The organism is Dorea sp. MB18-49, assembly GCF_023669465.1.
Classification (GTDB): Bacteria; Bacillota; Clostridia; order Lachnospirales; family Lachnospiraceae; genus Dorea_A; species Dorea_A longicatena.
In genome coordinates this window covers 1-57671 of record NZ_JAMOYX010000007.1, presented here as the reverse complement: position 1 = coordinate 57671, position 57671 = coordinate 1, and the positions used below count along the sequence as shown (strand labels likewise).

At 42.2% G+C, this 57671-nt stretch carries 61 protein-coding genes; 2 read left to right on the top strand and 59 right to left on the bottom strand.

The window, feature by feature from the left end; translation table 11 throughout:
- Positions 1–118: 118 nt before the first annotated feature.
- The 11 genes from NCY30_RS04100 to NCY30_RS04050 form a co-directional block, all read right to left on the bottom strand.
- Positions 119–595: a threonine/serine exporter family protein gene (locus NCY30_RS04100; protein ID WP_006426760.1), complete on the bottom strand. Its 477-nt coding sequence runs from the start codon at positions 593–595 to the stop codon at positions 119–121.
- Positions 595–1755 carry a threonine/serine exporter family protein gene (locus NCY30_RS04095; RefSeq protein WP_006426761.1) on the bottom strand — a complete coding sequence of 387 codons (1161 nt, stop codon included), beginning with the start codon at positions 1753–1755 and terminating at the stop codon, positions 595–597. Before NCY30_RS04095 ends, NCY30_RS04100 begins: the two co-directional genes overlap by 1 nt.
- 124 nt (positions 1756–1879) lie before the next feature.
- On the bottom strand, positions 1880–2731 hold the full coding sequence (locus NCY30_RS04090) for a hypothetical protein (RefSeq protein WP_207670977.1): 852 nt from the start codon (positions 2729–2731) through the stop codon (positions 1880–1882).
- A gap of 139 nt (positions 2732–2870) precedes the next feature.
- Entirely contained in the window at positions 2871–4304 is a 1434-nt protein-coding gene (purB, locus tag NCY30_RS04085; RefSeq protein ID WP_022416053.1) for an adenylosuccinate lyase, read from the bottom strand.
- Between the two features lie 51 nt (positions 4305–4355).
- On the bottom strand, positions 4356–5783 hold the full coding sequence (gene purF, locus NCY30_RS04080) for an amidophosphoribosyltransferase (protein WP_130096511.1): 1428 nt from the start codon (positions 5781–5783) through the stop codon (positions 4356–4358).
- A gap of 224 nt (positions 5784–6007) precedes the next feature.
- Positions 6008–6691, bottom strand: a complete 684-nt coding sequence (locus tag NCY30_RS04075; protein ID WP_006426766.1) for an amino acid ABC transporter ATP-binding protein — start codon at positions 6689–6691, stop codon at positions 6008–6010.
- A 12-nt stretch (positions 6692–6703) separates the two neighbouring features.
- The gene (locus NCY30_RS04070) at positions 6704–7354 is read right to left on the bottom strand and encodes an amino acid ABC transporter permease (RefSeq protein ID WP_006426767.1); all 651 of its coding nucleotides are present in this window, start codon (positions 7352–7354) and stop codon (positions 6704–6706) included.
- Positions 7355–7424: 70 nt separating this feature from the next.
- Positions 7425–8282: an amino acid ABC transporter substrate-binding protein gene (locus NCY30_RS04065; RefSeq protein ID WP_006426768.1), complete on the bottom strand. Its 858-nt coding sequence runs from the start codon at positions 8280–8282 to the stop codon at positions 7425–7427.
- A gap of 107 nt (positions 8283–8389) precedes the next feature.
- Entirely contained in the window at positions 8390–9169 is a 780-nt protein-coding gene (locus NCY30_RS04060) for a hypothetical protein (protein ID WP_006426769.1), read from the bottom strand.
- A complete protein-coding gene (locus tag NCY30_RS04055) occupies positions 9144–10427 on the bottom strand; it encodes a DUF5716 family protein (protein ID WP_022416049.1) in 1284 nt (427 codons plus the stop codon). Before NCY30_RS04055 ends, NCY30_RS04060 begins: the two co-directional genes overlap by 26 nt.
- Before the next feature lie 21 nt (positions 10428–10448).
- Positions 10449–13745, bottom strand: a complete 3297-nt coding sequence (locus NCY30_RS04050) for a DUF5717 family protein (RefSeq protein ID WP_044919623.1) — start codon at positions 13743–13745, stop codon at positions 10449–10451.
- A 128-nt stretch (positions 13746–13873) separates the two neighbouring features.
- Between NCY30_RS04050 and NCY30_RS04045 the strand changes: the two genes are divergently transcribed.
- Positions 13874–14962, top strand: a complete 1089-nt coding sequence (locus NCY30_RS04045; protein WP_022416047.1) for a pyridoxal phosphate-dependent aminotransferase — start codon at positions 13874–13876, stop codon at positions 14960–14962.
- A gap of 127 nt (positions 14963–15089) precedes the next feature.
- On the opposite strand, the gene NCY30_RS04040 is transcribed toward NCY30_RS04045, so the two are convergent.
- The 9 genes from NCY30_RS04040 to NCY30_RS04000 all read right to left on the bottom strand — a co-directional run bounded on the left by NCY30_RS04040 (position 15090) and on the right by NCY30_RS04000 (position 27288).
- Positions 15090–15434: a cupin domain-containing protein gene (locus tag NCY30_RS04040; protein ID WP_022416046.1), complete on the bottom strand. Its 345-nt coding sequence runs from the start codon at positions 15432–15434 to the stop codon at positions 15090–15092.
- A gap of 84 nt (positions 15435–15518) precedes the next feature.
- Positions 15519–17447, bottom strand: coding sequence for an ABC transporter permease (locus NCY30_RS04035; RefSeq protein WP_006426774.1), 1929 nt, complete (start codon positions 17445–17447; stop codon positions 15519–15521).
- Positions 17440–18207: an ABC transporter ATP-binding protein gene (locus NCY30_RS04030; RefSeq protein WP_028086259.1), complete on the bottom strand. Its 768-nt coding sequence runs from the start codon at positions 18205–18207 to the stop codon at positions 17440–17442. The genes NCY30_RS04035 and NCY30_RS04030 overlap by 8 nt, the downstream gene beginning before the upstream one ends.
- A 142-nt stretch (positions 18208–18349) precedes the next feature.
- Positions 18350–19366, bottom strand: a complete 1017-nt coding sequence (locus NCY30_RS04025; RefSeq protein WP_250818496.1) for a sensor histidine kinase — start codon at positions 19364–19366, stop codon at positions 18350–18352.
- Positions 19363–20037, bottom strand: coding sequence for a response regulator transcription factor (locus NCY30_RS04020; protein WP_044919626.1), 675 nt, complete (start codon positions 20035–20037; stop codon positions 19363–19365). Before NCY30_RS04020 ends, NCY30_RS04025 begins: the two co-directional genes overlap by 4 nt.
- Positions 20038–20267: 230 nt before the next feature.
- The gene (locus tag NCY30_RS04015) at positions 20268–20924 is read right to left on the bottom strand and encodes a cell wall hydrolase (protein ID WP_022416041.1); all 657 of its coding nucleotides are present in this window, start codon (positions 20922–20924) and stop codon (positions 20268–20270) included.
- Between the two features lie 572 nt (positions 20925–21496).
- Positions 21497–24697 carry a carbamoyl-phosphate synthase large subunit gene (carB, locus tag NCY30_RS04010; protein WP_006426780.1) on the bottom strand — a complete coding sequence of 1067 codons (3201 nt, stop codon included), beginning with the start codon at positions 24695–24697 and terminating at the stop codon, positions 21497–21499.
- Positions 24697–25767: a carbamoyl phosphate synthase small subunit gene (locus tag NCY30_RS04005; protein WP_044919737.1), complete on the bottom strand. Its 1071-nt coding sequence runs from the start codon at positions 25765–25767 to the stop codon at positions 24697–24699. Before NCY30_RS04005 ends, carB begins: the two co-directional genes overlap by 1 nt.
- Before the next feature lie 261 nt (positions 25768–26028).
- On the bottom strand, positions 26029–27288 hold the full coding sequence (locus tag NCY30_RS04000) for a transglutaminase domain-containing protein (RefSeq protein ID WP_243856956.1): 1260 nt from the start codon (positions 27286–27288) through the stop codon (positions 26029–26031).
- Positions 27289–27434: 146 nt separating this feature from the next.
- Between NCY30_RS04000 and NCY30_RS03995 the strand changes: the two genes are divergently transcribed.
- Positions 27435–28331: a carboxypeptidase-like regulatory domain-containing protein gene (locus NCY30_RS03995; RefSeq protein ID WP_173784411.1), complete on the top strand. Its 897-nt coding sequence runs from the start codon at positions 27435–27437 to the stop codon at positions 28329–28331.
- Between the two features lie 48 nt (positions 28332–28379).
- On the opposite strand, the gene NCY30_RS03990 is transcribed toward NCY30_RS03995, so the two are convergent.
- The 39 genes from NCY30_RS03990 to NCY30_RS03800 all read right to left on the bottom strand — a co-directional run.
- The gene (locus NCY30_RS03990) at positions 28380–29735 is read right to left on the bottom strand and encodes an N-acetylmuramoyl-L-alanine amidase (RefSeq protein WP_250818495.1); all 1356 of its coding nucleotides are present in this window, start codon (positions 29733–29735) and stop codon (positions 28380–28382) included.
- A gap of 54 nt (positions 29736–29789) precedes the next feature.
- Complete coding sequence (locus tag NCY30_RS03985; RefSeq protein WP_330521758.1) at positions 29790–30215, bottom strand: phage holin family protein; 426 nt, start codon at positions 30213–30215, stop codon at positions 29790–29792.
- A gap of 98 nt (positions 30216–30313) precedes the next feature.
- Entirely contained in the window at positions 30314–30955 is a 642-nt protein-coding gene (locus NCY30_RS03980; RefSeq protein ID WP_161170125.1) for a hypothetical protein, read from the bottom strand.
- Between the two features lie 76 nt (positions 30956–31031).
- Positions 31032–33458, bottom strand: coding sequence for a phage tail spike protein (locus NCY30_RS15070; RefSeq protein ID WP_331476454.1), 2427 nt, complete (start codon positions 33456–33458; stop codon positions 31032–31034).
- On the bottom strand, positions 33455–35029 hold the full coding sequence (locus tag NCY30_RS03965; protein ID WP_250818494.1) for a distal tail protein Dit: 1575 nt from the start codon (positions 35027–35029) through the stop codon (positions 33455–33457). The genes NCY30_RS15070 and NCY30_RS03965 overlap by 4 nt, the downstream gene beginning before the upstream one ends.
- An 11-nt stretch (positions 35030–35040) precedes the next feature.
- Positions 35041–38040: a tape measure protein gene (locus tag NCY30_RS03960; protein WP_250818493.1), complete on the bottom strand. Its 3000-nt coding sequence runs from the start codon at positions 38038–38040 to the stop codon at positions 35041–35043.
- A 4-nt stretch (positions 38041–38044) separates the two neighbouring features.
- Entirely contained in the window at positions 38045–38296 is a 252-nt protein-coding gene (locus NCY30_RS03955; RefSeq protein ID WP_173785219.1) for a hypothetical protein, read from the bottom strand.
- Positions 38297–38382: 86 nt separating this feature from the next.
- Positions 38383–38775, bottom strand: a complete 393-nt coding sequence (locus NCY30_RS03950; protein WP_250818492.1) for a tail assembly chaperone — start codon at positions 38773–38775, stop codon at positions 38383–38385.
- A gap of 63 nt (positions 38776–38838) precedes the next feature.
- The gene (locus NCY30_RS03945) at positions 38839–39375 is read right to left on the bottom strand and encodes a phage major tail protein, TP901-1 family (RefSeq protein ID WP_250818491.1); all 537 of its coding nucleotides are present in this window, start codon (positions 39373–39375) and stop codon (positions 38839–38841) included.
- A gap of 12 nt (positions 39376–39387) precedes the next feature.
- Positions 39388–39783, bottom strand: a complete 396-nt coding sequence (locus tag NCY30_RS03940) for a hypothetical protein (protein WP_250818490.1) — start codon at positions 39781–39783, stop codon at positions 39388–39390.
- Between the two features lie 4 nt (positions 39784–39787).
- Positions 39788–40153, bottom strand: coding sequence for an HK97-gp10 family putative phage morphogenesis protein (locus NCY30_RS03935; RefSeq protein ID WP_250818489.1), 366 nt, complete (start codon positions 40151–40153; stop codon positions 39788–39790).
- Positions 40153–40455, bottom strand: a complete 303-nt coding sequence (locus tag NCY30_RS03930) for a hypothetical protein (RefSeq protein WP_250818488.1) — start codon at positions 40453–40455, stop codon at positions 40153–40155. Before NCY30_RS03930 ends, NCY30_RS03935 begins: the two co-directional genes overlap by 1 nt.
- Entirely contained in the window at positions 40452–40781 is a 330-nt protein-coding gene (locus NCY30_RS03925; protein WP_250818487.1) for a phage head-tail connector protein, read from the bottom strand. Before NCY30_RS03925 ends, NCY30_RS03930 begins: the two co-directional genes overlap by 4 nt.
- Before the next feature lie 9 nt (positions 40782–40790).
- A complete protein-coding gene (locus tag NCY30_RS03920) occupies positions 40791–41063 on the bottom strand; it encodes a hypothetical protein (RefSeq protein WP_250818486.1) in 273 nt (90 codons plus the stop codon).
- Between the two features lie 13 nt (positions 41064–41076).
- Positions 41077–42285, bottom strand: coding sequence for a hypothetical protein (locus NCY30_RS03915; RefSeq protein WP_250818485.1), 1209 nt, complete (start codon positions 42283–42285; stop codon positions 41077–41079).
- 17 nt (positions 42286–42302) lie between these two features.
- Positions 42303–42977, bottom strand: coding sequence for a DUF4355 domain-containing protein (locus tag NCY30_RS03910; protein WP_250818484.1), 675 nt, complete (start codon positions 42975–42977; stop codon positions 42303–42305).
- A gap of 91 nt (positions 42978–43068) precedes the next feature.
- Positions 43069–43356 (bottom strand): ribosomal-processing cysteine protease Prp, encoded by a 288-nt coding sequence (locus tag NCY30_RS03905; protein ID WP_250818483.1) that lies wholly within the window; start codon positions 43354–43356, stop codon positions 43069–43071.
- Positions 43349–43705 carry a hypothetical protein gene (locus tag NCY30_RS03900; protein WP_215726961.1) on the bottom strand — a complete coding sequence of 119 codons (357 nt, stop codon included), beginning with the start codon at positions 43703–43705 and terminating at the stop codon, positions 43349–43351. Before NCY30_RS03900 ends, NCY30_RS03905 begins: the two co-directional genes overlap by 8 nt.
- 66 nt (positions 43706–43771) lie before the next feature.
- Positions 43772–44104, bottom strand: coding sequence for a YjcQ family protein (locus NCY30_RS03895; protein ID WP_173785230.1), 333 nt, complete (start codon positions 44102–44104; stop codon positions 43772–43774).
- Positions 44105–44139: 35 nt separating this feature from the next.
- On the bottom strand, positions 44140–44322 hold the full coding sequence (locus NCY30_RS03890) for a hypothetical protein (RefSeq protein WP_173785231.1): 183 nt from the start codon (positions 44320–44322) through the stop codon (positions 44140–44142).
- A 38-nt stretch (positions 44323–44360) separates the two neighbouring features.
- Positions 44361–44534, bottom strand: coding sequence for a hypothetical protein (locus NCY30_RS03885; protein WP_156337633.1), 174 nt, complete (start codon positions 44532–44534; stop codon positions 44361–44363).
- 32 nt (positions 44535–44566) lie between these two features.
- The gene (locus NCY30_RS03880) at positions 44567–44749 is read right to left on the bottom strand and encodes a hypothetical protein (protein WP_173785232.1); all 183 of its coding nucleotides are present in this window, start codon (positions 44747–44749) and stop codon (positions 44567–44569) included.
- Between the two features lies 1 nt (position 44750).
- Entirely contained in the window at positions 44751–46268 is a 1518-nt protein-coding gene (locus NCY30_RS03875) for a minor capsid protein (RefSeq protein WP_195464498.1), read from the bottom strand.
- Positions 46216–47583 carry a phage portal protein gene (locus NCY30_RS03870; RefSeq protein ID WP_250818482.1) on the bottom strand — a complete coding sequence of 456 codons (1368 nt, stop codon included), beginning with the start codon at positions 47581–47583 and terminating at the stop codon, positions 46216–46218. Before NCY30_RS03870 ends, NCY30_RS03875 begins: the two co-directional genes overlap by 53 nt.
- 1 nt (position 47584) lies before the next feature.
- Positions 47585–48988 (bottom strand): PBSX family phage terminase large subunit, encoded by a 1404-nt coding sequence (locus NCY30_RS03865; RefSeq protein WP_250818481.1) that lies wholly within the window; start codon positions 48986–48988, stop codon positions 47585–47587.
- Positions 48981–49751, bottom strand: a complete 771-nt coding sequence (gene terS / locus NCY30_RS03860) for a phage terminase small subunit (RefSeq protein ID WP_250818480.1) — start codon at positions 49749–49751, stop codon at positions 48981–48983. Before terS ends, NCY30_RS03865 begins: the two co-directional genes overlap by 8 nt.
- 192 nt (positions 49752–49943) lie before the next feature.
- Positions 49944–50351: a hypothetical protein gene (locus NCY30_RS03855; RefSeq protein WP_250818479.1), complete on the bottom strand. Its 408-nt coding sequence runs from the start codon at positions 50349–50351 to the stop codon at positions 49944–49946.
- Positions 50352–50556: 205 nt separating this feature from the next.
- Complete coding sequence (locus NCY30_RS03850; protein ID WP_215726955.1) at positions 50557–50745, bottom strand: hypothetical protein; 189 nt, start codon at positions 50743–50745, stop codon at positions 50557–50559.
- 79 nt (positions 50746–50824) lie between these two features.
- Complete coding sequence (locus NCY30_RS03845; protein ID WP_173784436.1) at positions 50825–50992, bottom strand: hypothetical protein; 168 nt, start codon at positions 50990–50992, stop codon at positions 50825–50827.
- Entirely contained in the window at positions 50989–51192 is a 204-nt protein-coding gene (locus NCY30_RS03840; RefSeq protein WP_161170103.1) for a hypothetical protein, read from the bottom strand. The genes NCY30_RS03845 and NCY30_RS03840 overlap by 4 nt, the downstream gene beginning before the upstream one ends.
- Complete coding sequence (locus NCY30_RS03835; protein WP_250818478.1) at positions 51170–51865, bottom strand: hypothetical protein; 696 nt, start codon at positions 51863–51865, stop codon at positions 51170–51172. Before NCY30_RS03835 ends, NCY30_RS03840 begins: the two co-directional genes overlap by 23 nt.
- 59 nt (positions 51866–51924) lie before the next feature.
- Entirely contained in the window at positions 51925–52056 is a 132-nt protein-coding gene (locus tag NCY30_RS15065) for a hypothetical protein (protein ID WP_284709554.1), read from the bottom strand.
- Positions 52057–52095: 39 nt separating this feature from the next.
- Entirely contained in the window at positions 52096–52407 is a 312-nt protein-coding gene (locus NCY30_RS03830) for a hypothetical protein (RefSeq protein WP_161170101.1), read from the bottom strand.
- Positions 52408–52411: 4 nt separating this feature from the next.
- The gene (locus tag NCY30_RS03825; RefSeq protein ID WP_250818477.1) at positions 52412–52690 is read right to left on the bottom strand and encodes a hypothetical protein; all 279 of its coding nucleotides are present in this window, start codon (positions 52688–52690) and stop codon (positions 52412–52414) included.
- On the bottom strand, positions 52677–53189 hold the full coding sequence (locus NCY30_RS03820) for a YopX family protein (RefSeq protein WP_250818476.1): 513 nt from the start codon (positions 53187–53189) through the stop codon (positions 52677–52679). The genes NCY30_RS03825 and NCY30_RS03820 overlap by 14 nt, the downstream gene beginning before the upstream one ends.
- A 171-nt stretch (positions 53190–53360) precedes the next feature.
- Entirely contained in the window at positions 53361–53720 is a 360-nt protein-coding gene (locus NCY30_RS03815) for a hypothetical protein (protein WP_250818475.1), read from the bottom strand.
- Positions 53708–55057, bottom strand: coding sequence for a hypothetical protein (locus NCY30_RS03810; protein ID WP_250818474.1), 1350 nt, complete (start codon positions 55055–55057; stop codon positions 53708–53710). Before NCY30_RS03810 ends, NCY30_RS03815 begins: the two co-directional genes overlap by 13 nt.
- 1 nt (position 55058) lies before the next feature.
- The gene (locus NCY30_RS03805) at positions 55059–57224 is read right to left on the bottom strand and encodes a PcfJ domain-containing protein (RefSeq protein ID WP_250818473.1); all 2166 of its coding nucleotides are present in this window, start codon (positions 57222–57224) and stop codon (positions 55059–55061) included.
- On the bottom strand, positions 57205–57671 hold a 467-nt coding region (locus tag NCY30_RS03800), incomplete at its 5' end, for a DUF7666 domain-containing protein (RefSeq protein WP_250818472.1). The genes NCY30_RS03805 and NCY30_RS03800, both read right to left, overlap by 20 nt.

Here is a 57671-nt window from a genome sequence, read left to right as displayed (position 1 = left end):
TTATCTCCTGTTTCTTATTGTTTTTAAATGTATGAAATCTATGTATTACTACATACATTAGAACACTATTCGTCCTTTCATTGTAGCACAAGTCTGTAACTGACAGCAACCTTTTCTATCATATCTTTCCTTTTTGCTGTTTTTTGAGTTTTCTCTCGATCCAATATTCTTTCTGGAAAACTTCTCTCGGAATAGACACGATACACACAATTCCAAGCACGATTGCAAAAGCCACTTTTACCGCTCCCAATCCTTTTACCGCTGCCATAGCAAGCTGATTGGTCACCAGATAATATGCCGTAAAATATATTCCGGCACCCGGTACTAACGTGATAATTCCCGAAATCAGGAAAATTGTAATAGGACACTTAAGCCGTACCGTCAACATTCTTGCCACCAGCACAGTACACACTGTTCCAATAAATGATGCTACCGCAACAGAACAATATACAGAAGCGAGCTTATATATCATCCAGCCCACCGATCCCGTAATTCCACATCCTATATAAAATCTTCTGGGCACCTGGAACATGACCGCATATGCTATCGTCCCGATAAACGAACACGCCAGATTTGCTACAATTTTTATGACCATCACAAAACGCCTCCCAACACATGATGATAAACCGTCAGAGCTGCCCCGACTCCGATTGCAATATATACAAATACCATGACCGCATCAATCATCTTCACTGTACCCGCCAGATAATCACTGTCCGCCAGATCACGGATTGCATTTACAAAAGCAAGTCCCGGTACCAATGGCATGATTCCGCCTGTTACAATTCCTTCCATCCGCAGATTTCCAAATGCCGGTATCTGCATTGCTGCCAACGCCATCGAAGCAATAATAATTCCTCCTACAATGTGAACCAGGATTTTGGAAATTCCGTGTTTTCCTGCAAACAATGACCACGCAAACACGACACAGCCGACAAAAATCGCCACAAACGCCTCCATCGGTGTTCCTCCCAACAGATATCCCAGTCCCCCAGCACTCAAACCTGCAGCTGCAATCTGATAGGATATCCTTTTTGTCGGCATTTTATTTATCTGTTTTAATTTTTTCCAGGCCTCTTCTATCCCTACATGCCCTGCTGCAATTTCTCTGGAAAGATCGTTTACTTCCGCTACGATCCCCAGATGTGTAGAAGAAAGCGGTACTTGTTTAACTTTTGTATATAATTTTTCTTTATCAGTTCCTGCACAAATAAAGAGTCCGTGACTCAATGTGAATAAATCTACATATTTCACTCCAAATCTATGACAGATCCGCATCATCGTCTCTTCCACACGAAAAATTTCTCCTCCGTTTTTCAGAAGCATCCGTCCTGCTTCCATCGCGAGATTGATCACACGTTTTGTATCAATCTCAGACATCAGTTCTTTTTTCAGATATTTCTCATCTTCATCGGAAAATCCGCATTTTTCGCAAAATTCCATGATGTCCAGGCAACGTTCCTTCTTCATATATACCCAGTCATACTGCGCACAGTAATGTTCACATATATAATGTATCATATATCTGCCGTAACCTTTTCCCTGATCCTTTTTTATGGTTACGATATTCTTAATCTCACATTTCTTTTCTTCTGAAAATATCACTATACAAAGTGTGCGGAGCTTTCCGTGTTCTTCCAGTAAGAACAGTTCTCCTTTTTCCAGCAATTTTCGAATTCTGGATTCATCCGGGTCACCAGCTCGAAGTAATTCTATATAATCTTCTTTCCCGTCTGTCACCTGTCGAATATTCATTTTTCGTTCTGCTCCTTTTTTGATTCTTGACCCTGCCTATTATAACACCTGTCATTCTAAAATCCTAGAGCATTTTTTCGCAAAAAAGATGTGCTTTTCGCACACCCTTTTTACCCCAATTATATCATCTTCCATTCGGCCGGCTTATAAGTTCTCCTCCCTTGTTGTAAAGCATCCCATCCCGGCTTTCATACACCGGATTATCCGGTGCAACTTCAATATACATAAGTCCGCCTATCTTCTCCAATACTCCTGGTGCAACAAAAGTAATATTCGCCGGAATATAGACTTCTACCGCATCCGAAATTCCATCCAGTGCATGTTCTCCTATTCCGCTGCATCTTTCATCTGCCGGAAAGATGATCATCCCATCACACAGAATCAGATCCAGATTCTCATATCCTTCTATCACGCCTTCTGAATTCACCTTAAAGCCTTCCAGGTTCAACAAGTCTTCTGTCATTGGTTCTCCTGCAGGTTCTTCTGTTATTTTTCCTGTTATAGATTCCGGAACACTCTTATCCGTAACTGTTTCCTGCGTTATGGTCTCTGTTTTCGCGGAGTCCATATTTGCCCATGCAGCTTTCCCGTCTTTTGCTTCCGGAACACCTTTTACTTCCGGAATTATTTCTTCTGTTTCCGTCGGTCTTATTACATCCTGCATCGTTTTCTTTATCGTCACAGACTTACATACACTTTTCGCAGTTTTCTTTACATCCAAAACCTTCTGAGTTCCTAATTCAAAACAATCTTTTACCATATCCACGCCATGACTTTCCGATACTGCTTTGCAGAATCCTTCACCGGATCCTGTATAAGCATCCATCTTCTCCACATTCATTATTCCTGCGACAAGACGGGTACAAATTGCCAATATAATCAACATAGCCACATCCATTCGGATCCATCTGTCCATGTTATTACGTTTTAATATAAATGTATCTGCTTTTATACCGGCACTCTTTTGTATATTCATTCCCATCTATCCACCTTCTTCCCTGACATTTCACTTATAGTTTATATATATGATTATAAAGCACGTACTTAAGGAAAGAAAGTGGCATCTCGCCACACTCGAGATACCACTTTCTTTTTAGCAGTTTCTTTATATCCTTTTATACGTTGATTTCCGCTGTTACGCCAAGGATTTCCTTATTTGCTTCCAGCATCGGATTTACCACATTATTCAGATATGCCTCCACCTGTACCGGTGCACGTCCTACATATTTGGCAGGATCCATTGTCTTCTGCAATTCTTCCAGTGAAAGGTTGAATGCCGGATCTGCTGCGATCAGTTCAAGCAGGTTATTATCCAGTCCTTTTTCTTTTACATTACGTCCTGCTTCCATAGATAATTCACGGATTCTCTCATGAAGTTCCTGTCTGTCTCCACCGGCTTTTACAGCGTCCATCATGATGTTCTCTGTAGCCATGAACGGAAGTTCTGACATAAGTCTCTTTTCAATAACTTTCGGATATACAACCAGTCCGTCTACTACATTCAGACACAAGTCCAGAATACCGTCAATTGCAAGGAATCCTTCTGGTACGCTGAGACGTTTGTTTGCTGAATCATCCAGTGTTCTTTCAAACCACTGTGTCGCAGAAGTGATTGCCGGGTTCATGGCATCCACCATCACATATCTGGAAAGTGAAGCAATTCTTTCACTTCTCATTGGGTTTCTCTTATATGCCATTGCAGAAGATCCAATCTGTGTCTTCTCAAACGGTTCTTCAATCTCTTTCAGATGCTGAAGGAGACGGATATCATTGGACATCTTATGGGCACTTGCTGCGATACCTGCAAGTACATTCACAACCCTGGTATCCACCTTACGTGAATAAGTCTGTCCTGATACCGGATAGCAGGTCTCAAATCCCATCTTCTTGGCGATCATCGGATCAATCTTATCGATCGTCTCCTGATCTCCGTCAAAGAGTTCCAGGAAACTTGCCTGTGTTCCTGTCGTTCCCTTAGATCCAAGAAGTTTTAAGCTTCCCTTCACATATTCCAGATCTTCAAGATCCATCATAAATTCCTGCATCCAAAGCGTTGCTCTCTTACCTACTGTAGTAGGCTGTGCAGGCTGGAAATGTGTGAATGCCAGTGTCGGAAGATTCTTGTGTTCATCTGCGAACTTTGCAAGTTCGGCGATCACATTGATCAGTTTCTTTCTGACGATTTCCAGTGCTTCTGACATCAGGATGATATCTGTATTATCACCTACATAGCAGGAAGTTGCTCCAAGATGGATGATTCCTTTTGCCTTCGGACACTGTTTTCCATATGCGTATACATGAGACATTACATCATGGCGGACTACTTTTTCTCTTTCTTTTGCCACATCATAATTGATGTCATCTGCATGTGCTTTTAATTCCTCAATCTGTTCATCTGTAATATCAAGTCCCAGTTCTTTTTCCGTCTCCGCAAGAGCGATCCAGAGTTTTCTCCATGTGCGGAACTTCTTATCCGGCGAAAAAATGTACTGCATCTCTTTACTTGCATATCTTTCTGAAAGTGGACTTGTATATCTGTCGTTACTCATACTCATAATCTCCTTCATCAATTCTTCTACCTGACTATTTTAACCTGTTTTTTATTCAAACGCCAGTGAAATATCTCTTCCCGGTACTTCCATCGGGTAATTTCCCGTGAAGCATGCATCACAGAATGCCAGATCTCCAACCATATCTTTCAGCTTTTCAACTTCCATATATCCAAGCGAATCTGCCCCGATCATCTCACAGATCTGTTCCGTTGTATGAGAATGTGCGATCAACTGTTCATTTGAAGGCACATCTGTTCCGAAATAACATGGATGCAAGAACGGTGGGGAACTGATTCTTACATGCACTTCCTTTGCTCCGGCCTTCTTGAGCATCTTAATGATATTCGCACAGGTTGTTCCACGTACAATAGAATCATCCACCATAACAATACGTTTTCCTTTTACAACCTCTTCAATTACATTCAGCTTAATCTTTACACTGCTTTCTCTCTGGCTTTGTTTTGGCTTAATAAATGTTCTTCCGACGTAACTGTTCTTATGGAATGCCATTCCATACGGGATACCAGACTGTTCCGAATATCCTTTTGCCGCAACCAGTCCGGAATCCGGCACGCCAACAACCAGATCAGCGTCTACCGGATACGACTCTGCCAGTGCCTTTCCCGCAACAATTCTTGCATGATAGACATTAACATTATCAATCACACTGTCCATTCTTGCGAAATATATATATTCAAAAATACATCTTGCCTGCTTCTTCGGATCGATCGCCATGGATTTATCCGATTTCATTCCATGTTTTGTGAAGCTTACAATTTCTCCAGGCTCTACATCTCTTACGAATTCTCCGCCAACGGCAGCAATCGCACAGCTTTCGGAAGCAAGGAAATATGTATTATCTCTCTTTCCGATACAGAGCGGTTTCAGTCCGAACGGATCTCTTGCTCCGATCAATTTTCTCGGCGAGGTAACAACCAGCGCATATGCACCTTTGATCTTCTTCATCGCATTTTTCACCGCGTCTTCTGCCTTCTTTACATTCAGACGTTCTCTGGCAATATGATATGCAATCACTTCAGAATCAATCGTTGTCTGGAAAATTGCGCCTGTGTACTCCAGTTCATGGCGAAGCTCGATTGCATTGGTCAGGTTACCATTATGTGCGATCGCAAGAATTCCTTTCACATAATTAATAACCAGCGGCATCGCATTTTCTGCTCTGGAACCGCCCGCCGTCGAATATCTGACATGTCCGACACCAAGATTTCCCTTCAGTTCCTGAAGCGACTCTTCATCGAATACTTCATTTACCAGTCCAAGGCCTTTCTTGGAATGTACTTTTCTCTCTCCATATGTATCCGTCACCGCAATACCACAGCTTTCCTGTCCTCTGTGCTGCAATGCAAAAAGTCCATAATAAACGGATGGTGCAACATCTCCGCCATCCATATCATAGGCTCCAAACACACCGCATTCTTCACCCAGTCCTGTTGTTACTTTTTCAAATTCACTCATAAATGCAGACTCCATTCTTTTCAAATTTTTCATTTGTCAAAACTGTCTTTAAAAAGCATTTTGCTATATTAGTATAATACAAGGCAGAAGGAAAAGCAATATTTCCACCTGCCTTGTACTCGTACCGATACATTATTTATAGCGCGTCTTTTAATAAGTTCTACTTATAATCGTGTTTTATTCATTAGAATTTTAACATACAATCTCTTTTGAACGCATGACGATTAATCATTGAATTTCCCCAGAAATTCTTTCATTCTTTCATTCGATGAATCAAATACTTCCTCCGGAGTTCCTTCCACTGCGATCACTCCCCCGTCCATAAAAATCACATGATCAGATACATTTCTCGCAAAATTCATCTCATGGGTGACAATTACCATCGTCATATGTTCCATTGCAAGTTCACGAATGACCTTCAGAATCTCTGCAGTAAGTTCCGGATCTAATGCCGACGTCGGCTCATCAAAGAACAGAATGTCCGGATTCAGCGCAAGTGCTCTCGCAATCGATACACGCTGCTGTTGTCCGCCCGATAACTGACATGGATATGCATTTTCCTTATCGGAAAGTCCCATCTTCTTTAAAAGCTCTCTTGCTTCTTTATAAACCTCTTCTTTCTTACGCTTCTGCACTTTGATCGGCGCATCTGTAATATTCTTCATCACCGAATAATGCGGGAACAGATTAAAGTTCTGAAATACGAGTCCGAATGTTCCTTCGTAATGAATCTCTCCCGCATCCGCAGTCTCAAGTCCTGTCGCACACCGAAGAAGTGTCGATTTACCGGAACCCGACGGGCCGATAATACCCAGAACTTCTCCCTTTTCTACCTTTAGAGAAATGTCTTTCAGAACTTCTACTCCATTAAAGCTTTTTTTAATATTTTTCATTTCAAGCAGACTCATGGTCTATTCCTCCTAATGGTAATAATTCAATTTTTCTTCAATCTTCTCCATGATCATCGCAACCAGCAGGTTGAACACATAATAGAAGATACCGGCCGCGATATATGGAACCATAGAGGTCTGTGCCGCTGCGATTTGCTTTGCCATAGTAAACATCTCAGTTACCGCCAATACAAATGCAAGTGAAGTATCTTTTACCAATGTAATGATCTCATTCGTCACGGCAGGCAGAATATGTTTACACACCTGTGGAAATACAATACGGAAAAATGTCTGACCTTTCGAATACCCAAGCACCTTTGCCGCTTCATACTGTCCCACCGGAATTGCTTCAATTCCGCCTCTGTAAATTTCTGCAAAATATGCCGCATAATTAATTGCAAAACCAATCAGTACTGCTGTCATACGATATCCTGTGGAAATTCGCATTCCAAACAGATAATAAGGTCCGAAATACACCACCATAAGCTGCAACATCAGCGGTGTTCCTCTCATAATTGATATGTATAATTTTGAAATCCATCTGACCGGTGCGATCTTCGACATTCTGCCAAATGCAACTACTAGTCCAAGAGGCAGAGAAAAGAGTAATGTCAGGATAAATATCTCTGCCGAGATCCACATTCCTCCACCAAGCTCTCTTATCAGTGTTCCTATCTCCATCTGTTACATCCTCCAGTTCTTTCAAGCGAGTAAAAAAGAGCCAATCCCCTCCGGGGTTGGCCCCTTCATTTTACTTACCGTTCTTTCCTATACAAAGAGCTCCCGGAACTCCGTAATCTGCATATTTTTCTGCAATCTTATCCACTGTTCCGTCTTCTGCCATTTCATCCAGTGTCTTCTGGACTTTATCTTTCAGCTCTGTATTTCCTTTTTTGAATCCAACCGCATACTGTTCAGATGAAATTTCTTTATCCAGGATCTTATAATCATCCGGATTTTTTCTTGAATTCACCTGATAGTTCGCAACTCCGATATCCATTGCAATTGCATCGCATGCACCAGATTCCAGATCCATGAATGCTGTATTATATTCAGCAACCTGATTCAGATCTGCAAATGTTGCCGCCAGATCTTTCTGATCCCCTTCCAGTGCCGCAAGTGCGGAAGAATCCGTCTGTACTTCCACATGCTTTCCCTTCAGCCCGGCAAAATCATCAATACCGGAATCACTTCTGACTACTACAACCTGCTTGTTATCAATATATGGATCTGACCACGTGTAATCATCTTCACGACCGTTCATAGTAAATCCATTCCAGATACAGTCTATCGTCCCAGAATTCAGTTCCGCGTCCTTGGAATCCCAGTCAATTGGCTGTTTTACCAGTTTCCAGTTGTTTCTGTCACATACCTCCTGTGCAAGATCGAGGTCGAATCCAACATATTCTCCGCTGTCGTCTTTATATCCATATGGCGGGAAAGAAGCATCAAATCCAACGATCAATGTATCATCATCATTCTCTATCTTTGCTTCTTTTGACGATTTCTTCCCATTATCAGATGAACCGGAATCTTTACTTCCACATCCTGCCAATACCGTTGTAGCTGCCATTGCCGTAACAAGGAGCAGTACTAATCTCTTTTTCATTACATATATCCTCCTGTATTCCTTTTACGTGTGCCAAACAGCCACTACACTCTTTTACTAGTTTAGCAGTTGATTACTTTATCACACTAAAATCTTTGGATATATTATCATATTCTGCGGTGTTTGTCAATCCTGCGGTATTCCTTTTTCCATTCTTCCAGCTTTTCTTCCGGAATATCCAGACCAATTTCTTTTTTAGTCTGGTCTATTTCATTCTGTATCACAGTATCGAGACTTAGAAGCACCGGATTTCCCGACAACAACTTAATATATTCTTCATGAGGAAGCGCTCTGTAGCAGCTATAGAGATATGCTTTTAACATATCCGGCTGTTCACATATCTTATACGCTTCCTGATAAGCTTTTGCAGCCTCTTTATACAAAAACTGATGCCCGTATGCTGCCCCCATACTCGCATATACACGCCCATAAAACTTCTTATCTACCGATTCATCCCAATCTCTGTTAATAATAGACTGATATACAAGAATCGCCGATTCATATTCTTTACTGTTCTGTAAGCTGTCCGCCTTATATTTTTCTTTTTCTACATCTCTCTGTGACTGCAGCTGCTCCAGAACACTTTGCATTTTGTGGATCTCAGCTGTCGCATATATATTAGATTCTTTCAGAATCGTAAGTACAAATTCTTCCATGGAACCATTTTCCCGGAGAAGTCTTCGAAGTTCGGATGACAATTCCGGAAGTTCCAGTTCATCACCGATCCATCTGCATAATCGTTCGTTCACAATTGTATAATCAATCAGATACAGATTATTGCAGATGTAATAGCACAATTCTTCGATTGTATAAATCCGCATGTGCACCCTGGATATTTCGAAAGGTCTTTTGGCCCGTTTTTTATGACAAAGAATTAAACTGCCCATTGATACCTCCTAAATGTAATTCCTTTTCTACAAAGAAGTCTGATGCCGGATAGAACTCGCCAAATCCCACATCTTTGAAACGAAGTCTGCACGTACGCTCATCCAGAAACATCACTTCTATCTGAAGCCTCAACGAATAATCCGTACGTTCCGGAAGTCCTTCCAAAGAAACAGTTTCCACTTTAAGATCTTCTCCATCCAGTGACTCTATATGAATCTCAATATCAGATGTATCTTCCAGTATTACTTCCCACTGTCCATCAGCTTCATACCAATGTGTTCCCCATGCAACGATCGGATACCAGCCTTCCTGCCCCGCAATACGCATGCGCAGACAAATCTGTTCTGTCATCTTCGTCCCATCAAGATAAATCGGTCCATCGTCATAAGGGTCTGCATAACGCATGGACGAATAGCAGGCACCTTTACTGTAAAGATTATTTCCGAGAAAGGCCCTTCTTCCGTTACATAACACCTTCAGAGAATTCGGATACCAGTTATTTTCAAACCCCTCCCCTGTCAGATAAACCGACGATACTACTTTTTTATCAAACACATTCTGAATAAATGATTTAAAGCTTTCATCGGCATCCTTCGCCTTGTCCACATTCAGCACAGGATAAATAGCCTCAAGTTCCCTCATATGTGCATTGGCAACTTCTTCTACTGTTACGAACATGTCTCTGCTTTTTGTGCTCACTGTATTCAGACGTCTGAGCATATATGCACGTATCTCCTGTGCATCGCAGTAGAATAACGCCGATTCATACTGCCACAGTTCTTTTGGCTGATAGAACATATACTGGCAAAAGCTTTCCTTATAATCCTGTACGAACACACACTCTCCGGGCACACCTATATGTTTACCGATCCCCTTTAACATCTTTGACATATCCACATTCGTATATGGAACAGAAAATGTAATATAATCAATCTTTTCAAACTTTTTCAGCATCAGACTGACAAATTTGGCAAGGAGCCATACTCCGTCATGTATCTTTTCTCCTACACGTACTTTTTTTCTTTTCACGGCCTTCCGGAACAGATGTGTGACAATGTCTCCTTCTCCTGCTTCTTTTAACCGTTTTGCTTCCTGTCCGTAAACCCATCGGTCTTTATAATATCCCAGTATCAGAGGAATCTGATAATTGTCTACTGCTGCCTCCATCGTTTCCGGCTCTTCTTTATTCTCATCATAGTAGCTGATCTGACAGCTTTTTTCATTCAGATCAACTCCCAGAATACTTCCTTTTTTCATTATCATCTCCTCCTTTCTTCATTAATATATCTTAAATATCTGATTCGCCATCTGTTCTTCTTCCTCGAATTCCAGCATAGCTTTTTTGCGTTCTGCCTCAGAGTCCATACCTGTCATTTCATTCAACTGCTGATATTTTCCCGCGTAAATGCGTTCTTTATCAGTTTCCAGTGTCTTCTTATCTGTAGTGATCATTTCTCCATTTCCGGACTCCTGGAAATAATAGCTTACAGACTCATCATCATAAAGCACAAACTGCTTTACATAAAGATTCTCATATACAGGCATCATGGCTTCTGCTCTGTATCCAAGTTCTTCTCTTTCTTTTTGCTTCATCTTATAGTACAGCCTTACCTTTCCTCCCGGCTTACAACGATATGCTGCCATAACCTTATTATAAAGCTGTACTTCTCTTAACCATTCTTCCGGATATTTCAGGTAATATGGGAATACCAGCTGTTTTTCACACATTTCTCTTATTACCTGATGAAGGACCGCCGCCATTTCCTCAGAATATTCTTTATCTGAATAATACTTCAAGAGTGCAATCTTACATACATCCGGCAGATCTTCTTTCTCTTCACATTCGTTTGCAATTATTTCAAATACACATTTTTCCAGATTACGTCCGTATACGATATATTCTCTGGATACATATGCAAGATATGCCTGCTTCAGACGGAAATATACATTATCCGACAGATAATAATCTTCAAATATATGCTCTTCTTTATATAACGTCTCTGCAAATACCATCTGAGTGATAATTCTTTCGCTGACCTTATATGATGGCACACCATACTGCTTCAGCACTTTCCACAGCCGTTTCATATCACCGATTGCACCGCAATAATACTCCGCCAGATATGTCAGTGTCACTTTATCATACTGGCCGCGTCTGAACATCTCAAACGCAAGATAACTTAGAAAATCATCTTCTGTATAATTTTCTTCTCTGATCCTCCGGCTGCATACCAGAAATACATCTTTATCATCAAATGCATCGATTCCTTTTGCCAGGATCTTATCATAATCTGGTTTTTCTTTTTCCGGCTCCTGATTCCAGAATCCCGTAGATGCCGCATACTTTCGGCACATATCTACAAAACGTGGTTCATAGAACAGACGCTTGGTCTCATACGGAATCGAATCCGTATAGTGTCTTCCCTCCACAGACTCCCAGACAATTCTTGATTCCTTGTCATACAGATATATAATTGCCCCATTCTTCTCGTCATAAGGAATACGCTGACGGACAGAGCCGTCCTTTTCAATAACCAGAACGCACTTCATACCACGTACTTTTGTTCTTACTTCATAGGAATAACAAATGTCACGCATCGCCTCCATACGCTCCGCAGACATCTCATCTTCTTTGCAGAAGCGTTTATATAAAGTGCGCAGTGATTCTGTAATATGGCGCTTCATCAATTGTTCCCATGTAAATGCTACCATCTGTTCCCGGTAATTCAGATACAGATCTCCAGCCTGTTCCTCATGAATCACAAGACTTGCATAGAGATATGCCGCTTTTTTATAATCCAGTGCATTTCCATGCATAAAATACAATACCAGTGATTTTGGAAGCGGTCCGTGTGCACTGTCCTCATCAATTGTCATCATATAGTATTCATAAAGCTGTGCGATCTTAAGATCCGAATCTACTGCCTTCTGATACCAGAAGAAATACTTTTTCTCTGTTTTATTTCCTTTGATCAGAAGTGTACAGATTGTATTAAGGATCATCGGTTCATCGTACATCTTATAGATTCTTTCCAGGATTCTGAAAAGATTATCACTGTATTTCTTCTGCTGGCTGGCAAAATTTGAAATATAAAGGGCCAGTTCTTTTGTCATCATCCGGTATTTTGTAGCAAAATTCAACACCTGTATCTCGAATGTTCCGAGCTTTTTAAGAAGCGTTGGCTTTTCCTGATAACACAGATATGCTTCCAGATAGAACATAACCGAATGAATTCCATATTCAAACTGTTGTTCCAGAACTTCCAGACGTTTGTACGGATTTTTATAGCGTGTATCCAGATTCAGGATCATATAAAGCAGCCACCAGGAATCCTGATGACGCATATATGTCTTTCCAACCTCATCCAGTACCCGTTCTTCATAATTCACGTCTCCACGGATTTTTGCAGTCAGGTAAAGATAATAACAGTTTGTCAGTGGATCTTTCCCGATTGCAAACCGGTTATAATTATAATTCTCCAGAATCCATTTGGCTTCTTCTATCTTCTCTCCAAGCAGATAAATATTAGCCAGCATGAGCTGGTATACCTCATTGAGTGGTTCTAATTTGCGAAGTGTAACCATCTTCTCGATCGCACTGTCCACCCAATGATCTCTGCTTACTCTTCCTGCCATATAGCCTACATATTCTTTTACGATCTGTGCCATCAGAAGTTCCGGCATCCTGTGATCTTCGTCATATTCCTGATTCTGCAGTACTTCCACTTCATATGTCAGTGTCTCATACGGTGTCACAAATTTCAGTGCTCCGTAATTACGTCCTCCATGAAGCTTCTCTGCTCTTACCACATATTCTATCTCATGTGCATTTCCCACAAAATCTTCTGTACTGATTTCCGGTCTTGATACCCGGATAAAATCTCCTACTGTCTCAATCTTGATCGGCATATATCCCCAGGTATTCTTCATCAGAGTCAAAGTTCCTTTCGTTGACTCAGTCAGATCTTCAAACAGCATTCCTTCTCCCTGCAATGTCAGGAAAATGCATTCTTTCTGCTTGATTCCCACCATGAATTCTTCCATCGCCTGCTCACTGAGAGACCATTTACGCATATTGTCATAAAGATAGAAAGTACGTTCATTTTCATATTTTAAAATCTCATAGAATTCTTTAGACCGGAATAATCTTCCTGCTTCCGAAAAATCTTTGATCGCAAGTTTTCGGAAATCATCTGTGCTTTGTACTTTTCCATACGTTGTCATCACATATGGTTTTTCTATAATAGCTGTAAACGACAGTTCATATTCACCACCGCTGCATACGATCGTAAATTTACCTTCTTCTACATGTCCCGGACGAAGCCCACGTCCGTCATATGTAAACTCAACCCTCGACGGATTTCCCTCGAATCCCTGGTCCTTAAAATGAACACGAAAAGAAGACGAGTAAACGAGTCCTCGTATTCTGCCTTCATTATTCGCCCTCATTGTAAAACTTCCCCTGTATACTTCCCCTTCACCTATAATGAGCACCAGATTCGTCTCATCGAATATAACATCAGGTCGTATCAACTGAAAGTCGCCTTTTGAAAATTTTTGGATTTTATTTTTCAAGTCCTACACCTGCTTCTTTCGTTGCTTTTTTCTTAAAACATACTATAATAAATTATAGCATTGTTTGTCAACGAATGGCAATGCCGGAAAGAGAAAATATCAAAATTGTGTCGATAGGATGGAAAATTATGAAAAAAAAACCAGAATTTCACGGAAGCGATCTGGAAAAGATCGCAGATTATTATCACCTTGACAAGGAAAAGATTGTTTTGTTCGGCGCCAATGTAAACCCGCTCGGATTATCCGGACAGGTAAAAAAAGATCTCGCAGAACATCTGGATATCATCAGCAGTTATCCAGACAGAGATTATACAGATCTGAAAAAAGCAATTGCTGCATATACCAATACCTCGCCGGAACATATTGTTGTCGGAAATGGTTCTACGGAGCTTATCTCACTCCTGATCAGCCAGCGCGCACCAAAAAGGGCGCTGCTTCTGGGACCGACCTATTCCGAATATGCAAGAGAGCTGAATCTGGTCGGCGGCACACTGGAATATTATAATCTGAAAGAAGAACAGGATTTCAGACTGGATATTTCCGATCTGACCGATACACTGAAAAGTGATATTGATCTTCTGATCATCTGTAATCCGAACAACCCGACCTCTTCAGCCATCAGTACCGCTGATATGAAAAAGCTGTTAACCGTATGCCGGTCACTTGGTATCTTCGTTATGATCGATGAGACTTATATCGAATTCGCACCGGAAGGCACTTCCCTCTCTGCAGTTTCTCTTGTACCGGAATTCGACAACTTCATGGTCATCCGCGGTGTATCCAAGTTCTTCGCCGCACCTGGACTTCGCTTTGGTTATGGTCTCACCAGTAATCAGGCATTTCTTCAGACACTTCTTACCCACCAGAATCCGTGGAGCCTGAACAGTATCGGGGCTTACGCCGGTGAACGGATGTTGAAAGATACCGATTATATTCAGAAAACCTGGTCTCTCATTGATTCTGAGCGCACCAGAATGTGCACAGAGCTTTCCGGACTGGATACCGTAAAGATTTACCCGGCTTATGCCAACTTTGTTCTTGTAAAGATCTTAAAAGAAGGACTCACTTCTTTCGATGTCTTTGAAAAAGCGATTCACCAGAATCTCATGATCCGGGACTGTTCTTCTTTCGAAAGCCTGAACGGAGAATATGTACGGTTCTGCATTATGAATCCAGAGGATAATGACCGGCTGCTGGATGTATTCCGTTCATTATAATCAATACAGAGAACCTGCCCCCGGCAGCTTCTTCCGAATGCATGGCAATACAAACACCTGTCTGCGGCCCGGTATCATTCCTGAAATAATCCAAGTTACAGACAGGTGTTTTTCATATTTTCCAATATTATTTTTTTAAGATCAATGCCATAAAGGTAAGTTCTTCATCACCGGTGTTCTTAATTCCATGTGCATCTCCGTCTTTACACAGGAACAGATCGCCAGGATTTGCCGGCTGTTTTTCGCCGTTATCGTCATAAGTTCCGTGTCCGGTCAGAATGAAGTAAGACTCCGTCTCACCATGATGATAATGGTATCCTACTTCACATCCCGGATCCAGATGAATCTTGGCATACATCTTACAGGCTTCTCCAACTTCTTCCGAAGTAACCATTGCTTCTCTTACAATATAACCGTCTCCGCCATTTACATGTTCCACTTTTACCAGTTCTCTTTCGCCTTCTCTTGTCATTTTTAAGTTCCTCCTTGATTCGTAAAACATTCTAAAACAACAATACAACCTGAAAGATACAAAGTCAATGGTAAACCCTTAATCTTAATTCACGATCCGGTAATATTCTTTCGCGGTTATACTGTAAACGATGATATAGAATACCGCAAACACCGCTATCGTAATGATTGTGCATACCGCAAACAACGATACATTCGTAAGATTTAATACTCCCAGAATTTTTGTCATTACTTTAAAGGCTACTGCAACATGGATCACTGCTACAACCAACGGCAGGAAGAATACGCTTAAGACCTGGCTTCTTATGGAACGCTTCACTTCTTTTTTACTCATGCCAACCTTCTGCATGATCTGGTAACGCTCCCTGTCATCATAGCCTTCCGATATCTGCTTATAATAAATGATCAGTACCGTTGCCATAATAAACATACTTCCCAGATAGATTCCAATAAAGAACAGTCCGCCGTACAATTCATAAAAAGAAGAACGGCTTAACATACGGCTTTCCATCGTTCCATCCGGAAACTTTTCATAAAATTCGTTCTGTATCTGTTCCAGTGTCTCTTTTTGTTTTCCGTCATCTCCCTTCAGGTTGAATTTATCTGCATAAGAAAATGACTCGATACGTTCAATCTGCTCTGCATTTGCAAATACAATGTATAATGTCTTATACATTTCTGCCGTGCTCTTCGGCTGGCTCGTCATCTCGGACAGTTCTTTTTTCACCTGATAGTTCTGTCCTGCAATGTTTATCTGTTTTTTTCCACATTTGCCGTTCGTGGTATAGGTCAGTATCTCCTGTTCCTTTAACGAAACATTCTGTTTTTCTATCCGGTTATACTCTTCCTGTGTGATCATCTCTACATAGTAAAAATGATTGTCCGGATAGTACTGCTCTACCTTTTCCAGATTATTTCCTTTCAAAACCGCATTCATACTGCCATATCTGTACCGGACTCTGTCTGTTATTTTTACCCCTGCTTTCTCACATTGTTCTTTTATCAGTCTCTGAAGAGTCTCTTCATTATTTGTATCGGCTTCATTGCAGACAATTGAAACATCTCTCGGAAAACGTGAGTCCAGAATATCTTCCATTCCCGCATACAAAGATACCGTTGTGGATACCATAACCAGCACCATCGTACTTAACACACAGATGTTCGCAAGTCCCGCTCCGTTTTGTTTCATACGATAGATCATGCCTGATACACTGGTAAAATGCTTTGGATTATAATAATAAGCTTTATTTTTCCGGAGTATTTTCAATACCACAATGCTTCCGGCAATAAAAAGTGCATAAGTTCCAATAATCACACAGACCACTGCAACAAAGAATTTCAAAAGTGCTTCTAACGGTGCCTCTGTTGTAAGTGCAATCCAGTAACCATTGCCAAGTGCCGCCACACCGACGATCACAAGCAGCCATCTGCTCTTCGGCTCTTTCTCCCCCTGATTGCCTCCGTGCAGAAGTTCCACCGGATTCACCAGCTGTATCTGTAAAATGTTATATAAATACGTCAGAAGAAAAATTCCTGCAAATAATATGACAGTCTGTACAATTGCAGTCCCATTAACCGAAAACTGCATATCTACGCTATTGTGCAGAATCTTAAGGAGCAGCAGATACATCAGTTTCCCAAATATTATTCCAAACACCAGACCGCCAAGAATACTGATTCCCGCCGTCAGGATCGTCTCAACTGCCATCATTCGTGCAATATGCCGCTTTCCCATTCCAAGAATATTGTATACTCCGATCTCTTTCTTTCGTCGTTTGATCAGGAAACTATTCGTATAGAACAGAAAAATCACTGCAAATACAATGATCACACCCGTTGCATACTGAAGACATATCTTCAATGTATTCTGGGTAATACCTTCCCCCTTGCTCAGTGCGTCAATGATATAGAACATCATGACGGTCAGAACACCTGTAAAGATATAGGGTACATAGGTCTTACGGTTATTCTTAAGATTGGTCACAGCAAGTTTTTCATAGATGAAATTATTCATCCTCCTCACCTCCTGTGGTAAGAATCTTCAGCGTATCTGAAATTCTTTCATACATTTCTTCGTTCGTAAGATTCCCCCTGTAAAGCTGATGGAATACTTTTCCGTCCTTGATAAAAAGCACCCTTTTCGCACTACTCGCCGCTTTCACACTATGTGTCACCATAACAATCGTCTGACCTTCCTGGTTAATCGTTGTAAAAAGATTCATCAGACTGTCTGCCGCTTTCGAATCCAGTGCTCCCGAAGGTTCATCGGCAAGAATCAGCTGTGGTTTCGTGATCAGCGCTCTTGCAATTGCAGCTCTTTGTTTCTGCCCACCGGACACCTCATATGGATATTTCTCCAGTAGTTTTTCAATTCCAAGTTTTTCTGCAATCGGTTTTAATCTCTTTTCCATCTCCGGATATTTCTTTCCGGATAATACCAGTGGCAGGAATATATTATCCTTTAATGAAAATGTATCTAACAGGTTAAAATCCTGAAATACAAAGCCGAGATTCTGACGTCTGAACGTTGCGATCTCTTTTTCTTTTAATTTTCCCAGATCCCTGTCTTTTAAATAAACCTTTCCTTCTGTCGGTTTATCAAGTGCCGCCAGAATATTCAGCAAAGTCGTCTTTCCCGATCCAGACTCTCCCATGATTGCAACATATTCCCCGCGTTCTACCGTAAAATTCACATCTCTTAAAGCCTCTACCTGATTGCTCCCAAAACGAGTCGTATATATCTTCTTCACATTTTTTACTTCCAGTAATGACATAAGTTTTTCTTCCTTTCTTTTTAAGATTTCTTCTTTACGGTATCTATTATAAAAAAAGAGGAAATATCCTGCCATCGAAGCATGTGACATTTCCCCTGTTTAATCTTACATTCCTGTAAGGTTTTCTCTTTTTATCTGATCGTTATTCCGGATTCCATTCTTTCCTTGTCAATTCCAGATATACACGGGTTCCTTTTCCCACCTCTGAATCAATCCATATCTTATGTCCCATCTTATCCATGATCTTTTTGCAAAGATACAGTCCAATCCCGGTAGACTTCTTATCTGCTCTTCCATTATATCCGGTAAACCCTTTTTCAAATACTCTAGGAAGATCTTCTGCCTGAATACCGATTCCATTATCCTCGATCACCAGACACTCCCGTCCTCTTTTTTCTTCCAGACAGATTCTAATCTCGCCGCCATTCTTTGTGTATTTCAAAGCATTAGACAGAATCTGTTCTGTCACAAACTCCAGCCATTTTTCATCTGTAAGAACTATTCGTTCCACCGGCCGGTAATCCAGACGGATCTTCTGAAGAATAAACATCTGAGAATATTTCCGGACAGATTGTTTCAGAATCTTATCTAAAGACACCTTCTCAAACTGCAGATCCCCAGACATATCTTCCATGCGGAGATACGTCAGCACCATCTCCACATACTGTTCCATTTTAAAAAGTTCCATCTTCATCTCTTTTAATTCCGGCAGTGCCGGGTTTTCATCTTCCACCGATTGCAGCAATATGTGCATCGCAGTGATAGGTGTCTTGATCTGATGCACCCACATACCATAATAATCACTTAAGTCCTGGCCTTTGATTCTTGCCTCTGATTTCAACTCCAGAATCTTTTCGTCAAAGATCCCCAGTAATTCCTGATAATCCAGTTCCAGAAGATTCCTGCACTCTGGAAGTTCTTTTGTGCACTCCTGCGTGCTCTTCTTAAACCGTTCCAGCAGAAGATGCTTCTTCCGGAAGCGATGATATTCCGTTATTACATAAAGGAGCAGCCACAATATCACCAGCAGCAGTGCATATTTCAACGCATCCATCCTGATATTATAAAGAAATGCTACAACAATAAATATTCCGACCGTTCCGGCATAAAGGCTGATCTCTCTTGTTTTATCTTTAAAAAATGCTATTAACAGTTTCATGCCTCCACCATATATCCTATTCCTTTTTTTGTGATGATCTTTCCGCCAAGGCCAATCTGTTCCATTTTTTTACGAAGTCTTGCCACATTGACCGTCAGTGTATTGTCATCAATAAATTCATTGCTGTCCCAGAGTCTCGTCATAATACTTTCACGGCTTACGATCTTCCCTGTATTTTCCAGAAGTATCTGCAGAATCTTGAATTCGTTCTTGCTCAGTTCCAGTTTCTGGTCCTGATACAGAACTGTCGCATCTGCCAGATTCAGGATCGCACCGTTCCACTCCATGACATCTGCCGTTCCACGAAATTCATAGGTTCTTCTTAACACGGCCTGCACCTTTGCCGTCACCACATTCAGGTCAAACGGTTTCTCGATGAATTCATCGCCGCCCATATTCATTGCCATCACAATATTCATATTATCATTCGCCGATGACAGGAAAATGATCGGCACCTTCGAGATCTTCCGGATCTCCTGACACCAGTGAAATCCATTAAAAAATGGAAGCACAATGTCCAATAACACAAGCTGCGGCTCAAATTCCACGAATTTTCCCATTACGTCTTTAAAATCCGTCATACATTCTGCCTGATAATTCCATTTTTCCAAATGGTTTTTCAGTCCGCCTGCTATTGTTTCATCATCTTCCACGATTAAAATCTTATACAATCTTTCTTCTCCCCATACTTCAAACTCTGTCCTTATCTGCGTAAGTTACCATCGTCATCTTTTCTAATGCGCGGTGACAAAAAGGACAAAAGTTTAACACTTTTGCCCTCTTATCGTAATACATTTGTCATGCAATTGTCAATTCCGGCTTTCTTAAGATTTCTTTCGAATTTCTGAAGAACTCCGGCTCCATTCCATATGCATTTCTTTCTATATTATTTCTACAAATGTTAGTGGAAATAATGTGCCCCGATCTTCATTCCGGCACCGCCTTGATCAAAATACAGACAGTTTCCAATCGGATTCGAGCCATTCAACGCATCTACAGCAGCCTGCAGAGCTGTCTGTGAATATCCCTTTGAACTTCTCACTCTGTTCAGCCATCCGGTCGCTGCCGGTCCGAACTGCCCGGACTGATAGATGACTTCTTCGATGGAATTCGGATAACTTCCACTCTTTACACGGTTCATGATCACCGCACCGACGGCAACCTGTCCTTCATACGGCTGGTTTCCTGCTTCGCAGTAGATGATGGATGCAAGCAGTTCCTGATTGGCTCTTACGTATGCTTCTCTTGCTTCGCGTTCTGCTTTTTCTTTTGCTTCCTGCTCTGCCTTTTCTCTTGCGAGGCGTTCTTCCTCTTCTTTTTTCGCTATATTGTCTGCAATTACCTGCTGGCTTGCATCCGTCATTTCCTGTGCAGATGCCACGATATTCTGTGATATCGCCTGTACAGCAGTGTGTGTATTCGTATTTTCCCCTTTTGTTTCTGTGATTGTTGTTACTTCCGGCTGTTCAGAGGCTGCCTGACTGGTAAAACCAGTTGCCATTACTGCGCATGCTGAATACAGCACGAACATCGATTTCAGTCTCTTCGCTTTTAACATAATATAAATACCCTCCTGATTTTGTTGCAATGATTTACATTTCTTTTAATAAAGTATATTCATTTTTTTCAACTTTATTACAAATATTACAAATTTGTTACAAGCAACGATTGGTATCATATCATGTATGTCTCGTTTTGTCAACTTTTTTATTTACTTTTTTAAAGTCTGCAGATTATGCTACTCTTTTTTCTTATTTTTAGCGTTCATTTTTCTCCGTTATTTCTCTGCTCCTTAAGCTTCTCTTTTACAATAGCTTACTACTGTTACAATTAAAAATACCGGGATACAGATTACTGCCGCAATCATGATAATATACGGTGTCCAGTAATATCCACTGCCGATTTTCACGCGTCAAAATTCTTCCTCCTGAGGGCGTCCCCTGTATATAGAACGTATTACATGATGTAAATAATCACATATTTTAATGTTTGGCAACAAAAAAGCAGCATACTGCAAAATAATCATGCTGTATGCCACTTTTTATTTATGTTTTTACAAACATTACAAATATTAATTATTCAAATTCTGTTACATAAAATTCATTTACGCAAAATCCGATTGTCCAAACTCTATTTGATCTTAGCAATGTCGATCAGTGTCAGTTTCTGGATATCTGTATTCTCAAGACTGGTGATCAGAGCTTTTGCTGTATCGATCGCTGTCAGTACATTGACACCTGTCTCGATCGCATTTCTACGGATCACGAATCCGTCTCTTGAGTGATCAGCTCCCTGCGGAGGTGTGTCGATAACCAGGTCGATCTTATGTCCGAGGATCAGATCCATAAGGTTCGGAGATTCCTGCTCAATCTTATTGACTGTCATCGCTTTCACGCCTGCATCTGTCAGGACCTTGGCAGTTCCTTCTGTAGCAAAGATCTTGTAACCGATCTTCTCGAATCTGCGTCCGATCTCTACTGCTTCTTCCTTATCTTCATCACGAACTGTCATAATCATGTTCTTGTGTTTTGGAAGTTTGACTCCGGCACCGATGAATGCTTTATAAAGAGCCTCATCAAATGTCTTGGCAATTCCCAGACACTCTCCGGTAGACTTCATCTCAGGTCCAAGGCTGATATCAGCACCGCGGATCTTCTCAAATGAGAATACCGGCATCTTGATTGCAAAATAATCTGCTTCCGGCTGTAATCCAGGTGTATAACCAAGTTCTTTGATCTTGTGTCCGATGATCACTTTTGTTGCAAGTGGTACGATCGGAATACCTGTTACCTTACTGATGTATGGAACAGTACGGCTGGAACGAGGGTTAACTTCGATTACATATACATCTTCTCCACATACGATGAACTGGATGTTAATCAGTCCGATTACATGTAAGGATTTTGCAAGTCTTCTTGTATATTCGGCAATCGTCTCTTTTGTCTTCTGAGAGATGCTCTGTGCAGGATATACAGAGATACTGTCTCCGGAATGGATTCCGGCACGCTCGATATGCTCCATGATACCTGGAATCAGGATATCTTCACCGTCGCATACGGCATCTACCTCAATCTCTTTACCCTGTAAATATTTATCAACCAGGATTGGATGATCCTGTGCGATACGGTTGATGATTCCGATGAACTCATCAATATCGTGATCATTGATCGCAATCTGCATTCCCTGTCCGCCAAGTACGTAAGAAGGTCTTACCAGTACCGGATAACCCAGTCTGTTTGCAACTTTCTTCGCTTCTTCTGCTGTAAATACAGTTCCACCTGTCGGTCTTGGGATCTCGCACTGCTCAAGAATCTCATCAAACAGCTCACGGTCTTCGGCTGCATCTACATTTTCAGCAGATGTTCCAAGGATTGGAACGCCCATCTTCATAAGAGATTCTGTCAGCTTGATCGCTGTCTGTCCACCGAACTGTACAACTGCTCCGTCCGGTTTTTCCAGATCTACGATACTTTCTACATCTTCCGGTGTCAGAGGCTCGAAATACAGCTTGTCAGCGATATCGAAGTCTGTACTTACTGTCTCAGGGTTGTTATTTACAATAATCGTCTCATATCCTTCTTTGGCAAATGCCCATGTACAATGTACAGAACAGAAGTCGAACTCGATACCCTGTCCGATACGGATCGGTCCGGAACCAAGTACCAGTACTTTCTTCTTGCCGGAAGTTTCAACTACTTCATTCTCACTTCCGAATACAGAGTAGTAATATGGTGTCTCTGCTGCGAACTCAGCCGCACAGGTATCAACCATCTTATAAGAAGCTGTGATGCCATTATCATGACGAAGGTCATGGATCTCACGCTCTGTCTTTCCTGTCAGTTCTGCGATCACATTATCCGGGAACTCTAAGCGTTTTGCTTCTTTTAATGTCTCTGCTGTTAATTCTTCTGTCTTTAATTTCTGTTCCATCTCTACGAGAATTGCGATCTTGTCAATGAACCAGTTGTCAATCTTTGTAATTCTGTGAATGTCTTCGTAGCTGATGCCCTGACGGATTGCTTCTGCGATCTTCCAGATACGACGGTCATCTACAACTTTCAGTTCTTCTAACAGTTCTTCTCCTTTTAAATAAGAGAAGTCATAAGACATAAGGCTGTCTACATGCTGTTCCAGAGAACGGATGGCTTTCATAAGTGCTCCCTCGAAGTTATCACAGATACTCATAACTTCTCCGGTCGCTTTCATCTGTGTTGTCAGTGTACGTTTTGCACTGATGAACTTATCAAATGGAAGTCTCGGGATCTTTACAACACAGTAGTCAAGCATAGGCTCAAAACTTGCGTATGTCTTCTTTGTTACTGCGTTCTTGATCTCGTCCAGTGTATATCCAAGAGCGATCTTTGCTGCAACCTTGGCAATCGGATATCCTGTTGCCTTAGATGCAAGTGCAGAAGAACGGCTTACACGAGGGTTAACCTCGATTACACAGTACTCAAATGAATCTGGATTCAGCGCATACTGTACGTTACATCCACCAGTGATATTTAACTCACTGATGATATTAAGAGCAGATGTACGGAGCATCTGGTACTCTTTATCGCTCAGTGTCTGAGAAGGTGCTACTACGATACTGTCTCCGGTATGTACACCTACAGGGTCCAGGTTTTCCATATTACATACGGTAATGCAGTTACCATTGCTGTCACGCATTACTTCGTACTCGATCTCTTTCCATCCTGCGATGCAACGTTCTACCAGAACTTCCCCAACACGTGAAAGACGAAGTCCATTTTCCAGGATCTCTACGAGTTCTGTTCTGTTATCCGCGATTCCGCCGCCGCTTCCACCAAGTGTGTAAGCCGGACGAAGTACAACCGGATATCCGATACTTTCAGCAAATTCGATACCAGCCTGTACATCCTTTACGACTTTAGAAGCTGCACAAGGCTCGCCGATTTTTTCCATTGTCATCTTGAATTCCAGACGGTCTTCGGCCTTTTTGATCGTCTCAGAAGTAGTACCGATCAGACGTACGTTGTTTCTTTCAAGGAATCCATTCTCATCCAGCTCCATAGCCAGATTCAGTGCTGCCTGTCCACCCAGTGTAGGAAGGACACTGTCTGGTTTTTCCTTTAAGATCAGCTGTTCTACCACCTCAACTGTCAGAGGCTCGATGTATACGCGGTCTGCGATATCTTTATCTGTCATGATCGTAGCCGGGTTAGAGTTCAAAAGGACTACTTCCAGACCTTCTTCTTTTAATGAACGGCAGGCCTGTGTACCTGCATAGTCAAACTCCGCTGCCTGTCCAATGATAATAGGGCCAGAGCCAATTACTAATACTTTCTTAATATCTTTAATTCTAGGCATTATTTTGCTCCTTTCATCATATCCATAAATCTATCAAACAGGTATCCGGAATCCTGTGGTCCAGGACAAGCCTCCGGGTGGAACTGAACTGTGAAAATATTCTTTCCTTCGTATGCAAGTCCTTCGTTGGTTCCGTCATTTACATTGATAAATGCTTCTTTTGCGATAGCCGGATCAATGGTTGTACCATCAACTGCATAACCATGGTTCTGTGAAGAAATGTATACTCTGTTGTTTGTCAGATCCTTCACCGGATGGTTACCGCCGCGGTGTCCATATTTCAACTTATAAGTCTTTGCACCATTTGCAAGTGCCATAAGCTGATGTCCGAGACAAATTGCAAAAATAGGAATATCAGTATTGTATAACTTCTTGATCTCTTCGATAATAGATACGCATGTTTCCGGATCTCCAGGTCCGTTAGACAACATAATGCCGTCCGGATTAGCAGCAATAATCTCTTCTGCTTTTGTTCCTGCCGGATAAACTGTAACTTCACAGCCGCGTTCATTTAAAGACTTGGCAATGTTCTTCTTTGCACCGAAGTCCATAAGAGCAACCTTCGGTCCATTGCCTTCTAAGACATATTTTTCATCACATGTTACTTTTGATACCACATCACCAACTGTATATGCTTTCAGTTTTGGGAGAATCTCATCTAAGTTGTAATTCTCGTTCGTGGTGATCATTCCGTTCATGGTTCCCTTTTCACGAAGAATCTTCGTAAGGGCACGTGTATCAATTCCTGCAATTCCTGGAATATCCTGTTCTTTCAGGAAATCCTGAAGTGTTCCTTCACAACGGAAGTTGCTTGGCATTCTGGAAAGTTCTCTTACGATATATCCATCCGGCCATGCCTTCCTTGACTCCATATCCGGTGTGATGCCATAATTTCCAATCAATGGATAGGTCATTACTACGGCCTGTCCCGCATAAGAAGGGTCGGTTAATACCTCCAGATAACCTGTCATTGAAGTATTAAACACTATCTCGCTAATCATGTCTTTTGTCGAACCGATACTGGTTCCGGTAAAGACAGTCCCGTCTTCTAATATAAGAAATGCTTTCATATATTCACCTTTTCCCTTCTGTGTTTCTTTTTCTTTTTTCATGAATCCATACTGCTGTACTTCAGGTACATTTTCTATATTTGGGCAAAAAAAATTCGTTGTTACAAAGAATTTTTCTTAAAAATACAGAATAAAAGGCAGTTTGTGCAAGCACAAAACCGCCTCGTTTTTCATACATCGGTACCAGACAATTTATGTCTTCACAAATTGTAAAAATTATACTACATAATCCGAGGATTTTCAACGGATATTTTTGTTTTTTTATGAATACTGCCAAAATATTACAATCTTGTGTAATCTCGGGTCATCGATGTACTGGTACTTCACCTGCGATAATCCATAGTAATCCGCCAGATTCTGCGCTGCTTTTGCAAGTTCTTTCTGGAAAATGTCATCGTGCGCCTGACTGTAGACGGATGTATCTGCGAATTTAAAAATTGTAGCACTTTTCTTCGCCCAGATAGCCTGGTTCATGGCTTCCAGTACCTTCTTGGCATCATACTTTGTGTAATACATTCCGTTTACCACGTAATAATTGCAATCCATCTTGCTGCACTCTGGCATCTGTGTATCCTTATCCAGAATATGTGTCTGAAATAACTGCGTATCATCACAACACATATAATCATAGCTGATATTTGCCTTATTACCAGAAGCCTCTGCATCTTGACCTGAATTTTGCTCTGCATCCCGGGATGTATCTTCTCCTTCTTCCTGTTGGAACACCGGATCTCCCCAAGTTGTGTCGACATAATAATAATCGCCGTTACATTTCACCAGATTCCACGCATGGTTTCCGCCTTCCGTCGTCTTTCCCGTCACATAAGTACAGAACACGCCAAGCCGTTCCAACAAATACTGCGTTGCTTTCGAATATCCAGCACATACAGATTTCTGATTGACAAATACGCTGTAGATGTTCTGATTATCCGGCGCGCTCTCATCATACTCTACTTCATCTACGATTTTTTCATATACATAGAGAATTTTGTGATAGTCATCTGCATCGGCATCCAGATCTGCCAGCCACTTCTCTGCCGCCTGCATAATCGCGGTCTGCATCTTCTGGCTTTCTTCTGCTGTGTAAAAATATTTCGGTTTCAGGACGGTATAACTTTCTTTTCCTTTATAAGTCGTAGCCGTTGCTGTCCCGTCACACCAGAAGATGTCCGGCTGATCCTTCATCAGCTTCTGAAAAATCTGATTTGTCTCATCTACATCCGCGTTATGTACATAAATTTCCTCCGTGTGGTTTCTGACACCTTCCAGAATTTCCTGATAGACCTGCCTTTGTTCAGTCGGCAACTGCTGATAATAATATTTCTCCGTGTTCTCTTCTTCCGTTATGGATACTTTCTGATAAGGAATATCTTGTTTTTTATTTGAACCAAATTGTTCAAGTTCCAGGTATCCGCCCCTTTCTGCTGCTGCGGTTCCAAGAAAGAGAATGCATGTCAGAATCAGGATGATTAATTTCTTTTTTCTTCTTTTTCTATATATCCGTAAACACCTTCTTTTCATGCTCTGTTCTACGCTCCTGTTTCTGTTATTTTTAAGATGTTCCATACTTTGTGTAACAATCTGTCTCTTTTATTCCCTGTATCTTCACATTTTTCTTATTTTTGCATACTCTGTCAGTAACAGAGTCTTAAAAGAGGTCCTATTTTATGAACGGAACGACTCCAACCACTCAGGATACTCCCGACAAAGGCCGTCTGCAGATTAATCTCGTATCTGACATCTCTGCCTATCCGATTCAGGGGGCTCAGATTTCCATCTTCTACACGGGTGTTCCAGAAGCTCAGTTAGAACAACTTACTACCGACAGTTCCGGGCAGACCGATACGATTGATCTTGCGGCACCACCGTTAGAATACAGCCTGAATCCAGAAAATGAAGTCCAGCCATATTCCGAATATACCATGCAGATCACCGCCGAAGGCTTCGAGTCGGTCAGTATTGCCGGTGCTGAAATTCTCGCCGATGTCACTGCCATTCAGAATGTCAGCATGAAACCAATCGACACTCCCGAAGACGAGGAAACCGTATTCGTCATTCCGGCTCATACATTATATGCCACCTATCCGCCTAAGATTCCCGAAGACGAGATCCAGCCGACCTTCGAATCCGGAGAGATTGTCTTAAGCCGCGTCGTGGTCCCGGAATACATCGTAGTTCATGATGGAAGTCCACGCGACTCCACTGCCAAAAACTATTATGTGAAGTATAAGGATTATATCAAAAATGTAGCTTCCAGTGAAATCTATGCGACCTGGCCGGAGGATACCATCCGGGCAAACGTACTGGCAATCATGTCTTTTACTCTGAACCGGGTATATACAGAATTTTACCGGAACCGCGGATATGATTTTACGATCACTTCTTCAACCGCATTTGATCACAAATGGATTCCGGAACGGAATATCTATGATACGATCTCTGTGATAGTGGATGAATTGTTTGCCGATTATCTTTCCAGACCGAATGTCAAGCAGCCGATACTGACGCAGTATTGTGACGGACGGCAGGTACAATGTCCGAATTGGATGACCTTTTTGCTATAACCTATAAAGTGGATTTTTACCTATTTATATGCTACATTTTAGCAAAAATCATCTAAACTGAATAGCCTCGATGCGTAACTCCTGTCCTACAGTTCCAAGCGTTGCTACTCCGTCTGCTTTTGTCCAATCTGTCCATCCGGAGCTCTGGATATGAACACGATATTCAAAGTCTCCTTCGAAGCATAAGCATTCAATACGTTTCTTTTCTCCAACAGTACCGATGATTGTGTCTTTGGTGATCGTACCGTAATCCACCCAGCCTTTACTCTGGATGTGAGCTTTTGCTTTAATCGTTTTTCCGTATGGATTAATCCGGAGTGCTTCCAAGCGTAATGCGTGGCCGGTGATACCAATCACATTCTCTGCGGCTTTTGGTGACAGCCATCCTTTGCTCTGTACGTGCGGTTCGACGGAGAACATGGATTTCTTAATCTCCAGTGCTTCCATCTGCAGACCTTTTCCGATCGTACCTGCCCATTCTCCGTTATTGGCCCATTCTGACCAGCCAATGCTCTTCTGGTGGACTCTGTACAGGTAGAAAGATTCCTTTCCTGTGATCCGGATTGCTTCCAGTCTTCTGTTCTGTCCGGTGGTTCCGATCAGTGTGTCTTTGGTGATGTTCTTGTATTCTTTGTTTCCGATTCCTTTCATATGGACAACAACATCTGTTTCTCCGACCGGCTGGATGTGCAGTGCTTCGATCCGGCGATTCTGGTTTGTTGAGCCGACCATTAATCCGTCAGACTGCCAAGCTCCCCAGCCAGCACTTCTCATGTGTGCCTGGTATGAAATTGTACCGAACTTATCAATCTTGTTCTGGAATACTCCACCAGCCTTGATCTCTCCGTCGATTGGTTCTGCTTTCTTCTTAACTGGTGCTACCGGTGCTGCTGGTGCAATACCGAAGGACTTAAGGATTCCTCTTGCCAGATCATCAATTTTCTCATTGAATTTCGTAAGATCTGTTTTGTTTGTAATGAATCCATTTTCCAGAAGTCTGTAGCTGTAACCTTTCGCAGCTGCGCGATTGACGTTGGCAAGATGCGCTCTGCCTACAACCTTGTTGGCTCTTCCAGGGAAGAATGTTCCGATGAAGTTGGCGAGTGCTGTATCATACTGATCCGGATTATATCCTTCTTTAATGATTACGTGCCCACCTTTTGCCATCGATACTCCGCTGTCCATATGCAGTTCCAGAATCTGATAGCTTTTTGGAATATTGAGTGAGTTAATACCTTTATCGGCATACCAGTTCCGGCTTGTATCTCCAAGAGTAACATTACTTCCTCCGTATGCTACAATTCGTCTTGCGAGTGCACGGACTCTCTCTGCTTCGGTGTAACCGTATCCAACAGCTCCACTGTCACCAGCCCCGTGACCGGCTATTAAAAATAAATGTGCCATAATTGCTCCTTTCTGTGCGACGTCGCACACAATATATAATATGTTAGAGGACGATTATTCGCCCTCTGAATCCTCTTCCGTGTCTTTGTCCCTTAACTGTATTAATACATCTCTTAGCTTGTCCGGAATCGGTACAAACACCGCCGCGTTTTCCAATAAACTCAATGCCTCATTGCAAATATAGAACATGATTACAACTTCTCTTAACGGGATTGTATTCCCGATTAATTCTTGGATGGAAAAAGACACGGCAATTACAATAAACATTACAATCTTTTTCAGCAATCCCTTGAACCCAGTTTCCGATGACAGCTTTTTTGTATAAATACCTTTGATTACTCCCGTTATGTAATCTACCACTGCCAGGAACACGATCGTCTTTAAAAGCACGTCCCATCCACCAAGCCAGTATGACAGGACGCCTCCGATCAGACCGAACACTACACTGATCCAATTAAAAATTTTATCCATTTTCTTCATATACCTCACTCTTTCTTAATTTTTTTCATAAAAATAAGACCTTTCGGTCTTGCTCTGATTTCCATGTATTCACCTCCTTGCATAGAAAAAGAGAGGTGTTAACCTCTCTCATTATGATTCTTCTTATTATTGCCATCATATAATTCATATAATTTTTTCAAATCTTCACATTGCTTATTTTTCTTATATGTCCTTCCAGTCGCTTCGATTTTAATTCTATTCCATTCAAATTTCAGATACACTCGAACATGTCTCAAGAGTTTTTCTTCCCATATACTCCTATTTATCAAATATTTTTCCAATTCTTGGCGAAACTCTTTTTCGTAACATTCTTTTTCATAATATCGTAAATACGAAGCACGCAGTCCTTGGTAATAAAAGACTAGCTTTTCTACGCACCTATCAATATTCCTATCAATTTCATCTGAAAAATTTAAATGCATATGTATTAAAAATCTCAATTTTTCTATTTCACTTATATGCTTTCTATATGTATCTGAATCTTTCATCCCCTTGTCTACATTATCAATCGTTGTTGTACTAATCAAATCTGATATATATTCTCTGAATTTGTATAACCACTCAACTCTATTTTGGGTAACAGCATTGACATAATGTACTGCTTTGTTGTTTCTAACAGAAAAATAAAGCGAAATACTGCTGATTAAAAAAGTAAGTAATATTCCGATTGAAGTTAAAGCATCTTTATTTTCGCTAAAGAACTGTAACATTTTATTCATTATTACTACACTCTCCTTCCACTGTCATTATACAGCAGAAGGAGAAGTTTTCCAAGAAAGATTCATTTTCAACCGATTATCTTGCGTATAATCTTGTGATACCTCCGTTGTTGTAGATTTTAATCTTGTTGCTACTCAAATATGAGATCCCACCATTGTATGCACTAGAATAATATGCTTGATGTGAACCGGACCCGTGATCTACAACAGAACGACTTGTTAATACCTGTGCCGGTACGATCGTGCTTGCAAGTTCTCGGTAATAATTTCCATTTGTACTGCTTGCAAGTCCGCACGTGATCATGAACTCTGAATACTGCGATACATCGACTGTAATTGTGGAGTTTCCTGCTGAGGTCTGGTTCTTTAGTAATGTCCACTCTCTGTTCGCCTTGTTATCCACCTTTGTAAATAAAGCAGTCATACTCTCGCCGTTCACATACGTATCTGTATCATTAACTACTACTGATGGTACTGATGCCGATCCGCCCTCATGTGATGCCTTCGTTGAAATTCTCGTAGATGAATTTCTAAGATATGTTTCTGCTCCATCTACACCTATTTCCAGATCACCTATAAATACTTTTGCACAATCGACACCCTCTCCTAATCGAATCTCGTCACCTTTGAAGGATGCAAGTTCTTCAGTCCCCTTCCTAACTTGTACACTGGTTCCATCTATAAACACATTGAATCCAGCAGCATTACCGATCGTAGCTGTTGGCGCATATACTGGTTCGGATGCCACTCTCCAGTTTATACCGTCATATGTGAAGGTTACGGTTGCTCCGTCGGTCCAATATACATCCCGGACACCTTGGATATACATTGCTTTTGTACCTGTACCAGCAATATTAAGTGTTGGACTGGATGCGGTATTTGCATAAGTAAATTTAACAGCTACTGTTGCTCCGGCTTTGAGAGATAATGTTCCAGCCGCCAAACTTGCAACTTTCGCTACAGTTCCGGCTGCGGTATCGCATGTCGCATAGAGCATTTGTCCGTCTTTACCTGCATCCCCTGTCTGCCCTTGAGGACCAGTTGGTCCCTGTGGTCCTTGAGGTCCTGTATCACCTTTTGCTCCCTGTGGTCCTTGAGGTCCTGTTGCTCCGGTGGCACCTGTCTCTCCTGTTGGACCGGGAATGCCCTGCTCACCTTTTATCTTTACCCATGTGTACTGCGTCGGATCGGAAAGATCAGCTTCTTTCGCAAGCCGGTTCGTAGCGATTCCGAGATAGTCTTTTCCATATGATTCAATCGATATTCCAGTCCCTTTTTCATCATCTGCATAAGCAGTCCAGGTGTAGAAATTACGATTCTTCGCCAAGCCTTGGAATTGTTCTGCCAACTCCATAACTTTTGCATCAATACCGCTTCCCTGTCTTACATAATCCCCTAGCTCTGCTTCTTTTGTATCGTTCGATTCTGACATCTCTAATTTCAACATTCTTGCAGTAAGATATATATTATCGTCATCATCAACAATGGATACCGTGTCACCTACCTTCACCCCATCTGGAAGATATAACAACTCTACCTCATAGGTAACAGCTTCATCACAGATCTTCTTAAGACTGGATACGGCTCGATTGCACAATTCAGATTTCGATGTCGTATCGTATGTAAAGGATTTTACGATATGTCCAACATCATTCTTATTCTTTTCTGTCTTAATCTGATACCGGCTCCACTTTTCCAGTGCTTTCCGGGATTTCACATAGGATCCTTCTACATAAAAATCTCCATCATCGTACTTATAACCATTTAATGTAATCGGATTTTCTGATCCTTCCGGTGTTCCGCCGGTACAGCGGTATGCTGTTGCAAGATCTGCGATGGAACTCTTGATTCGAAATCCGCTAACCTCTTTGCCAACAGTCAAAGTAACACCCGAATCATTCCCCCTATTCCTGTACACATTTATGTATTTTCCAGTCACAGCCATATTCTCGACTTTGAAGCTGAATTCAATCTCAGCATTATCAAACTGTGTAGCTACGCTCAATAGCCTTTCCGTAGCTGTAGTTTCACCGTCCCAGGATAACTTTCTTGTAAGATTGCTTACTTCGTTGATCCCGATTTCGAATCCGGAATCATATGCAAATTTATTAATGTAATAGGCAATGTTATAAGCTTTATCTGCAGCATATTTTCCGACCACTTCATTTAACAGATCCAGTCCCGCATCTTCAGCATAGATGGATGCATCCTTTTGAATCGGATCTATCGTCGAATCAATAATCGTATATACTTCCACTTCACTGCTGTCCGAACTCTGCTTTAAGATGAAATTTCCGACTGCAGCAAGCTTCTTCACATCAACTTCCTGTTCTTCGCCCTCATCCGGATTTACAAAATTGTAATCCAAATTGCATTCAAAGATTGCCACACCTTCGGATATTTCTTCTGTCTTTTTATCATTTGTAATCATTAGTCCCTTTGGCAGTCCGGTAGATGCTGATCCAAGAATGTTCATTGCCCTGTCAGCAAAATATATGATCACAAGAACACCTCCCTGTACTTCATTTTAAACATCGGTTTCTTCGCCCAGCTGGAGCACAAGCATTGAACCTGATTAACTCCCGGCTTCAAGCAAAATGTTTCCCAGTCATTTCCAAGAGCTCCCAGATCCGGCTTTGGCAGACCATTCATCCGAATTGATCCATCTGAACAATTTGCAATCAAACTGCAGTCCTGCGCAAATTTATTCGGTACATCTCTCCATTTTTTTACATGTAACTTCTGAAAATAAAAAGCATTGATCCCGTTGTATGTAAGATACTTATTCCCTGATCTTGTTCCTCTCTGCTTAATCGCAATCTGAATCTTGGCACATTTCATATCCGCTATTTCCGGAATATTGAAGCTCGGATAACTGCCATTATAGAAAAATGTAAGTTTACTGCCTTCTTTTCTAAGATCACAATGTCCCCAGTTCCAGTACCACGGATTTTGCTTCCGCAGATGACTTGTCATATAAGTGTACGTTTTCAGCACACGTCCCGCCTGCTGATCGGTACTCTTCTTGTTCGGATTGTAGCAGACTAGATCATAACGTCCTGTATTTCCGCTCATATCCGATTTATACCAGTTCACACCGGCAATAAGCTTATCGTCCGCTGTCAGATAGTTAATACACATTTCTCCGGTCTGTCCCATCAATCCGGCATAAAACAGGATATGGAAATAAGAATAAAAGTTCTGACACCCTTCCTGATCACCGGTTGAGTCCGCCGGAAGAATGATGGTTCTGAGTCCACCGTTTGCGCGGCCAACCTGTTGCCCTGCAGACTTCAAAGAGAGGAACTTGGTATTAAACCATGTTGATGTTCCGAGGGATCCTTTTGCTCCGTAGAAAGGATGCATAAAATCCGTTCCAGATGTATCATCCGGTGCATTGAAAAAGTCCTGAAGCGTAGCCAATGTCTCATTTTCTTTGTACGTCTCCCCATCTTCCTCTTCGATGTTTCCGAACTGTAAAATATGTTTATCCTGATCAACGAATCCGACAAATCCATTCTCTCCATTTTCCATCACTGCTTCGAACGTTGGATGTGCTTTATACGTTCCTTTATAATCAACAACAAATGTTGTCCCGTCATCTGCAGTTGGCGCAACCTCGTACTCTTCTACGGAATATTTAAATGGATCTGAGCAATAGAACTCAATTTCTGCAGTTACCGCATTTCTGCCATGCGGCACATCGCCGGCATTTACCTTTGTTCCGACATAATACTTATCCGGTTCATCCAGGAAGATCAGCTTCGCTTCTGCCACATCCAACAGTGAATTCAATTTGTTGTAAGCATTCCGGAATTCCGCATTGCTCTTAGCGATCAGCTGATACCCCACAGTGATGGTTCTTGGCTTATATCGTTTTCTCCGATATCTGGATCCGTCCATGATCTCTGTAGATAGATCTGTTATTTCCGTCTCAATTAATTCCCGGCCGGACACATACAGTGTCCGATATCCGGGGATTACATTTTCAAAATAGACTCCGTTAAAATTGAGAGCTTCGGAGGGCAGTATCTGCTCTTCCTGTCTCTCTGTAGTGTCTACAAATTTATACATATCTGCCCTCCTTATCTCATGCCTTTCTTTCGAAGATCTCTTTTCTGCTGCTGTTCAATTTCTTCTTTGGTGTATTTCGCCGTTGCCTTTGCCACCTGCCGGCCATCTACTTCGACAGGGATGTAAATGGTATAAGTTTCATTTCTGGTGTATTCATAATCATCATTCAAATCATCGATACTTGTTCGAATATTCATGCCAATATCCGGTATTGTTGCCAACTCTGGTATTTGAACCAGCTGTGCTGCAGCTTTTCTTGCGAGTTTAACTTTTCCTAATATTGCATTAACCCATCCAATGCCAAAATAACTACCTAATTTTTCAGACACCCTTGACGGACTGTGAATCTGCGCCTTCGCCCTAATTGCCGCCTCTGCTGCAGCTGCCAACTGCGCTGCGACAGATCTTACACGTCCGACCTGACTCGCCATACCATTTGCAAGACCAGCGCCTATATACACACCACAGCTGTATGAACCGGATCCGGCTGATCGCATTGCCACTACCGTGGATGCAGACATGGATCTTGCTGTGGATACTGCCCGGTTCATTCCATTGCGGACTCCGTTATTGAAGTTGTTTCCAACAGCATTCCCGGAGCTCCTTGCTTTTCCTTCTGCGTTTGAAAATTGTCTTACCAATGTATTAACTGCCGACTTTGCTCTACTTCCCAACGCATCCAATCCGGAATTTACCACATTTACACTGGCTCGCATACTCGTGAGCGAGCTTTGGGCGCTTTTGGCATTACCGGCTATGGATTTCATGCTTGAATTGACAGACTTTAATGCTACCACCATTGCAAGGGTGCCAACTGCGCCACCTGCCATAGCTACTCCAAACGCAACCACTACAACAGCCGATGTTCCCATTCCGGCCGCAAGACCTAATGATAATGCTGTTAAGGCTGTCAGTGCTCCTACTGTTGCTAAAGCTCCGGATGATACGGCAGGGAATGCAGCTCCCATCAACAGAAGTCCGGCACCAGCTACTGTAAGACCGGCACCAAGGGCCAGTGTGCCTGCTGCCAGAAGCAACACACCCGCTGCCGCTATCAGGACAGCTGCGCCAACTAATACAAGTCCTGCACCTACCACTACAAGTCCGGCACCAAGAACAATGCATCCTGCTCCGGCTACTGCAGCCCCAGCGCCAAATACGATCATGCCTGCTCCGAGAGTTGCGATGCAAGCCGCTCCCTGAATTCCATATTGCACAATGGTCGGAAGCACACCTGCTACTATGGCAAGCCCAACACTTGCCAGCAGTGCTCCGGTTGAAACCAGTAATATAGCTACACCAAAGGCAACGAGACCTACTGCTCCGGCTGTCAATGCCGGTCCTAGTGCTGCTGCGCCAAGGGCAAGTCCGGCAATTGCCGCAACCATACCAACCATACAGCCTATAGCAAGCGGTCCCGCATTCGCCAGATTAACAGCCGCCAGTGATAATACAGCAATCCCCGCTGCCGCAATCAGGACAGCTGCACCAAAGGCAATGAATCCGGTTGCTCCGGCCGTCATAGCCGGCGCCACATTTTTGGCAACAACCATTAAGCCTGCCACCGCTCCTGTCATGCCGATCAGTACTCCTGCTGCCAGTGGTCCGGCTTGTGCGATTTGCACGGCCGAATATGCCAAAAGGGAAAATCCGGCCGCTATCAATGCTACTCCTGCGCCAATTGCTACAAATGCTTTTGCTGATTCTACGATAGTCCCTGACGATTCTTTGCTTGCAGTGCCTACCGCTTTTTCACCCGCTGCTACACCAAATAGCTTACCTGCCAGTGTCGCTATTCCTTTTCCTGTCATGCTTACAATTGCGCCCGCAAAAGTTTTGACACCAGGGGCAACTGCACTGACTATTTTAAAGCCTTTAAAAGCAACATATAATTTCGGTAACAGTGTAATCGCTTTTGCCACTTCTTTATCATGATCTTTTAGAAAATCCGCAAATGTAGTCAATGCACCTGTTGCTGTTCCCATGCTTTCAGAGAAATTATCCACACTTTCCTTTTTTCCAAATGCTCCGGTAAGTTCCTGTACTTCGTCAATAATCGCACCCGCTGCCTCTCCAAAGGCTGTCCCTACCTCTTTTGCATCTGTTTTCAACACGTTCCAGTATGGAGATATAAGTTCGATTGCTTTTGGAATTCCAACGGACAATTTGTCAAATCCCGCCTCCACCTTACCGGTCATCCCATTGATTGCATCAATCACTTTAGGCTTTGCGAATGTATCATAAAGCTTCATCATTCCGCTTACTGCAGATGCCTCCAAGTTACCCATAGCGCCTTCAAATGTTGTTACGGATGTGGCTGCTTCTTTTGCCATGTCGGTCATGCCAATGTTATTGATAGCCTGTCCGAGCATGTCTGCGGTAATTGCACCCTTTTCCATTGCTCCTTTGAAGTCGTTCCCTAATGTTGGATTCAGCTTAATCAGCTCTTTCCGTAAGCCTCCAGCAAGCTGCGGACTGGCATTAATGATCTGGTTCCAATCCTGAGCATGTAAAGCTCCTGCTGCCATTGCCTGTGAAAACGCAAGTGCTACCGAGGAATATTCCTTTGCACCTCCACCAAATACAGCAACTGCATTACCGACTGCTTCCGTCAACTTGTCTGCGTCTTTGATTCCATTTGCCAAAAGTGAGCCGAATGTACTCATAACATCCTGCAGGGAGAATACTGTTTTATCCGCATATGTTTTTAATGTACCTGTTGCTCCGGCTATTCTTTGTATTTCCGCTTCGGAATACCCGGAAAATCTCATAGCTGCCTGCAACTTATACATGGAATCCGATGTTTCTATCGTCTCTTTCGACAAATCACTGACTGAATTTGTCACCAGCGACATCGCCTTTCCACCGATTGCAGCCATTGCACCAAATCCAAGACCACCGGTGAGAGTGGTTTTCAGATTATTTGCATATCCCTGGCATGATTTCATAATGGATGAAAAGTTTTTGTCCTGCGCTGATAATATTGCTTTTACACTATACGACTCTGCCATCCTCTCACTCCTCTCTATCCAGCAGTTTGGTTATTCCAGCAAATCTGGATGGTTTCCTTCGATTCTTCATTTTTTTCAGTTCTTTATCGAAATCAAAGAACTGCCGGAATCTCTTGTAAACTGGTTTGGTCTTACCTTTACCGGCTTTCTTTTCTGCCTTTACCGCAAAATTCAAAAATGCCTGACGATGTTCATGTAAACTCTCGTCAAGCATCCGAAGCTCTAAAGCCTCCATCATAAGTTCATATTCTGCCAATGTCAGCTGATCCACCTGTTTAAATGACGTGAAGCCAAAATACCGGAAGCAATTCCTTGCTACGGTTGTATATAGGTCTTCCTCTTCTACTGCTCCTGAGTCTTCTTCTTCGCCATCTGTTCCTCGTACTCTTTCAAGATCTCTTTCACTGCTTTCTTGGTAGCATTTGTTTTCGATAAAAAATCTTTTGTTTTCTCCATGAGCTCATCGATGTCTACCTCTTCCGAATCAATGTAAGAATCTAACATTGCCTTTGTTACTCTTGGATTCTCTCCCTTATTTGCCAAATCTAACAGATCTACCAGCGCGTTCGGTTCCTGATCAACCACAACACTAGCGATCAGATACCTTGCTCCTATTTCTTTTGTGGTTCCCGGCATTCCCTGAACCGGAACTACGGTAAGCTTATTTGCTTCTCTTAAGAATCCCATTCCGAATTTAAACTGATATACTGTTCCATTGATTGTAAGTTCCATCATATTGTTTTATCTCCCTTCTGTGCGATGTCGCACATCAAAAAGAGGACGAATCTTCTCGTCCTCTTAAGCTCCTGTCTTCTGAGTGTCTGCAAATACATATGCTGCTACTTCCTGCTGTTCTGCAGTAACCGTTGCATAGCCATCTACGCCTTTTCCTTCCAGCCCAAATGTCAACGATAACTCAACATTATCCTCTGCATTGGATGTCTTATCAATTTCCGTAAGATATCCCTGGAAGTATTTTGCCTTAAATTTATCAGTCGAGCTCGCCTGCGGCTCTGCTAAGTTTACTTCCCAGATCTCCATCTTTTCGTCATCATCGAGTGCTGCTTCCAGCTCATCGATGAACTTATCTCCTTTTTTTAAAAGGCTTGATGCTGTGATTTCTCCTTCTGCTGCTCCCGGTGTACGTACTGTGCCGTCTTTTGTCACTGTCGAATCAGCGTCCTTCGACTTTGTACGTTCATTTTCTGTCGTAAATGCAAGTGCTGTTGCATCATGATCTTTCTCTGTACTCAGGATACGGTACAGATATACGATCTTTTTTCCTGCTACTGCTTCTGCAAATAACTGCAGTCCAAATAACTTTCCGTTCTTCACTATTGTCATCTCCTAACTAAATTTAAATGCCACTTCTAGGATTCCCATAAGAAGCGGCTGTTTCGTTGTATTATCCGGCAGGATTCTCTGTGTCGGTCTCTGCATATTCCAGGCATAGTGCGCTGTATGTTCGATAGACCTGCAGATGTTTTTGATATCTGCTAAGATACCGGATACCGTTCCTCTCTGCCGTATATTATCATGCCAGACTTTCAACGTCAGATTAGTCTCGCCGATAATCTCATTCTTTGTAGCCCGATCACTCTCGGAGCAATCCGCCAGGTAAACAAAAGGATACGGCGTGTCCTCCGGCGGTAAGACCGTGTCATACACACCAACTCCTGTATCCTCATATTTTTCTTTCAATGCCATCAAAACGGTGCTGAACAATTCCTGCTGTGGATCCATCTTATCACCTCACAAGTTCCTTCATATCCGCCTTGAATTTTTCCTTCTGTTCTTCAAATGCCGGACGTATATGTGGCTTCCCTTTCATGAATCTCGTTCCATATTCCTGATAACCTGCATATTCCGCTGTTGATTCAACCTCTGCAGTCATGCCGCCATCTGTAATTTCCAATCCGATGCTACGCTTTAATGTTCCACCCACATATCCAGGTATCCCTGTACTTTGTGGAGTTCCTACCGGTGCATTCTTCTGTGCTTTTTTCTGCAACTGCGCACCGTTTTTTTTCACAGTTGCTTTTACTTTCGATAAATCCATATTCTTAGTCAGTTTAGCCTCCAACTTTTCAAAGCCTATCAGCTTTACTCCCATCACATCACCTCCGATACAACATATACCTGCTTCGTCCGAAGCTTCCTGCTGAAATCTACACCATATGTTTTATTCCCTACGCGAATCCTGTCAAATGGCCGGTCGTAATGATTCTGCAGGTGAATGGTAAGGCTGCCTTCCTTAATTCCGGAATAGACAAGCATCATCGTATTCGTACCGGTATCCATGACTGAGGCAGACTTCATATCTTCCGATATCGCATCTTCTCCATAATTACCGGTAGCCGGATCATACTCTCCAGGGGTGAGTTTCTGGAAGTATATTGGTGTGTCATATCTCATAGGAATCTCACCTTACCTTTCTTTGATTCTTTCTGATCATCCAGATATGCCCGGATATCATCCATGTATCCCGCAAAATCATTTTCTGACCAAGAAAGGCTTTCTCCCTCAACACTGTGAGAGGAAAGTCCTTCCGAACCGATTCTGTTGAACCGTATGATTGACACATCCAGAATGATATAATTCATCTCTTCCGGAGGCTCTAACCCCCCAAGAAGGAAACGCAGCCTTTGTTTGGTAGCCTTTAAAATTAACAGCAATTTATTTTCTAATTCCTCGTCAATTTCTTCCGGCAGTCCCAACAAGGCTTTCAGATCTTCAATCATACGCTCCTCCTATTCTGCCGGCTCTTTATTTTTGGGTACTTTATTCTCAGGTTTCTTCTTCCCGGCTTTTGATGTTTTTTCTGCAATATCTGCACCGGCTGTATTGTCTGGATCTTCTTCTACCAGTTCGATCAGCGGAGTGTGCTGTTTGTTGTTATTGCCGGCCAGCTCCTCGATTCTTTCTTTGCTGACATCTACTCCTTCACGAGGGAAGATATCTCCCTCGTTATAGGAATGATCGTTATCATGGAGATCAATAAAATGTTTGATTACCTTATACATACTTCCTTACCTCCTATGCTCCTGGATTGACAGTTACAGCTACATCACCAGAACGAACAGCTTTGTAGTTCTGATCACATTCAACCAGTGTGATATGGTGCCCTGCTGTCGAAGCAATCTCTGATTCACCATCCCACTTAGACCAGTTCTTAACGTCCACGCCGTAAGTTACTGAAGTTGCGGTTGCAGCATCTTTGTATTTCCAGCAGTTTCTTGGTGACAGCAGCTGCTCTTTCACTGTCAGCTTTGTATCCCCTGCTTCTGATCCAGCCTCTGACGTTACGCTTAATGTTCCTAAGGTCTGTGTATCAGATTCGCCTACAGAAATGTATGCGATTGCATCTAAATATTCACAGAACAGACGTAAGCCCATGATTGCGTAGTTATCGGAAATCATACGGCTGTATGTTCCTTCTGAGTGGAATCCGATAAATCCTGTCTCTGAATCTGTTGTGAATCCAAGTCCAGCTTTAGCAAACTCTGAATCTCCCGGATCAACATAATATGCAATCATGTTGTTGAGCGGTGTTGCAATTACGACGTTCTGTGGAATCTCAGAAGTAACAAATACCACATCCGCTCCAAGGAAATTTGTCAGATACTTAAATCCGAATGCAGTCTGCAGTGTAATATCTGCTGCACCGAGATACTTGTACACATCCAGTGTGTTTACCCAAACAGCTACTCCGGTTGCCGTTCTCTTCATCTTCTGGAATTTAGCTACAACCATTCCGATTGCCATCGCAACAGCCATCTGCCAAGTTGTTTCATGTCCTGTAAGAGATCCGGCTTTTAACTGTGCGTAGAATTTATCAGTCACTACATTCTGCAGATCGGACTTGAACTCATCATCCGTATCCTGTACTGCCGCCTCATAACCTTTTTCCGAAATGGCTTCAATCGATACGCCTTTACGATATTTTTCAATCTTGATCGTATCAAAAGGCTTTTCTTCTACTGTGTATCTGGACATCGGGATTTCTTCGCCTTCTCCAACATCCCCTGACTGCAGTTCACCTTTTACCGTTTTGGTCTTTAATACCGAATTGTTTTCCTTTCTGATCATTCTGGTAATTCCCAGAATATCTAACAGTGCCTTCAGGTTCTTACCAAAGGATGTGACAAAGTCAATCTCTCTGGCTTTTACCTCGATCTGCACTTCTCCTGTCAGGTTATTCGGTGCTGCAAATACCTGCAGACCTAATCTTCTAATATCATGCATGTTTCATACTTCCTTTCTTACTGAAATAATGTGATGTTCTCAGCAATCAGCTTCTGTCTTTCTGACGGATTCTTCACTGCTAAGATCTGATCCTTTGTCATCGATGGTTTATCTCCACCACTGCCTGCTTTTGGAGGTTTCCCTTTTAAAGCATCTTTCACTGCATTCTGTACCGCTTCCTTGTACATAGTTGCAAAAGCTTCCACTGCTGCCTTAGTTCCATCTGCATCTTCTGCTACAAGATTCATAACCAGCTCATCCGGAATAGTAATGTTCTCGCCTGCCAGCATCTTACGGGCTTCTTTCGCCATATCTGACCGGGCATTCTGACGTTTCATCTCTTCCAGTGCATCCTCCGCTTTCTTCGCCCTGTAGTTTGCTTTTTCCTCATTGGTCATCTGTGCGAGCTTTTCCGCTTCCGATACCTTATCGTCCGTCAGTGTCTTCCATTTGGTCTGTGCATTTGTCACAGCCGTATTGACTGCCTTCTGGACACGCCGATCGAACTCTGACTGATTTCCTTCCAGTGCCAAAAACTCATCAAATGACATTGTTGTGTTGCTGTTATTTCCAGGATCTCCTCCAGTTCCAGCACCGTCTCCTTCTCCGGATCCACCGCCGTCTCCTCTAGGCTCTGTAAATAACTGCAGGTTACTCATTGGAATTCTCCAGTGATTATTCATGTGTTTCATCTTATCTATCCTTTCCGCCCCGCCCCATTCATTTAAGCCCAGGTCGTTGCATCTTGAATGTGTAGTTTAACGACATCCCGGTCACATTAAGTTACATGATCCGGACATACTCCGGAAACTCCTCGGCAATCATACAGATGCCAATGAAAAAGGAATCCACCAGAGTTTTCGACTTCTCTGATAGATCCCCATACTTTATATCCACCCTCCCGGGAGATATCTCATATTCAATTTTATCGTCTGTCAGATCCTTTATGGACTTGATCAGTGTCAGTGCAAGTGCTGTTACACCGGCACAGACGATATCTGATCCGGAAACAGCATAATTTGCATGTCCGGATATCTTTATTTCATCCTTGCGGACAGTTACTTCAATCAAGACATCCCACCTCCTGAAATGTGGCAAAGATTTTCGATGATTGAATTGCTAACCAATCCACCATTTCTTCATTTTGCGCCCAAGCGGATATCATATTCGAGTTTGCAGATAAGCCGCTCTCTTCCAAATATGCATGTATAATTTCATGTCTCAGCACACGGTTCATATGTCGTTTTCTTCCTTCATCCGTAAAATCTTTATCCTTGTTTTTTAAAATATAAATTTCTCTATTACATCGATTAAACAAACCATCTGCATATTCTCCCACGCCTTTCAATCGCTCCGGATACTCGTCTACAAAACGAATATCGTAACATGTCCCCATAATACTAACATTCATATCTTGCAATCCTGTCACCTCCTTGTGCTAAAATGAGTATAAAAATACCACCAATCATTATGATCAGTGGCTTTTCTAAATAAACGGTATCATATCTTTTACATCTTTCAATGTTTTCTTGGCTTTCTCAATCAATGAATTTTCAAATAAATACTCTATTCCCTTTGGAGTGATAATAGCTTCTTGCAAATCACCAAAAATTACTCCTTCTTTTGTATGATTAACCCTAATCCCTTTAATATACTCTTCGTTAATCAAGCTTAAAAGAATGTATATCCAATAATTTTCCGGGATATTGTACGTCGATGCAACTAAATACTCAGCTTCTGGTTTTTCGCCTTTTTTCAGGCAATCATAAAGGTACTTTAAAACTCGGTATACAATCACAAAATAATCATTTTGAGCCATTTATCTCACTTCCTTACTCTTGAAGTAATTTACACTTATTCTACAAACTCTGGCAATTCTTTTTTCAGCTTTAATGATTTTTTAATATCTCTCACATATGCTTTATATGAGCCTTCTCCGTATTCCAGCTCCATATATCCATCAGGAGTACGGTCAAACATTTTGTAGTAATCGTCATATAGCTTTTCCAGCTCTTGTGTCATTTTTCCATACCACATTACTTCATATCCATTCTACTCATTTTAACTAGTGACACTTATTTCTGATATAAATATCCGTTTTCATACAGATAATCATTTTCTTCTACAGTTAAAACCGAGAATGGATTTACCCAAGTATCGTCTTCTTCTATCGGTCCATCATATTTATACTCTGATGGAATGAATCCCAGTTTTTTGCATATTCTTTCATATTCTTTATCAACTGCCATATCAAAGCACCTCCAAAGATATTCCAGCATCGCTACTTTTGAATTGGTTCAATTCCTGGCAGGCAGCCGTGATTCACTATATAATTCATTTCTTCATTAGTCAGTACTTTAAAAGGGCTTTCCCATGAATCATCCTCTGTATCAAACTCCGGAATTGCAATATCTTTAGGTTCACAACCCAATTTATCGCATATTCTTTTATACACTTCATCCATGCTACCACACCTCCATATACACTCCTGCTTGCTCCAACCATGTTCTTACTTCTTTATCATACCCTTGCGTTTCCATCCGGTCAAGGGCAAATCCAGCATTCACAGAATTGAATTTATTCTTATCTACCCAATATTTGTACACCTTACCGTCATGACAAGCTACCAGTCCAAAATAGTACCCTCGGTTCACACAAGTCATCAAATCCGCAAGACTCGGCACACTGCTACCTGGATGGTTATGTATTGCGATAATCGTTTCTGGCTCCGATTCTTCCAGCAACTGCTTCATTTGTTTATTCATATTTGCCTTGCTCTCTACATCATAGTCTTTGTTCACTGCATATTTCCCATTGACTACATTGATAAATGCCAAATCTTCAAACTTTGTACCAGATCTATGACTTAGCATATCCTTGGAAATGTTCCATGCTCTACGATTCACCTTTGAATTGCCGGATACCTGATTGAATTTCTTTCGGTACTCCGAAGACGTAAGAAGTGATTTCTTCACAACTGTATCAGCATATTTATATTTCTTTTTACTTTCTTCGCTTTCCCTTGAAACCTTCCAATCTTCGAAATTCAATCCATGTTCCTGATAGCTGTTTATCCACTCCTCATAAGCCTCATTATCCATATATGCGGCTGTGCTGCAATGACAGTTCGGATGCATTGGTGGAGCATTCTCTCCCGGCATCATATCATCTACCTTAAAATGCTTGTCGTCCAGCCCTTTGCAAATCGGGCATACATCGCCTTTTGTGCATGCAACATACACATACTCATCAAAGCCGTTACGGATAAAAGACTGCTTCTGAGCCTCTGTCTGCACTCTTGCAAGCTCTGTCGTCATGAGCCTCTGCGCATTATAAGCACTGACACCGAATCTCTTCTCTAGATGCTTTGCAAGTTTCTTCGGATTCTGTCCTCTGATCAGTCCTGATGCAAGCAATCCTTCCAGCTCTGCTTTGAGCATTCCCTGATACATCCAAATACGATCCGAATATGTCGCATTCTTAAATGATGCATTCACGATTGCATGAGCGTATTTCTCATTCTTGAGAACGGACTTACCAAGAATACCGGCTTGTCTCTGGAACTCTTTCAGTGTTCTGTCAGTCAGCTTCTTATCGAAATACTTCTGCATCTCATCAAACCCTGATACCATCTCAAGACCGATATTCGCCTTCAGGAGTTCTAACCGGTTCACCTTCATGGTCAGATTATAGATCCGCATCTCTTCATTCGCCCGATCGGAAAGATCCTTTGTTTCAACATACTTCTTTGCCTTCCGTTCATATGCTGCAATATCCAGCTTGCTTACTCTCTTCTTTGCCTCAGCCATTGTGATGCCTTCTTTAGCAGCATATTTAGTATAGAATCCGTTGATCTCTTTATTGATCTCGTCCATCATATTGGCATAGATCTCTTTAATCTTACGATTATACTCAGCTTCTTCCTGAATATTATGTTTCTTTGCTTCCGTTTCCCGGTTCTTCCAGTACTCCTGGCTTGCCATCACCCGCACCTCCGAACATTTGTGTCATAACAGGATCTGTCTTGGCTTTTTCCTGTTCGCTCTCGATTTTTTCCATCTCATTCTGCACATTATCCACTACAGACAGTACACCAAGCTGTGTCTCTTGTGATACGATTCCATCCAAGTTGCCGGCGATCTGACTCTCCTCCAGTACATTCGATGGAATATTCGGTGTGAAATGGTAATGCAGTTTTACCCAGTCATCTTCTTTCATTCCAGATACCGGATTCGAAAAGATCAGCTTGTACCGCCGGTTCATTCCGGATGTAAACTTTCGTTCTTTTGTCTTGGCCAAATTGCTCATTCCCTGCAGCTTGTACTTCATAGCAATGCCAGAGCTTGTACCGAAATTCTCATCTGAGATATTCGCAACCATACTGATCTGGAATATCAATTTCTCCAAGCGATCAATCAAGTTCTCCTGTGTGGTATCTCCGTTTGGTTTCTGCAGAAAATCAACTATAACAGTATCGGCGTCTCCTTCCAGATTAATAATCCTTTTATCGCGGATATGTTCTAAATCTTCATCTTCCAACTTACTTCCAAGTACTTTCATGTAGGCATCCGCAAAATAATCTACATCATTTGCTTTCTCGCTGATCGCTTTGTTATAAGCGTCAATCATCGAGATTGCCGGTTCGAAGATACATGTGCGCTCCTTGTTCTCCACATACTCTGTAGCCGGCACTCCGTCAAATCCATGTATCTTTTCTTCTTCCTCCCAGACAAGCTTTCCCTTCTGGGTAAACCACCGTACCTTGGTGTCATCTGATACACTGCCATGCAGTACATCATTCGAATCTATGTACAGTCTAACGAAATACCGTTCCCTGCACAGCACCGAATCATCGTAGATCATAAAAGCATCAAACGGTGTCAGATATGTAATCCCGATATTTCCCAGTTCATCCACGTAATACATCTCGTATCCTTTTCCGTAAATGCAACAGATCTTCGACAGCTCCGCATTGTTATCGTCCTGATCATTGTACTGATCCAGGAGCTCCACATATTTTTTGATGTTGCCTGCAGCATCATCATCCACAGATATCTTAATTGGATTCCCGATAAAATATCCGTTAAATGTATCCACCATATATTTTGCAAAGTTCACAGCAATACGATTGTCTGGTTTATAATCCGGCTTCGGCTTCTGGTGAAAAATCTGGTAGTCTGTTTCATACGCATCTTTCAGATGTTTAAACCGAAAGGCGCACTCTGCATTATGTTTTGCTATGAATTCATTTAGTTTGTTATCTGTCAGTTCTTCTTCTGACGGTAATCGAAATAACACTTTACAGTCCTCCTTTCAGGTTTCTATTTAAACGAGGTTTATCCCCAAAGATTGTATAGACGAAGTATCTTACTGCGTCCATTGCATGGTCATATTGTTTTATCGGCTTATCTTCCCCTCGTTCAGCGGCTTTTGCATCCCAAATGTAAGATGCAAACTCTTTGATCGTGTTTTGACAAACATTGGAAAAGATAATTTTAATCAAATTCAGCTTTGTGGACACCAGTCTGATACCATCTTCTACATCGTTCTTTGCTTTTATTACTCTAAATCCTCTTTTTCTCAGCTCGGCAATAAATGAAGCTGCTGCCGGATCGACGATAACAGCTTTGATCTCTGTTCCATCTAGCCAGCTTTCCAAATCGTTTGCATATTCTGCATCTGTCTTTTGCCTTCCTTTGTCCCGGCCGGAGTAATAGTATTCTCTAGTGCAGTACCAGACGCCATCTGTTCCTTTATTCCACAGTAGGAAAACTGTGGCATTCTGCGTTCCATAATCGCTGCTAACGTATCTATTGCTATTTATCAGCTTTGTTTGGAATGTATTCGGATCTTCCACATGCTTTTCATTATCGAACATGTCATAAATAACACCTTCTGCCATCGCCCACAAGCCGAGAATGTAACGTTTGTAGAATACCCCTCTGTATGTATTCCGGTATCTTTCTTTGATCTCATCGCTGAGGCTCAGGTTATCATCCATAACAAAATGTACGTATAGGATATTCTTGACCGGTTCACCTTTCGCCCTTAACTCTGCTGCCCGTTCTTTTCCAATGTATCCAACGGCTCGGTCTATCCAATTGACCTTAAACCAATGGTAAGGTCCGGAAGGGTTGCAGTTAAACCAGAATTTCGATCCATCTACCGAACATCGGCCAGTAGCCTGATTCACAAAACTTTCCGGCATAAGCGCCACTTCATCAAAGAAGACTCCTGCCAGTGTGATTCCCTGTATCAGGTCCTGGGAGCTTTCGTCCCTTCCACCGAATATGTAGAAGTTATTGGTCGTTTTTCCTCTTGTGATCACTATCAGGTTGTCGGCTCTGTGGTCTACCACACCGTAGCCTCTTGCCTTTAGCATGAGTTTTAGCCAAAACAGTACATTCCTTCGAAATGATCCGATGGTTTTCCCGCACATGGCGAAATTCTGTCCGTTGAACGTTTCCATCGCCCACATCACGTAGGATAGCGACATACATACTGTCTTTCCCGATCGAATAGCTCCATCTGCTATAATCCCATCGTAATCTTTTACGGGCGACGTCGCACACCACCATGTCAGCACCTGTTTCTGCTTTTTTGAGAACGGTTTGAACTTGAATATTTGGTTATATACTGTCTGCAGACGGCTTTTCTTCATATCTTGGATCTTTTTCTTCAGATTTGTGATCTTTTCATACATCCTGATCACCCCAAACTTCTGAAGCTGTAGCGTTCATGGCATCCATGAATCCGTCGTCCGCTGTTTCATGCGATCCTCCATCCTGTTTCATGATCTGGAGTTCTAACTGCATCGTAGCAAGTTCTAGCTTGGCATCATCGTAGCCAAACTTATGGATAGCTTCGATTGCCTTCTGTTTCTTGGCCTGTACCCTCGTGAGTGCATCTTCTATCTGCTGGATTTGGCCAAGTATTCCGGCATATTCTTTTAGTTCTGTACAGTCTCCTTTTTCCAGTCCATCGGTGTATTTTACTACTGTCATTCCCGGTGGCGACTTCTCATCCTCGTTTTGCTGTGTTTCAGCATTTTTCAATGCTTCTATTCGGTGCAACATGCGGTATTCGCGAACCGTAAGTAGCTGTATTTCTTGTAAAAGCAGTTGCTCTTTGTCGAGTCCAATCGTCTCGACCAGCTGCAGTTCTTCCGGATTCAGGGTATCAAAAAAGAGAGTTTCGAACTCTCCTGTCTTAACTGCATTCTTGTTTCCCAGCGGTCCTGTCCCGCCATGTCCTTTGGCATTTTTGTTTCCCGGCTGACCGCCTCTTTTTTTCGCAACGTTGCGTTTTTTCTTTTGCAACGTTGCATTATCCCAGCACTGTCTGTTCTTCCAGCTCCGGACTGTCCCAACCGGAACATCCAGTTTCTTAGCAATCTCAATTAATTTCAGCCCTTTGTCATATAATTCTTTTGCTTCAACAGCCCTCTGATCAGGTGCTCTTGCCACGCCTCACCACCCCTCATTCATTTCGTTTTTGATTTTTATCTTTCAACAATCTCGTTTTATCTTTTATTTTCACGTAAAAAGGTGGCAGCATCATCTGCTGCCACCTTCAGGGTGAATATGTCCTTTTCAATTTTCGGACAATATCATAATAACACACTTTTATGTGCCGTGAGTGGTGATGTTTTGTGTGTTTTATATTTTTTTTGACATCAACCAGTAAAATTTCCTCCTTGCTCTGTAATATTTCTGATTCCCGCACGGGAGCCCTTTGGCATCCCGAAGGTATATGTAAGTCGCATAATCTGTGGTAACCCCTTCTAATAACCACTGATAGATATCTGCATCCGCCTCTATTGCTGTCTGCTCGATTCGCTTACATTTTTCCTGCAGCTCTGCACGTTTGATAGCCAGGCGTTCTGTTGCTGACGCCTGGCTTGGACTCCCCTTTCCTTCTTGGCCATATTGTATTGCTTTCACAGTATCTGTCATATTTTCAAGTTCTTCCCGCCATTCCGGATATTGTAAGCAATGATGTATGACCTCCAGATACCTGTGTTTGCTGATTCCATATTTATCTTTATTGATCGGTCTTCTCTTCAACTCTATACTTCCTCCCCGTCCGCCTGTCCTTGATTGTTATGATATCAAATCCAAACAAACTTGCTATGTCTTGCAGATCGGTCAGTGCCCTGCGCATATGGTAGGGCATCTGGTTGTGTCTGCGCAACGCCCTTTCTGCTGTCGGATCCTGATAACCTTCATGATTCATGGTTCTCCTTTCTGTGCGATATCGCACACATGTTTTTTACCACAGCGCTTTCTTGCGCTTCCTCCCCTTTACAAATACTGTGCATTCTTCCGGCTTACAGCCTCTGCTGTGTCCTGCAACTGCGATATAGTTACAGCGTCCCATTCCGGTTCTCCCTGACCTGTAGACGCATTTCTTACACAGGTGTCTGTCTTTATTCGGAGACTCCTTAACTTCTTTTGCCACGGCCTCTCCTTTCTCCTCCGGCCGATGCCGGAGGGAATTCTATGTTGACTGGTTATTCGTGATACAATGCCAGTTGGTGCTATTCTTTATATTTTTCTTCTATCTTCCGGAGCTGCTCTACGTGCCACAGTACTCTCTTCTTGTCCCACCATTTTTCCATCTCCTTTGCTGTGTGTAGGACGCATGGGAAAATTACAGGGTGCAGGAATGCTGTTAGCCATATCCCGATGATCATGTTTCGTGTCATCTGCCTGCTCCTTTCATGAATTGGTTGTACATCCGTTTCTTCCAGCCTGTTTCTGGTGGTGCTGGTCCACGGTTATGTTCGGCCAGGGTTCTTATCAAATCTTCAAATTCTGCTGCCGCCTGTTCCGAAAGTTCTTCCTTCAGGTTGACATTGCTCATCCAGCTGAATCCGTATTTTTTAAGAATGTCTTTCCTCGTCATTTCCTAACCACTTCCTCCTTCTCCAGTCTTTGTATCTGCGGATTTGATATTCTAACCATGATATTTCCTTAAATGATTCTTCGGATTCTTTAAAATATCTGTTTATTTTCACTTTCTTCCCATCCGGTTTTTCTATGTAAATTATTGCTTTTGTATCATAATCTCCATTTTTAGGATCTGTGAGTAACTCATCACAAACTATTTTGTCCGGTTTATCCGCCGATGCGTATGGCATCGTGATCGGATACATCGCATCATATATACTTCCGATAAATCCATTGTGGTATCCATAATTAGGATGATTGCGATTAACACAGTAACACCTATTAATGTCTGAATACTTTATTTCTCCGTTCGGAGTTACTGTTTTAAACAAGCTACTCATTCTCGAACACTGATAATGTTTTCCTTTCTCATCTGTCCATGATCTTTTCCACATTTCCTCTGTATCTTCTATCGGAGTCAGTGGCTTTCCATCGATCAGTCTATTCAAAATCTGTTTTGTGAATCCGATACTCATACCACTGTGACCATCTTCGCATAAGCTCTCAAATGCCTTTAATGCACTTTCGTAGCAAGCGCATCCATAATCAAATTCGCCTTCTTTTCTATCCGGATTTTCTCTTTTGCATGCGATTTCAACTTCATTTTTTGCCCATTCTTGTAAACTCATTCTTTATCTCTCCGTTTCTTTTGTAAGTACTTCATGCCAATCTTTTGGGTGTTTCTGTATCATGATTTCTTTCTCCTGTCCTCCGTTTCCCATTTACACATATCCCACCATTCGCAGAATAAGCAGCATCCCAGGCACCGGTTTGTCAGTACCATTATGGACCAGTGTTTTAATTTTTCTTTTATCTCCATGTCATTCACCTCTTCTTATGCATCTCTGTTCCTCTCCTCTTATGTGTGCAAAAACGTATCAAAATCCAATTCATGTTCTCTAATTCTTTCTTTTTCGAACGGATAGCTTCCGTTCATCATTGCTTTTACATCTTGCAATTCCGCTATTAACGCATCTATGCTTTCTGTTCTTGTAAATGTCATGATAACTTCTGCCTGATCTGTATTCCAACCATCCTCAACTGGAACTCTTTCACCTATTTCATGTGGTTTTTGCGTGATACAACACAATGCTCCTATGTCACTGCTTAATGCTCCCGTCATTCTGATGTCGCCTGTTCCAAATTCCATCTTTGCTTTTCCTTTTATCATTTTTTCAAACCCCATTCCGATTTATAATCTCAATCGCTCTATCTAATGTGTCTCCAACGTTTTTGTAGATAGCATCTAGTCTCTCATCTCCTGTATTGGCTATTGTTAAGTAATATGCCAGTTTCAGGTCTTTCAGCTCTTCTGCGGCTTTTTCAGTATCGCGTACTGTAGGCTGGCGATCTATCAATTCGTGTACAGCGTTCACCATACTTGGTGGATAATCACCCAGCACAGTCATTCCAGCAATCTGCACTTTGAATTCGTCTGCGTCAATCAATCTCATTCTTGCCACACCTTTCATCATCAAATATGTTCTTAATCACTTCAAACCTGTAAAACTTTGTATCGCCTTCCCTTAATATTCTTGGGCATTTGCAACGTCCCTCTTCCATAGCTCCCAATGGATATCGGACGCAGTGCCAGCCTGTAACTTCTTCAATGACGGGGCAAAAGAGCGGGCGTGTAACAAGATTGAATTTTCCGAATACAACTTCCATCAGTTCTCCTGGATTTCCATCGCACATGAGAATGTCGTGTTCCCATATTTTCTTGCCTTTCCAGTCTTCTATACCCGTCCAGATACATACCGTAATTGGATCCACCTCATGTATCTCAAGGCCATCTGGTGACTGACTTGCAATGTATGATCCAACCGGTATAATATCTTTTCTCCAACTTTCTTCGTAGTGACGGGTTTTATCCGGCATGTTGAAATAGAATCCTTCTACCCACATGTCTTTATCTTTACACTTTGCTTTGAATAGAATATCTGTAACTATCATTCCTCTTTTTCAACTCCTTGTATAAAATTCCTTTCATAGCGTGCCATCCTTAGGTTTAGTTCAAATGTAGGGCTGTGTCGCAGTCCTAAAAGCACCATGATCTTGTATACCCTTCCGTCTAAGCATCTTTTATACCAATCTTTCCAGACATTGAATCGTAATTTCAAAATATCAGCTCCTTTCCAGATAATTTCTTCCGATTAGTGCTTCGAACTCTTCCCTTGTGTGGGTTTCTTCGTACTTCCTCTGGAAGATCCGGCATAACAGCTCTCTGGTCTCTCTGCAGTTATGCGCTGCTCTCGGTCCGTCTTTGTGGTGATCTCTGCATAAGTAGACTTTAAAGCCGTTCTCTTCGCTTACCCGTCTTAGACCTCCGCCGTAGAACACATGATGTTCTTCCGTGTACTGCTGCCGGCGGATGCCTTCCAGTCTGCACAGGAAGCATTCGCCTTTTACAGTGTCCACGATCGGAGCTGGATGGTGCTTTCTTTTTTTCTTCTTGGTTGACTTCGGAAACATTAATTCACACATTCAATCTCATCTCCATTCCGATCAACCTCGGTTTCGAAGAATTCTTTCCAGAATGATTCCTTCGTCAGAACTCCAAAACTTACTCCCGGCATATTGCGGATAGCCTTTTCCATGGCTTTTCCCATGTATTCTGCTGCCGTATCGGCATCGACAGATGATATATATAATCTTCTGGTGGCGTATGCTCCTTTTACTTCTTCCGGTTGCTCTTCTGAAATATTCATGTCTGGTGGGCAATACTCTGGGAAATCTTTCGTCAATTCTGTTTGTCCCGGGATCTGTGTTTCATCATGTTTGTCCTGTGGAATCTCAGTTTTTACTTCCGTAGCTTCTTCTGTCTTTTTCGATTCTTTCTCCATTGCAGGTATTGAAACGGATCGAGGTGTGCCGTTTTCTTCTTTTTCTTCATTGTTTTCCTCTTTATTTGTCGGTGCATCTGGCTGTTTTGTTTGTGAATCGGCTGGTTTTGTTCCCGATCGTTCTGGTTTCTTCGCTTTTACCACCTTGGATTCTTTTCTCTTTTTCGGTTGCACCGGTGCAATTTCTTCTTTTTTCGGGAATTCTTCGCCATACACCTCTTCCCAGGTCTTTTCCGCATCTTCGCCGTCTGTGATCATTGTGCAATAACTCAATGCATCGTCCCATGAATAGAATTCTTTGTCTCCCGACCGGACCATGTGCAATGTAATATCTTTGGATTCGTGCATATAGAGCATGATTCGTCCAATTCCCTGGATACGGGTGCTGTAGATCTTATCTCCATCCGGTGCAAGCACTTCCTGCAGATATTTGGTCCCGCAGGTTGTCCGTACTGTTTCGTGCATGGTTTTATATAATTCCGGTTCATCATGGAATATCTGGTGCAATGCTTTCTCCAGGTTGCCGAGGTCTTTCTGTTCTTCCTTCTGTCCTTCCAGGATTACTTCGATATCTGTGATTTTCTCTTCCTCTTCGATTTCCTCTTTTACTGCCTGAATCTCTGTTTTGCTGTATGCAGGTGTCAATTCTTCTACTACTTCTTCCGGAAGTGTCAACATTAATGCAAGTTTCGCATAGCCGAACCCCTGGTACTGATCCTGCAGTTTCGGGGAATAGCCACCTTCAGAAAATTTGTCGTTGATTTTTATATATCTCGATACCTGAGAGGCATCCAGTTTGTATTCGTTCCAGGCAAATTCTTTTTCATCTGCATATCCGGAACCTTGCAGAATATCTGTATCCCTTGCCTGTTTCAACAGGTAGCCGGTGAGGACAAAGTCCTCTACCGTTCTGTTTAATACTCTGTTTACTGCCTGTTTAAACTCTTCATACCCGTTGTAATTTATAAGCTCGTCCATCTTATACCGCCTTTTCTAATAATTCTTCGATCTCTTCTGCGTCCATGAAGTCTTCTGCCAGTCCCTGCAGGACTCTTGTATTATTTTTTGCTTCCAACTCTTCGATGTTTGCATTTCTTTTCTCTTTGCTAATCTTGGCCAATTCCTTATCAGCTTTCGTCAGACGCTTTTTCAGTTCTCTCTGCCAGTCCTTCAGAAAGCCTCTGATCTGTTCGATTCCCGGTTCTTCATCCATGTAGCTACGGTGCTGTCTGATTGTGCCGGATGGCTCTACCTCAATGGTGTAGAACGGTACTCCTTCCTGTCCTTTTCTTCTCAAGAAACAGATATAGGTCTCTCGTGTCTCAATCCGATCGAAGTATCGTTCAGTGCTGCCTGCACAATGATGCAGGGCACGTCCTTCTTTTACGATATCCACCAGTGATTCCGGTACGATGATCTTGTATTCTTCATTTTCGTACTCATAGCGCTCTTTGATCTCATGTAAGGTCTTCTCAGCTGTTGGGTACTTCTCGCGCATTTCCTGAGCATATTGCTCTCTTTCTTTCTGGCTTGCCATCATTTCTTTCAGTATATCCATCTGTTGTTTATCGATCACGATTTCATCATGTCGTCTTTTCAGCTCTCTCGGTCGATATGTAAGCTCGTCCTTCATATTCTTGTTGCATGCTTTACACATGCTCAGATAATCGTTGTACTGCTCCAGGACAGCTTCTTCCGTGAATCCCGGATACTGTTCTTTCTGCTGCCGGCGGATGTAATTCATCAGCTGTGTAGTGCTCAGATACTTTCCGGCATGATATCTAATATTCTCCGGCCCAAGTCCGCATCTCAGCAGCCATCTCAGAGTTTCTGTCGGTATCTTTTCTCCTGTTTCGTCTGAATATTGCATCCAGCGAACCATTTCATTTCCGCCGTTTTCGTCACGGATCCGGTTGATTTTTTGCCGATCGTTGATGTAGAACATTTTGTTTATGTTCTTTGCCCTTATGTCTAATGGTCCGTAGTATGCCATGTTCCATCCCGGATATTCCGTGCATGCAACAGTTTCTCTCAGCAGATTCCGGAATCGTCCTTTGGCCATATATTCTATCTTTTCTGCATAGCCTTTTACCTGATATACTCCGCATAGCAGACGGTTGTAGTTTAATTTCCAGCCGGCTGCTGCCAGAAATTCTATGATCCTGATGGCATCCTTGTACACTGTGTTTTTCAGTGCTTCGCTGTAATCCCCAGGGTACATATAGCCGTCTCTTGCCCGGTAGTTCAGATTGTTGCTTTTGTGCCATCCTTCCCATGGGATATTGTAAAAAATCTTGTAACTATATCTATTACTCTTAAAGAGGTCCTGTTTGTATATCACAATGCGTATTTCTTCATCAATTTCTATCCGATGCCTTCCGGAATCCCATTCGATATCTACACGGAAGATTCTTAATACACTTGCTGTTTCGTCGATCTTATCAAGTTTATATAAGCTCTCAGGGTGGGCTGTGATATGATCTGTCCGCGTTTTTACCTGAACGAGTTTCCCGCAAGACGGGCATCGCACCATGTCATTGTGAGTCGCTTTCTTTTTGCCCTGATGTATCGGCGTTAACTCAGATCTGTCAAATGATTCTCCACAATTTGTGCAGCTGAAGTTCTCTGTTCCTTTTTCTTTAAACATATAATCCTCACCAGCTGTCTTTTCAAAGAACCATTGATCTGCGTCTTTAGGAAGTGCCGGTGCTTTGCTCATGAAATTATTTATCTTCGCTTTTCTGTTATGCTCTGCAGTCTGTCTGACATCATAATCGTAACTGTATTCCATGTGATCTATCCAACTCCATACATCGTTTGCGCAATATTTATCCTGTGTTATATCCAAGAGTCTCTTTCTATCTTCCTCTGAATCAATCTTTGGATACTTATAAGCATGTTTCATCCACACCCATTCGTACCAGTTTCCTTCTATTGCTGTTATGAGTTTTCCTTTCTTCCAGCCATTCTTTTCAGTCCAATATTCGTGTTCTCCTGTTTTGCAGTTGATGCAGTATCTCACTGCCAGAACCTTGTCATTGAATACATTAATGATTGCAATATCGTCTAATGTCTGGACTGTCGCGATATGCCCTTTTTTCCTGGTCTTTGCTGGTTCTATCTTCTCAATTGCTTTCCGTTTCATCTTGCACCTCCACGAGTTCCCGGTTGGCTGTGATCGTATATTTTACTCCCGGTTTGATTCCGCTCTGCCCTACTACGCCAACCTTGGCCGCTATAATGTTTCCTTCGCTCTCAAGGATCCATCCGACCGCCGTTCCCTCAATCCCGTATACGATCGGTCTTTCTCCTCTTGCTATTGCAAGCAGTCTGCCTGCTCCTGTATGTGCAGCATCGCTCGTGATCATTACTCCACCCACCATACTGATCCATTTTCTTTGCGGGTGCTCGACCATGTACATCATGGTGTGGCCGGCGATATCCAGCAGATCCAGTTCTTTGATCAGCGTCAATTCCGTGGATACTACCATGGAGCAGCCGTCCTCTTCATCGATACTTCCTCCTGATTCGCACAAGAAGAACCGGCTTTTATCGTTCAGCCCGTACCACATCATGCAGTCTGGGAGATATT

Bases quoted from the DNA above. Each gene is read 5' to 3' on its own strand.
- NCY30_RS03950 (WP_250818492.1), bottom strand. From the start codon at position 38,775: ATGATGGAACTTACAATCAATGGAACAGTATATCAGTTTAAATTCGGA.
- NCY30_RS04100 (WP_006426760.1), bottom strand. From the start codon at position 595: ATGGTCATAAAAATTGTAGCAAATCTGGCGTGTTCGTTTATCGGGACG.
- NCY30_RS03985 (WP_330521758.1), bottom strand. From the start codon at position 30,215: ATGAAGAAAATGGATAAAATTTTTAATTGGATCAGTGTAGTGTTCGGT.
- NCY30_RS03930 (WP_250818488.1), bottom strand. From the start codon at position 40,455: ATGAGATATGACACACCAATATACTTCCAGAAACTCACCCCTGGAGAG.
- NCY30_RS03825 (WP_250818477.1), bottom strand. From the start codon at position 52,690: ATGAGATTGATTGACGCAGACGAATTCAAAGTGCAGATTGCTGGAATG.
- NCY30_RS15065 (WP_284709554.1), bottom strand. From the start codon at position 52,056: ATGGAGATAAAAGAAAAATTAAAACACTGGTCCATAATGGTACTGACA.
- NCY30_RS04030 (WP_028086259.1), bottom strand. From the start codon at position 18,207: ATGTCATTACTGGAAGTAAAAAATGTGAAGAAGATATATACGACTCGT.
- purF (WP_130096511.1), bottom strand. From the start codon at position 5,783: ATGAGTGAATTTGAAAAAGTAACAACAGGACTGGGTGAAGAATGCGGT.
- NCY30_RS03940 (WP_250818490.1), bottom strand. From the start codon at position 39,783: ATGGATCCACAGCAGGAATTGTTCAGCACCGTTTTGATGGCATTGAAA.
- NCY30_RS04075 (WP_006426766.1), bottom strand. From the start codon at position 6,691: ATGAGTCTGCTTGAAATGAAAAATATTAAAAAAAGCTTTAATGGAGTA.
- NCY30_RS04045 (WP_022416047.1), top strand. From the start codon at position 13,874: ATGAAAAAAAAACCAGAATTTCACGGAAGCGATCTGGAAAAGATCGCA.
- NCY30_RS03915 (WP_250818485.1), bottom strand. From the start codon at position 42,285: ATGCATGATATTAGAAGATTAGGTCTGCAGGTATTTGCAGCACCGAAT.
- NCY30_RS04025 (WP_250818496.1), bottom strand. From the start codon at position 19,366: ATGAAACTGTTAATAGCATTTTTTAAAGATAAAACAAGAGAGATCAGC.
- NCY30_RS04005 (WP_044919737.1), bottom strand. From the start codon at position 25,767: ATGAAAGCATTTCTTATATTAGAAGACGGGACTGTCTTTACCGGAACC.
- NCY30_RS03810 (WP_250818474.1), bottom strand. From the start codon at position 55,057: ATGGACGAGCTTATAAATTACAACGGGTATGAAGAGTTTAAACAGGCA.
- NCY30_RS04065 (WP_006426768.1), bottom strand. From the start codon at position 8,282: ATGAAAAAGAGATTAGTACTGCTCCTTGTTACGGCAATGGCAGCTACA.
- NCY30_RS04090 (WP_207670977.1), bottom strand. From the start codon at position 2,731: ATGAATATACAAAAGAGTGCCGGTATAAAAGCAGATACATTTATATTA.
- NCY30_RS03885 (WP_156337633.1), bottom strand. From the start codon at position 44,534: ATGGCAGTTGATAAAGAATATGAAAGAATATGCAAAAAACTGGGATTC.
- NCY30_RS03805 (WP_250818473.1), bottom strand. From the start codon at position 57,224: ATGAAACGGAAAGCAATTGAGAAGATAGAACCAGCAAAGACCAGGAAA.
- NCY30_RS03910 (WP_250818484.1), bottom strand. From the start codon at position 42,977: ATGAAACACATGAATAATCACTGGAGAATTCCAATGAGTAACCTGCAG.
- NCY30_RS04055 (WP_022416049.1), bottom strand. From the start codon at position 10,427: ATGAAAAAAGGAAGTATTCTGGGAGTTGATCTGAATGAAAAAAGCTGT.
- NCY30_RS03835 (WP_250818478.1), bottom strand. From the start codon at position 51,865: ATGAGTTTACAAGAATGGGCAAAAAATGAAGTTGAAATCGCATGCAAA.
- NCY30_RS03980 (WP_161170125.1), bottom strand. From the start codon at position 30,955: ATGAATAAAATGTTACAGTTCTTTAGCGAAAATAAAGATGCTTTAACT.
- NCY30_RS03995 (WP_173784411.1), top strand. From the start codon at position 27,435: ATGAACGGAACGACTCCAACCACTCAGGATACTCCCGACAAAGGCCGT.
- NCY30_RS03960 (WP_250818493.1), bottom strand. From the start codon at position 38,040: ATGGCAGAGTCGTATAGTGTAAAAGCAATATTATCAGCGCAGGACAAA.
- NCY30_RS04000 (WP_243856956.1), bottom strand. From the start codon at position 27,288: ATGAAAAGAAGGTGTTTACGGATATATAGAAAAAGAAGAAAAAAGAAA.
- NCY30_RS03890 (WP_173785231.1), bottom strand. From the start codon at position 44,322: ATGTGGTATGGAAAAATGACACAAGAGCTGGAAAAGCTATATGACGAT.
- NCY30_RS03920 (WP_250818486.1), bottom strand. From the start codon at position 41,063: ATGTATAAGGTAATCAAACATTTTATTGATCTCCATGATAACGATCAT.
- carB (WP_006426780.1), bottom strand. From the start codon at position 24,697: ATGCCTAGAATTAAAGATATTAAGAAAGTATTAGTAATTGGCTCTGGC.
- NCY30_RS03880 (WP_173785232.1), bottom strand. From the start codon at position 44,749: ATGGATGAAGTGTATAAAAGAATATGCGATAAATTGGGTTGTGAACCT.
- NCY30_RS03830 (WP_161170101.1), bottom strand. From the start codon at position 52,407: ATGATAAAAGGAAAAGCAAAGATGGAATTTGGAACAGGCGACATCAGA.
- NCY30_RS03925 (WP_250818487.1), bottom strand. From the start codon at position 40,781: ATGATTGAAGATCTGAAAGCCTTGTTGGGACTGCCGGAAGAAATTGAC.
- NCY30_RS03845 (WP_173784436.1), bottom strand. From the start codon at position 50,992: ATGACACGAAACATGATCATCGGGATATGGCTAACAGCATTCCTGCAC.
- NCY30_RS04070 (WP_006426767.1), bottom strand. From the start codon at position 7,354: ATGGAGATAGGAACACTGATAAGAGAGCTTGGTGGAGGAATGTGGATC.
- NCY30_RS03895 (WP_173785230.1), bottom strand. From the start codon at position 44,104: ATGGCTCAAAATGATTATTTTGTGATTGTATACCGAGTTTTAAAGTAC.
- NCY30_RS03965 (WP_250818494.1), bottom strand. From the start codon at position 35,029: ATGTATAAATTTGTAGACACTACAGAGAGACAGGAAGAGCAGATACTG.
- NCY30_RS04035 (WP_006426774.1), bottom strand. From the start codon at position 17,447: ATGAATAATTTCATCTATGAAAAACTTGCTGTGACCAATCTTAAGAAT.
- NCY30_RS03840 (WP_161170103.1), bottom strand. From the start codon at position 51,192: ATGACGAGGAAAGACATTCTTAAAAAATACGGATTCAGCTGGATGAGC.
- NCY30_RS04040 (WP_022416046.1), bottom strand. From the start codon at position 15,434: ATGACAAGAGAAGGCGAAAGAGAACTGGTAAAAGTGGAACATGTAAAT.
- NCY30_RS03865 (WP_250818481.1), bottom strand. From the start codon at position 48,988: ATGTATGAAAAGATCACAAATCTGAAGAAAAAGATCCAAGATATGAAG.
- NCY30_RS04060 (WP_006426769.1), bottom strand. From the start codon at position 9,169: ATGGGCAGTTTAATTCTTTGTCATAAAAAACGGGCCAAAAGACCTTTC.
- NCY30_RS03875 (WP_195464498.1), bottom strand. From the start codon at position 46,268: ATGGCAAGCCAGGAGTACTGGAAGAACCGGGAAACGGAAGCAAAGAAA.
- NCY30_RS03820 (WP_250818476.1), bottom strand. From the start codon at position 53,189: ATGATAGTTACAGATATTCTATTCAAAGCAAAGTGTAAAGATAAAGAC.
- NCY30_RS03815 (WP_250818475.1), bottom strand. From the start codon at position 53,720: ATGTGTGAATTAATGTTTCCGAAGTCAACCAAGAAGAAAAAAAGAAAG.
- NCY30_RS04015 (WP_022416041.1), bottom strand. From the start codon at position 20,924: ATGTTAAAAGCGAAGAGACTGAAATCGATGTTCGTGCTGTATTCAGCA.
- purB (WP_022416053.1), bottom strand. From the start codon at position 4,304: ATGAGTAACGACAGATATACAAGTCCACTTTCAGAAAGATATGCAAGT.
- NCY30_RS04095 (WP_006426761.1), bottom strand. From the start codon at position 1,755: ATGAATATTCGACAGGTGACAGACGGGAAAGAAGATTATATAGAATTA.
- NCY30_RS03990 (WP_250818495.1), bottom strand. From the start codon at position 29,735: ATGGCACATTTATTTTTAATAGCCGGTCACGGGGCTGGTGACAGTGGA.
- NCY30_RS03935 (WP_250818489.1), bottom strand. From the start codon at position 40,153: ATGGGAGTAAAGCTGATAGGCTTTGAAAAGTTGGAGGCTAAACTGACT.